Below are 56600 nucleotides of genomic sequence, written 5' to 3'. Positions count from 1 at the left end.
CGCCCTGACCGATGTCGAGGTGCTGATGGATCCGGGCGGGCGTGCCGGGCGGGTTGAGGATGTACCGCAGACCGCTGGAGCCCTTGTGGTTGAAGGAGTCCGCGACATGCACGTGCTGGAGCTTGTCACCGGCGTAGCGCATCATCGCCGCGATGTCCGCCGTCGGGTCGGAGCCCGAGAGATGGAAGGTGTGCGGGGCGCAGTACAGGTAGTTCACCCACGGCTTGTTGATCGCGCGGACGAGGTCGACGGCCGGGGTGTTCTCCTCGCAGAAGTCGTCCGGGTGGGCCTCCAGATTCAGGGCGATGCCCTCCCGTTCGAAGACCGGCAGCAACTCCTCCAGCGAACGCCAGAAGGCGGACTCGCTCTCGGCGGCGCGTTCGGGGCGGCCGTTGAACTCCGAGTTCATCAGGGGGCATTCGAGATCCACGGTGATCTCGATCATCCGCTTCCAGTAGCGGACGGCCGCCTGCCGCTCGGTCTCGTCCGGCGAGGACCATTTGTACAGCGGCAGCACCGAGGACAGCCGCACACCGTACCGGCGCAGCGACTCCTTCAGCTCCGCCACCCGCGCGTCGTCCGCCCGCGGGTGCAGGAAGAACGGCATGAAGTCCTCGCGAGGCGACAACTCTATGTATTCGTAGCCGAGTTCGGCGACCGTGCGCACCATCTCGTCGATCGGCAGGGCACGGAACATGTACGGGTCGAGGGCGATCTTCACGCGGTGCCTCCGTAGAACGCGGGGCGGGGCTTGATGTCGACGGTGACGATCTCTCCGCCGCCGGCCTCCTGGGAGCGGACGGCGGCGTCGGAGATGACGGTGGCGGCGTAACCGTCCCAGGCGGACGGCCCGGTGGGCTCGGTACCGGCCGCCACGGTGGCGACCCACTCGCGGAACTCGGTGTCGAAGGCCTCCGCGAACCGGTCCTTCCAGTCCTGCAGCACACCCGTGCCGTGCCGGGCGGCGGTGCGGATCCCGACGGCCGCCGGGTCGGGCAGCCGGACCAGGCCGTCCTCGCCCACGACCTCGCACTGGATGTCGTAGCCGTACTGGCAGTTGACGAAGACCTCCAGGTCGACACGGACACCCTCGCGGGTCTCGAAGACCATGATCTGCGGGTCCTTCAGGTGACCGAACCGCTTGCTCGTGGCGCGCGGGGTGACCACCTGGGCGGAGACGATCTCGTCGTCGAGCAGCCAGCGCAGCACGTCGATCTCGTGCACGGCCGTGTCCTGCGCGGCCATCGCGGAGTGGTACGACTCCGGGACGGTCGGGTTGCGGTGGGCGCAGTGCACCATCAGCGGGGCCCCGAGCGAACCGGTCGACAGGACCTCCTTCATCTGGCGGTACCCGGCGTCGAAGCGGCGCATGAACCCGACCTGCACCAGCCGGCGGCCGTGCGCCCGCTCGGCCTCGACGATCCGCAGACAGTCCTCCGCGGTCGTGGCCAGGGGCTTCTCGCAGAACACCGGCTTGCCGGCGGCGATCGCGTTCAGGACGTGCTCGGCGTGGGTCGGCCCCCACGAGGTGACGAGGACGGCGTCCACGTCGGGGGAGGCGACCAGATCAGCGCCGGTGGGCAGTGCGGTGGCACCGCACCGGGCCGCCACCTCGGCGGCGCGCTCGGTGTCGACATCGGCCACCGCCGCGACAGTGGCCCCGGTGACGACCTCGGTGAGCCGCCGGATGTGGTCCTGGCCGATCATTCCGGCGCCGATGACGCCTACACGTACGGTCATGGAGAACTCCTCGAAGGATGATCAGGAAAAGCGCGTCCGGAGCTCGGCCTCGAGGGATTCGAGGGTGCGGCCCTTGGTCTCGGGGACGTACAGCTTCACGAAGGTGAGGGACAGCAGGCCCGCCACCACGAACAGGAAGAAGGTGTTGGAGATCCCGATCCCGGACACCAGGGACGGGAAGACAAGACCGATCACGAAGTTGGTCAGCCACAGCACCACGGCCGCGACGCCCATACCGAAGCCGCGCATCCGCATCGGGAAGATCTCCGACAGCATCAGCCAGGTCACCGGCGAGATCGCGCCCTGCTGGAAGGCGAGGAACGTGACCGTCATCGCGAGCACCGCGAACGCCCGCGGATCACCCGACGGCAGCACAAGAGAGAACACGCCGATCAGCAACAGGGCCGCGGTCGTGCCGAGCTGGCCGGTCATCAGCATCGGCCGGCGGTTGACCCGCCCGAGCAGCCAGATGCCGACGAAGGTGGCCAGCACCGAGATCACACCGTTGGCGATGTTCGCCGTCAGCGCGCTGTCGGCGGCGAAACCGGCGTCGGTGAGGATCTGCGTGCCGTAATACATGATCGTGTTGACGCCGGTGATCTGCTGCACGATCGCGATGCCGAACCCGACGAACATCAGCTTCCGCACCCACGGCGTGCTCTTGATGTCCTGCCAGCCGCCGAGCTTCTCCCGCTCGTCCTTGACGGCCAGCGCGGAGACCTCCTTCAGCTCGGCCTCGGCCCGGGCCCGCGACCGCACCTGCTTGAGGACTTCGAGGGCCTCGCCGAAGCGGCTCTGGGAGGCCAGCCAGCGCGGGCTCTCCGGCATCACCAGCATGCCGAACCAGAGCACCACCGCCGGCAGTGTGGCGATGACCAGCATCCAGCGCCACACACCGCCGGACTCGCCGCCGACCTGCGCGATGATCGCGTTGGATGTGAACGCCAGCAGCTGACCGGAGACGATCATCAGCTCGTTCCGGGTGACGAGAGCACCGCGCCGCTCGGCGGGCGACACCTCCGCGAGATACACCGGCACGGTCACCGAGGCACCGCCGACCGCGAGACCGAGCACGAAGCGCGCCACGATCATCACCTCGGTCGTCGGGGCGAGCGTGCAGCCGAGCGCGCCGACGAAGAACAGCACGGCCAGCAGCAGGATGTTGCGGCGCCTGCCGCGGGCGTCCGACAACCGGCCGCCGGTCACCGCGCCCAGCGCCGCACCCAGCAGCAGCGAACTGGTGACCATGCCCTCGGTGACCGGGGTCAGGCCGAGGTCGTCGGTCATGTAGGGCAGGGCGCCGTTGATGACGCCCGTGTCGTAGCCGAAGAGCAGACCACCGAACGTGGCGATGATGGTGATCATCCGCAGCCGGCGGGAGACCGCCGGCGGGGTCTCGTCCGCGACGCCCGTGGCCGGGGCCGGGGCCGGGTCGGATGCTGGTGTCGTGCCGTCCTTGACGTCCATGGCCGCTCCTTACCTGTCGATGGCCGGGCGGCGGGTACCCGAAAGACCGCAGCCGGCCAGGTGCTCGCGGGTGCCGACCGCGATCGGCAGCGGCACCTCGGGAGCGCACGGGTACAGGTCCTGCTCGACGATCACGAACAACTCGGCGTCGAGCCCGGCCAGTTCACCCACCACATCGGCCGGATCGGGCACCCCGGCGGGCGGCGACACGCACACCCCGCGCCGTACGGCCTCACCGAAGGACAGGTCCTCGGCCGCGACCTGCGCCAGGATCTCCGGATCCATCTGCTTGATGTGCACATAGCCGACCCGCTCACCGAACCGGCGGATCAGATCGAGGTTGTCCCCACCGCCGTACGCCACATGGCCCGTGTCCAGGCACAGATTCGTGTAGCGGCTGTCGGACTCGTTCAGCAGCCGCTCGATCTCCGGCTGTGTCTGGAGGTGACTGTCGGCGTGCGGATGGACGACCAGCCGTACGTCGTACTCCTCCAGCAGCAGCCTACCCAGCCGGTCGGCGGCCCGGCCGAACCCGGCCCACTGCTCGGCGGTCAGCTCGGGCGACTCGGTGAACGTGCCCGTCTTCTCGTCCCGGTACATGGGCGGAATGAAGACCAGGTGATGCGCCCCCGCGGCCGCGGTCAGCGCGGCGACCTGCCGGACATGGGCGAGCATCTCGTCCCAGGCCTCGGGCCGGTGCAGCGCGCCGAACGCCGTACCGCCGGAGACCTTCAGCCCCCGGGCGTCCAGCTCGGCCTTCAGCCGCCGCGGGTCGGTGGGCAGATAGCCGTACGGGCCGAGCTCCAGCCACTCGTATCCGGCCTGGACCAGCTCGTCGAGGAAACGGGTGTACGGCACCTGGTGCTGGTCCTCGGGGAACCACACCCCCCAGGAGTCGGGGGCGGAGCCGAGGCACAGGTTGCCGACAGTGGTACGGAGTGGGACGGGCGCCGTTGCCATGGTCAGTGTCCTTGGAGGAGAGGGGGAGGGTGCCTGAGCGATGTGACGCGCGCTACTAGCGCGCTCTAGTCGAGTACGATGACCCCTGTCCAAATGTCATGTCAATAGGTTGTTGCTGGGAGATTGCGGGGCCCCATTGCCGGATCCCCGCGCGGGACACCCCGTAAGGTGGGCGCCGTCGGAGGGTGGGTTCACAGGTGGATGCATCGGGCAGGCAGCGGCCCACGATGGCGGACGTCGCCGAGAAGGCGGGCGTCTCGCGCGCCCTCGTCTCGATCATCTTCCGCAACCAGGCGGGAGCCGGCCGGGAGACCCGGGAGCGGGTCCTGCGCGTGGCCGACGAGATCGGCTACCGGCCCGACAGCGCGGCCCGGCTGCTGGCCCGTGGCCGCAGCCGCACGCTCGGCGTGATGTTCGCCGTGCACCAGACCTTCCACACGGATCTCATCACCGGCATCTATCCGGAGGCCGAGCGGCTCGGGTACGACGTCCTGCTCTCCGGCTCCACCCAGGGGCGCAGTGAGGCCAAGGCGGTCGAGGCGCTGCTCAGCCACCGCTGCGAGGCGGTGATCCTGCTCGGCCCGGACGCCCGGCCCGGCTACCTCGAAGAACTCGGGCAGCGCACGGTCACCGTCTCGGTCAGCCGCCGCGTGCCCCAGGCCCATGTCGACTTCGTGCACTCCGCCGAGGGCAAGGGCGTCCGGCAGGCCATGGACTACCTGGTGGAGCTGGGTCACCGCCGGATCGTGCACATCGACGGCGGACGCGGGCCAGGTTCGGCGGAGCGGCGGCGTGCCTACCGTGCCGCGATGCGCCGCCACGGGCTGGAGGACCAGGCCCGGGTGATTCCCGGCCGTCACACCGAGGACTCCGGTGTCGAGACCGGCCGTCTGCTCCTGGCCGAGCGCGACAGCGGGCGGCCGTTGCCGACGGCGGTCCTCGCCGGCAACGACCGCTGCGCCATGGGCCTGCTGATGTCCCTCACCCGGGCGGGCATCGAGGTCCCGCGCGATCTGTCCGTCGTCGGCTACGACGACAGCCACCTCTCCCACCTGATGCCGATCGGCCTGACCACGGTCCGTCAGGACGCGGCCCTGATGGCCGAGCACGCCGTCCGCTTCGCCGTCGAGCGGCTGGAGAACGGCGAACTGCCGCCGCGTGAGGCGGTGCTGGATCCGAAGCTGGTGGTACGGGGGACCAGCGGGCCGGCCCCGGCGTAGCAGGCACGCCGCCCCGCCCGCCCGGGGCCGCTCTAGCGCGTCCCCTTCTTCGAGAACTCCGCGACGGTGTCGGCGTTGTCCTTCGTGATGAACGCCGGACCGGTGAGTACGGGAGCCGTGCCGCCGCCGCTGAAGTTGCCATTCGTCCTGTACAGCCACAGTGCGTCGACGGCGAGGTAGCCCTGGAGGTAGGGCTGCTGGTCGACGGCGAACTCGATGTCGCCGCCCTGGACGGCGGCGACGAGGTCCTTGTTGAGGTCGAAGGTGGCTACCTCGGCCTCGCTGCCCGCGTCCCGTACCGACTGCACCGCGGTCAAGGCGATCGGGGCGCCGAGCGTGACCACCTGGTCGATGGTGGAGTCCTTCTGGAGCTTGGCGGTCAGCGTCGACTTCACGGAGGGCATGTCGGTGCCGTTGACGTACAGGTTCTCCGTGGTGCCCTTGAAACCCTTCTTCAGGCCGGCGCAGCGTGCCTCCAGCGCGACCTGGCCCTGCTCCTGGATCACGCAGACGGCGTGCTCGGCGCCCAGTTGGTTGAGGCGCTCCCCGAAGGCCTGGCCGGCGATGTTCTCGTCCTGGCCGAAGTACTCGAGCATGCCGAGTTCCTTCCAGTCGTCCAGGCCGGAGTTGAAGCCGACGACGGGGATGCCGGCGGCCTTGGCCTTGGCCACCGCTGCCTTCATGGCGTCGGGCTTGGCCGCGGTGAGCGCGATGCCGTCGACCTTCTGGTCGATGGCGTTCTGCACGAGGTTGGCCTGGTTTCCGGCGACGGGGTCGCTGGAGTAGACGAGCTTGATGTTGTCCTTCGCGGCAGCGGCCTGGGCCCCCTTGCGGATCAGGTCCCAGAAGGTGTCGCCGGGCGCCGCGTGGGTGATCATGGCGACGGTCATCCGCGGGGTGGTGGCCTTGCCCGCGGCGGCGTCTGTGCCCCCGGTCTCGGACTGCTTCCCGCCGGAGCCGCTGGAGCAGCCTGCGGCGAGCAGCGCGCCCACGAGGGCGGCGGCGGTCAGGGCGGCGGGTCTGTGGTGTCTGCGCATGTCGGGTGCACCTCGCTGTGCGGGGAGGGAGAGAGGGTGCCGCGCCCGGTCCGGGGAGGCGGGTGGCGCATGAGTGTCCTGGGCGGCGGTATCGGGGGCCGCGGTGGTCCTGGGTGAGGACTCCTGCGTACTCGGTGGCTGGAGCGCGTTACTAGCGCGCTCTAGTGGCAGGTACTATGCGGCCGCCCTTCCGGGGATGTCAACAGCTTTGTCAGGACGTACCAACAAAACGGAGGTGGCGGAACAGCAGAGCCGCCCGTGCGCGCCGGCCTGGGGGCGGCGTGAACGGGCGGCTCTGGGCGGACGGTCCTGGACCGTCCCGGTCGGTTCCGCTCAGCTCTCCGGTCTGCCGATGTTGACCATCCACGGGGTGCCGAAGCGGTCCGTGCACATGCCGAACTCGTCGCCCCACATCTGCTTCTCGAGCGGCACCGACACCGAGCCGCTGTCGGAGAGCTTCTCCCAGTAGCCGCGCAGCTCGGCGTCGTCGTCACCGCTCAGGCTCACGGAGAAGGGGGTGCCCGGCGCGGACTCCATGCCCGGCGGGTTGTCGGCGCCCATCAGGGTGAAGCCGCTGGTCGTCTCCAGCATGCCGTGCATGATCTTGTCGGCGTTCGGGGCGTCCGCCTGGCCGAAATCGCCGTAGCTGTTGAGGGTGAGGTTGCCGCCGAAGACCTCCTTGTAGAACTCCATCGCCTGCCGGGCTTCGCCGTTGAAGGTGAGGTACGGATTGAGGCGCGTGACCATGTGAACCTCCCGGAGGGGCAAAAGGGTCATTTGCGCGCAGCGTAGCGCCGGGCACTGACAATGGCTCGCCGAGCGCGCCGGGCAGGGGGCGGGGGAGCGGGGTGCCAGGCGGGCGCCGGACGGCCGGAGTGGACGCCAACTGACTTGTTAGCGTTGGCCCTTGAGCGCACGGGGATGGAGACAGCTCATGACATCGACCACCTTCCGCGTCGGCGGGGATCTGGACGTACGCCGGCTCGGTTTCGGAGCCATGCATCTGCCGGCCGAGCCCGGACCCGACCGGGAGAACGCCCTCGCGGTCGCCCGGCGGGCCGTGGAGCTGGGCGTCACCCTGATCGACACGGCCCACCTGTACGGCGAGGGAGCCAATGAGGAACTGCTCGCCGAGGCGTTGCACCCCTACCCGGAGGGGCTGCTGATCACCACCAAGGTCGGTGTCGCGCGCACCGGCCCGGGAGGCGAGTGGAAGTTCGACGGACGGCCCGAGATCCTGCGTGCCCAGGTCGAGCAGGCCCTGCGCCGGCTGCGGGTCGAGCGGATCGAACTGCTCCAGCTGCACCGCATCGATCCCGACACGCCGCTCGCCGACCAGCTCGGCACGCTGCGGGAGCTTCAGGCCGAGGGCCTGGTCGGGCGGATCGGGCTGTCGGAGGTCTCCGTCGACGAGCTGGCCGAGGCCCGGGAGATCGTCGACGTCGTGAGCGTGCAGAACCGCTACAACCTGCTCGACCGCGAGCACGAGCCCGTTCTCGCGGCGTGTGCGGCGGCCGGTATCGCCTTCCTGCCGTGGCGGCCCGTGGCGTGGGGGAAGGCGGGGGCCGAGGCCGAGATCGCCGCCGTGGCGGCCGACCTCGGGGCCACGCCCACGCAGGTCGCGCTCGCCTGGCTCCTCGACCGCGCACCGGTCGTCCTGCCGATCCCCGGCACGGCCCGGATCGAGCACCTGGAGGAGAACCTCGCCGCCGCGGACATCGGCCTGACGCCCACCCAGCGCGCCCGCCTCGACGGACTGGCCGAGGGGGCAGGGCCCGGGTCAGGGGCGGGCTAGGCAGAGACTTGTGTGTCGTGTGGGGGGCCTCGCAGGGAGGGGTACGCGCCTCGGTGGGGGTTTGAGGTGCGGGGGCCATATCCGGGGTGGGCCGGGGTGTGGCCAGGGGGTCTGGCGTGGAGGGGCGCGTGCCTCGTCGGAGGCTGGAGGGGCAAGGGCCGAATCGGGGGCGGGCGGGGCAGAGTCCGGGGGCCTCGCAGGGAGGGGTACGGACGCGCCTCGTCGGGTGGCTGAGAGGCAACGGCCGAATCCGAAGCGGACCAGGGCAGGGCCCCGGGCGTCGCGCGGAGGCTCATGCCTCGTCGGAGCCGGACTCCCCGTTGTTCCAGTCGTACGGGCCTCCGCCGCGCCACTCGATCAGCTCGGTGTCGTCGACGGCCGTGTCGTGGGTGGGCAGGCCCTCGCGGTGCAGGAGGTCCAGCACGTCGAACAGGCTGTAGGCGACGCCCATGCGCTCGCCGTGGATGGTCACCAGCCGTCCGCCGTCCGACGCGGGCGGCTGCACGACCACGGGGGGTTGACCGTCCATAGCCCCACCATGCCCCCGAAACGGGCGGTTCGCAGCTCGGCCTGGACCATACGCGGGACGAACCGGTACTGCGCGTCGGTCCCGAGCCCCGGCGCCGGGTGCTCTGTGCGCCGGTGACAAGGCGCGACCGGGAAACTGAATTCTCGTCAGCACCCCCTGAGTGCCCTCCCGCCACAGCCCTAGCGTCCGTGGCATGGACATGAACCGCAGGAGCAGAGGGAAGTGGCGCGGCGCCGCACTCGCGGTACTGCTGACCGCCGGGACACTCACGGCCGCCGCCCCGGGTGCCCGGGCCGACGGGGCGCGGACCGAGACGCCCGTCGCGTCGACGTCCCCCGTCACCGGGGTGACCGAGTCGGTCGTACGGGTGAAGGTACCGCTGCCGGCGTCGGCCGGGCCTCGTCCGGCCGCGTGCGACTGGCTGTCGTATCTGCGCTACCGCTCGGCCGACGGGCCCGCCGCGTCAGCCCGCGCGGACCGGATCCTCATCGCCCAGCCCGGCATCCTGGAAGGAGCCGGGGCGTTCGACAGCGTCGCCCGCAACACCGTCACCAGGGCCGCCGAGCAGGGCGCGCACATCGAGTTCTGGGCGCTGGACCGGCGCTCCAACTGCCTGGAGGACCGTACCGGCATCGCCTCCGGCGACCAGCACAGCGCCGTCGACTACTACTACCGCGGCAAGCAGGTCGACGGCCGGACCTTCGGCGGCTACGCCGGCAACGGACAGCTGGGCTGGATGGCGAAGCTCGGGATCGAGCAGACCGTACGGGACCAGCACGACCTGCTCACCGCCGAGTTGCCCGACCAGACCCAGCGCAAGCGGAAGGTGCTGTGCGGCGGGCACTCGCTGGGCGGGGTCATCACCGGGTACTTCGCCGCCGCCGACTTCGACGGAAACCGGGCCACCACGGCGGACGCCGGGTACAACCAGTGCGCCGGCTACTTCGCCCTCGACACGACCGTCTCCACCTCGCTGGCCGACCTCAGCGGCAACCTGCCCGACGACACCAACCTGCCCGACATCGGCCTCGGTCACGGCGTCGTCCAGGCCGGACTGGACAGCGGGCTGCTGTCGCGCACGCTGTCCGCGCCGGTGCTGCTCAACCCCGAGACCATGACCCTGCTCGGTATCGCGGGCCTCGGCGCCCTCAAGGACCTGGAGGGTGAGGCCGACCTGCCCCGCTATCTGCCCTCCGGTGTCAACATCGAGGCCACGAACCGTTTCCTGTTCTCCAAGGACACCGCCGCCTTCCTCAGCGGCTCGCCGTCGGTGAAGGACTTCCGGCTCACCAACGGGGCGGTGCTCGGGGCGCTGCTGGACGACAACTCCGTACCACTGGCGTTCCTGCAGACCAGCGTCGGCTTCTTCGACGGCGGGCCCATCGCCGACAAGAGTTTCCCGGTGCCCAACGGCGGTGCGCAGCAGCCCGGTCTGTACGGCACCGCGTACAAGGCCATCCCGGACCGGCCCCAGGGCCCGCTCTACACCTGGCGCAACTACGACCGCGTCGGCGACCCCGACGACCCCGGATACCGGTCGGCCGACGGCACCCCGTTCACCGGTGCGGGCGAGGAGGTCACCGACGTGCGGCAACTGGCCCGCAGCCTGGCCGAGCAGCCACTGGACTTCACCGAGCAGTACTTCCCGACCAAGCTGGTCACGGACATCCAGCTGTCCACCTCGCCGCAGGTGAAGAAGCTCGTCGTCCATCCGGGCGGGCTCACCGCCAACCCGGTGCTCACCGTCCTCGCCGGTGAGGGACTGCTGGCCGGCCGGGTACCGCCCGAGCTGCATCCCGTGGTCGCCGACGGCTACCAGCACCTCGACGTGCTGACCGCCGCGCCCACGCAGAACGACGGCGGGCCCGAGGTCGTCTCCACCAGCCTCGCCGGGTTCGCCCGGTCACCCCGCTAGACACCGGAACGGGGCCCGGGAGGGGATCCTCCCGGGCCCCTCGGTGTGCTGCCGGGACTAGAGCCTGCCCGCGGCGAACGTGGCGGCCGCGTCGGCGTTGTCGCGGTAGCTCAGATGCGCCCCGACATCACCCCCGCCGTTCTCGCAGACGGGGTCGCCCTTGGCGCAGAGGTCCAGGGTGCGGCTCTGGTAGGTGCCGGTGACGCTCTTGCCGAGGGCCCGGATCGGGTTGCCGAACAGCAGCACCGCGGAGACCCTCGGCTCGACCGCGGCGGGCAGCGTGGCCACGATGGGGCTGCCGACCACCGCGCCCGCGCTGCTGATGCCGATCGAGTTGTCCACGACGTTCGCGCCCTGCGAATAGCCGACGAGAACGAACTTCTGGTTCGGGCAGGCGGCGGCCTGGCTCTTCACATGGTTCACCAGGTCCAGATTGCCCTGCGCCGCCGACGTCGGAGAGAGGTCGGCGGGATAGTTCACCTTGTAGCTGGACAGGTTCTTGCCCGCTGCTTTCTTCTGCAGCGCGGAAAGCACCGGGTCGCCGACGATGAAGCCGAGCGTCCCGGGCTCGAAGGTGCCGCGTGCCGAGACGAGTTCCACGTCGGAGCAGGCCGCTGCCGAGGCCGGGGGAGCCGAGAGGGTGGCGAGCCCGGCCCCGCCGACCAGCGAGAGCGCGGCGAGACACAAACGGATACGCATGGGGGATCCTCCGCGTGTGAGGCGCGTGAAGCGCCTGCGAAAAAGGACGGCCCGAACGTATTCGCTTTCTCCCGCCGGGAGTTATGGACGGGATTATGGAATCCCCGCTGTTTTTTGTCGCCGATTGAGTACGCCGCTGAATGCGGGAGTCAGTTCTGCCGTGTGTGCAGGGATTCCGCGCGCAACGCGAGAATGAGATCGAGGCGGGTGCCCGGATCGTGCAGGGCGTCCCCGAAGAGCTTCTCCAGCTGGCGCAGGCGGTAGCGGACCGTCTGCGGGTGGATGTGCAGCCGCGCGGCCACGTCCGGCACGTTGCTGCCGCTGAGCAGCCAGGCCAGCAGCGTCTCGGCGAGCCGGTCGCGCTGCCCCGTCGAGACCGTGTCGAGCGGCGCCAGGACCCGTTCCTGGAGCCGCTCCAGCAGCGGCTCGTCGCCGTACAGCAGCAGGGTCGACAGATGGTCGGAGCAGCGCTCGACGCCCTGGCGGGGCAGGATGCCGCGCCCCATCAGCCCGAGCGCCCTGGTGGCCAGGCGCAGCGATCGCGCCGCCTCCGTGACCGCCACCGTCGGGCCGATCGCGGCGGGCCGGCCGCGCAGGGCGAGCGTGAACGCCCGGCCGAAGCGGCCGGAGCCGTCCGGGTCGGGCACCAGCATGCGCGGCGGCCGGGACTCCATGTCCACCAGAGCGCCCGCAGCCGCCAGCGGCCGGTCCTCCTCCCGCCGGTCCGGCGCCGCAGCGAGCGCCACCACGGCGACCGTCCGGGGCACCGGCCAGCGTGCGGCGTGCGCCAGGTCCTGCACGGCCTCCAGCGCCACCGGACCGTCCTCCAGCAGCAGGTCGAGCAGCCGCCTGCGGCGTCGCTCCAGTTCGTCGGTGCTGCGCAGCTGCGCCTCCGCGTAGCCGGCCGCGGCCGCCTGCGCGACCTCGTGCACCGTCCGGAACGCCAGCTCACCGAGCGCGGCGACGACGGTGGAGTCAAGTCCCAGTTCCTCCGCCGTGGAGCCCATCAGCCGCCAGGCGTGCAGCCCGCCCACCCGCAGCGCGGACTGCAACGCGTCCAGGCTGCGGCCCTCCAGGGCCTCGCCGCGCCCGAGTTCGTAGTACGTCGCCGCGATCGCGCCCCCGTCGTCGCGCGGGTCGGCGATGTGGTCGACGAACAGGGTCAGCGCCTGCACCACCCCGGACCGCAGGTTCTTGCGGTACGTCCCGTCGGCGGGACGCGCGTACTCGGGAACCTGACGGCAGACCTCTTCCTCCACCAGGTCGGCGACGGAAGCCAGTTGGGCGCGCAGCAGCTCCGCGAGCTCGGGCGGCACCGACGGCGTGCCGGGGCGGTCCGGCACGCTGTGCGGGGTGGGCACAGCCATCACGGACACTCCTTTCGACCGGAAGCGGCTCACCCGCGGGCTGATGCCTGTGGGACGAGTGGGAAGTCCAGTGTTGGACGGACGACCCCTCCGCTCCGTTCCGTGCCCCGACGGCACCCCCGTCACTCGGGCACGCCCAGTGCACGGGCGAGGATCGGCCACGAGGCTTTGAACTCCGGCTTCCAGTGGGCCCAGTCGTGTCCGCCTCCCCCGTAGAAGTGCGTGGTGGCCGGGACCCCCATGAGGGTCAGCGTGCGGGCGAATCCCTGGGCCGAGGGCCACAGGGCGCTCTCCAGCACGCCGGGCAGCGGATCCCCGCTGCCGCCGCCCACTCCGCTGCCCTGCGAGACGTACAGGGGAGTGCCGCGCAGCCCGGTGGCGCGGGCCCGCGGGTTGAAGTCCCGCCAGGTCAGGAGGTTGAGCACCGGATGACCCCACAGGGACGAAGCCGGCAGGTTCTCCCGGGCCACGATGGCGTCCATGATGGCGGGAACACCGGGGGCGGTGGTGTCGAGGATGCCGCTGTAGGAGGCCGCGGCCCTGAACGCGCCGGGGTGGCGGGCCGCGTGGGCCATCGCCCCGTAGCCGCCGGTGGAGACCCCGGCGACCGCCTGCACGCCGGAGGCCCGGTAGTCCCGGGCGAGCAGCGCCGGCACCTCCTTGACCTGGAAGGTCTCGTAGTCCGGGCCGCCCCGCCAGACGCTGGGTATGCCCGTGGGGCCCGCGTCCGGCATCGCCACGATCAGGTCGCGACCCGCGGTGAAGGCTTCGATGTCCGTCTCGCGGGTCCAGGACGTGTAGTCGTCGTGGGCGCCGTGCAGCAGGTACAGCACGGGATACTTCCGCTCCGGCCGCGTGCCGAAGTCCGACGGCAGGATCAGCCGGACGGGCGCGCTGCGGCCGAGCGCGGCGGAGGGCACGGACACGTCCAGCGTGCGCGGCCCGAGCCGGGTCGCCGCCCCGGCACGGGCCGTGCCGCTCGCGGCCCCGAACAGGACGGCGAGGCCGGCGGCGGCCGTCGCTCTGGCGACGGTGCGCCGGGACACTCCGGCGGCGGGCTTCGGCGACAGATCGGACATGGCGGCTCCTCGGGTTCAGGTATCAGGGGGCCCGCTCGGCGAGCACCCGGCTCAGGTGGGCGGCGATCTCGTCGACGTGCGGCGCGTCGAGCAACGACAGATGGTGACCGGGCACCGGCACGACCTCCAGGCGCGGGCACACCTCGTCCCAGCCCAGCGCCTCGTCGTCCCGCTCGTACGCCGGGTCGCGCACGGTGTGCGGCGCGGGCTCGGTGGCCCGGTAGAGAACCACCGGCCCGTCGTGGTCCCCCGGCCGGTGCGACTCCCCGATGCCCAGGTCCAGGTAGGAGGCCCGCTGGTGCTCCAGCGCGGCGGGCGGCACGTCGGCGGCCTCGCGCAGCGCCCGCAGCACGGTGTCGATACGGGCCTCGTCGTCGTCCAGGGCCACCAGGTCGTCGTACGGCAACTCCAGCCGCACGCCGTAGCTGCCGGCGACGTGGCGGGCGAAGCCCTCGAAATGCGCCCGGATCCGATCAGCCCGCGTCAGTCCCGGCCGGGGGAGCGGGCGTACGGAGTCGATGAGCACGACCAGCCGCACCTCCCGCCCCGCGGAGGTCAGCTGCCGCGCGGTCTCCTGGGCGACGAAGCCACCGAAGGACCAGCCGCCCAGCACGCAGGGCCCGTCGGGGTGAGCGGCGTTGATCGCCTCGGCGTAGCGCCGCGCCTTCTCCGGCACGGTCCGGGCCTCCTCGATCCGCTCCAGCCCGTACACCGGCCGGTCGTCCCCGAGCCGTTCGGCGAGCGTGCGGTAGACGGTGACCGGGCCGCCCGCGGCATGGACGAGGAACAGCGGGGGCCGGGAACCGGTGGCACGCAGCGGGCGCAGCGGGGTGTCCTCGCGGGGCAGGGCCTGCCGGATCCGGGCGGCGGCGTCCTCGACGGTGACGGCGGAGAACAGGTCGCGCAGGGGCAGCGCGATGCCGAACTCGCGCTCCACCGCGGTACGGACCCGTACGGCCATCAGCGAGTCCAGGCCCAGGTCGGCCAGGGCGGTGCCCGGGGTGACCCGGGCGGGCGGGTGGCCGGTGACGGCGGCGATGTGCTGGGTCAGCCGCGCCAGGACCGAAGTGGGCTCCGCGACTTCGGCCTGCGGCTCCTCCGTGACCGGCTCGGTGTGGGCCCTGCCGTCCGTCCACCAGTGCCGTACGTGCCGCCACCGGGGCAGGGGCAGGTCGACGACCCGGCCGGGCGGCATGGGAAGCCGTTGGCCCGCGACGTACAGGGCGCCGAGCTGCCCCGCGAACGCCTCCGAACCGTCGGCGTCCCGGCGCAGGGTGGCCAGGGCGAGGGCGCCGGGAACGGTGTCGGCGACGGCCCCCGTCAGGACCGGGTGGGGCGAGATCTCGAGGAACGCCGTGTGGCCGTCGGCCGCTGCCGAGGCGAGCGCCCGGTCCAGACGCACGGGCCGACGCAGGTTGGCCGCCCAGTGGTCCGCGCCGAACCCGCAGTCGCCGCGCGGATCGTCGAGGACGGTGGAGTAGACGGGGACACGCGGCTGCCGCCCCCGGATACCGGCCAGTGCGTCGACGAGCTCCCGCAGCAGCGGGTCCACCTGGGGCGAGTGCCCGGCACCGACGACCCGCATGGTCCGCGCCGCCCGGCCCTGCCCCTCCAGCCGGCGTACGAGCCCGGCCACCGCCGCTTCCTCTCCCGTGACGACCTTCTGCCGAGGGGAGGAGTGCACCGCGACGTGCACACCCGGGAAGTCCCGCTCCAGGGACTCCAGTTCGGCGTCGTCCAGGTCCACCACGGCCATCGCGCCACCGCTCAGCCCGCTCAGCAGCCGGGCCCGCACGGCGATGACCCGCGCCCCGTCCGCCACGTCCAGCGCGCCCGCGCACACGGCCGCCGCCACCTCGCCCATGGAGTGGCCGATCACCGCGGCGGGCTCCACCCCGTACGAACGCCACAGCTCGGCGAGCGCCAACTGCAGCCCGAACAGGACGGGTTGGGCGACCTCCAGCCGGTCGAGACCGGCACCGGACGACAGGTGGTCGTACAGGGACAGGCCGCACTCCGGGGCGAGGTGCGGGTCGAGTTTCTCGACGGCGGCGGCGAACGCGGGTTCCTCGGCCAGCAGCCGGCGCCCCATGCCGGGCCACTGGCTGCCGTAGCCGGAGAAGACCCACACCGTGCCGTGCCCGACGCGGTCGCCATCACCGGTCACCACCCGGGCGTCCGGGTGCCCTGCCGCCAACGCCCCCAGCACATCGGCCAGTTCGGCACGGTCCCGGGCGGCCACGGCGGCCCGTACGGGACCCCGGCCGGTGCGCCCCGCCAGGGTCCGGGCCACGTCGGCGGGGTGCGCGGCGCTTTGGCGCAGCCAGTCGGCCAGTCTGCCCGCCGTGTCGCCGAGGCGCTCGGCGTCGAGGTCGGAGAGGAGGTGCAGGCGGGCCGTGGGTTCCTCGGCCGGCCGGGCGGGGACCAGGCCGGGCGGCCCCTCCTCCAGCACCACATGCGCGTTGGTGCCGCCGAAGCCGAACCCGGAGACCCCCGCGACAGCGGTGCCGCCGTAGCGCGGCCAGGGCTCCGGCTCGGTCACCACCCGCAGCCGGTCGTCGGTGAGGGAGCTGCCCTCCGCGCAGTGCAGGGACGGCGGGATGCTGTCGTGGTGCAGGGCCAGCACGGTCTTCACCAGGCCCGCGATGCCCGCGGCCGACTCCAGATGACCGAGGTTGCCCTTGACGGAACCCAGCAGCAGCGGCTGGTCCGGGTCACGGCCGGCGCCGAGCACCGCGCCGAGCGAGCCCGCCTCGATCGGGTCGCCCAACGGGGTGCCGGTGCCGTGTGCCTCGACGTAGTCGACGTGCGCCGTGGCGAGCCCCGCCCGTGTGTACGCGCTCCGCAGCAACGCCTGCTGAGCGGCCGGGTTGGGTGCCATGAGTCCGTTGGAGCGGCCGTCGGAGTTGACGGCGGTGGCGCGGACGACGGCCAGGACGCGGTCGCCGTCCCGCTCGGCGTCGGACAGCCGCTTGAGGATCACGGCCGCGCAGCCCTCGCCGCGCCCGATGCCGTCCGCCGACGCCGAGAACGGCTTGCACCGCCCGTCCGGCGCGAGGGCCCCCGCTCGCCGGAAGGCGACCGAGACGGCCGGAGACAGCAGCAGGTTGACCCCGGCGGCGATCGCCGTGTCGCTCTCGCCCGTGCGCAGGCTGACACACGCGTGGTGCACGGCGACCAGCGAGGACGAACAGGCCGTGTCGACGGCCATGCTCGGCCCCCGGGTGTCCAGGACGTAGGAGAGCCGCCCGGCGGCGACGCTCAGGGCGCCCCCGGCCGGCGCCCAGGGATCGACGGCGGCCGGGTCGGCGCCCGTGAGCTGCCCGTACTCAGGGGCGGAGACCCCGACGAACACGCCCGTGGCGGTACCCGCCAGGGACCCGGCCGGTACGGCGGCGTGGTCGAGCGCCTCCTGCACGACCTCCAGCAGGATCCGCTGCTGCGGGTCCATCACCGCGGCCTCGCGCGGGGTGATCCGGAAGAAGTCCGCGTCGAACCCGGCGATGTCGTCGAGATACCCGCCGTACGGATGCGCGTCCGCGGGCGGGAAGGCGGTGAAGTCGCGCCAGCGGTCCTCCGGGACGCGCCGGATCGCGTCGACGCCCTCGCTGAGCAGCCGCCAGTAGCCGTCCGGGCCGTGCACCCCGCCGGGCAGCCGGCAGCCGATCCCGACGACCGCGACCGGCTCGGCCGTACCACTCGGCGCTCCGGCTCGCGCGCCCGTCGCCGCGCCGGATTCCGGGGCTTGCGAGGATCCCGGGGCTTGTGGGGATCCCGCGCCGCACAGCCGCGCCACCAGCGCCTCTCCGGTCGGCGTCTCCCACAGCAGGGTCGTCGGCAGTTCCTGACCCGTGGCCCGGGACAGCTCACCGGCCAGGGCGACCGCGTCCCGTGACGACATGCCGAGGTCGGCCAGAGGCCGGTCCATCGGGACGGCGTCGGGGGACGTGCCGCACCAGGCGGCCACCCGCTCGGCGATGAGCCGGCGCAGCGCGCCCTCGTCGACGGGCCTCATTGCGCGGCACCCGCCGTCGCCGCCCGGGCCCGGCCGCCGTACGCGCCCTCCAGATACCGGGTCCGGGTCAGCGCCCGCGACACCTTCCCGCTGGAGGTACGCGGCACCGTGCCCGGCGGCACCAGGAGCACGTCGGCGAGCCGCAGCCCGTGCCGGGCGGAGACGGCACCGCGCACGGCACGCACCACGGCCGGCACGTCCAGCTCGGTGAGGCGCGCGGTCCGCGCGTGCTCCGCCACGACCACCACCCCCTCACCGGCGCCGCCCGGCACGGCGAACGCCGCCAGCCGGTCCCGGCGCACGGCCGGGTCCGCGTCCTGGGCCGTCGCCTCGACGTCCTGCGGATAGTGGTTGCGGCCGTCCACGATGATCAGGTCCTTCAGCCGCCCCGTGACGACCAGCTGGCCCTCCAGCACCGTCCCCAGATCGCCGGTCCGCAGCCAGCGTCCCGGACCGGCCGCGGCGTCCGCGAACGCGGCGCCGAACACCTCCCGCGACTCCCGGTTCCAGTAGCCGCGTCCCACGTTCGGCCCCTGCACCCAGATCTCGCCGACCTCACCCTCCGACAACAGGGCCCGCGTCACCGGGTCGGCGACCCGGACCCGCTGGCCCGCCGGGGTGCCACAGCCCGCCAGCAGCACGGCCCGGGGGTCGTCCGGCCGCGCGGGCAGGGCCTTCCCGGCCGCCAGGGCGTCACGGTCGAGCGCGAACCGGGTGAGCGGCTCACCGGGCCGGGCCGCGCAGACGAACACGGTGGCCTCGGCCAGGCCGTACGACGGGCAGTGCGTCTCCGGCGCCAGGCCCTGGCCGGCGAACGCCGCGTGGAAGCGGTCGGCCGTGCCCGGGCGGACCGGCTCGCTGCCGTTGATCAGTGCGGTGACCCTGTCGAGCCGCAGCCCCTCCTTCTGCTCGGCGGTCACGGTCGCGACGCAGTAGTCGTAGGCGAAGTTGGGCGCGGCGCTCACCACGTTCGGATGCGCGGCGAGCAGCCGCAGCCAGCGCACCGGCTCGTGCAGGAACGCCGCCGGGGCCATGAGGACCGACAGGAGCCCGCGCGTCACCGGGGCCGCGATGCTCAGCACCAGTCCCATGTCGTGGTAGAGCGGCAGCCAGCCCACGCAGGTCAGCGGGCCGGCCTCGGCACCGTAGGCGGTCAGCGCCTGGCGGGCGTTGGCGACGACGTTGCCGTGGCTGATCTCCACGCCCGCCGGGGCGCGGGTCGAACCGGAGGTGTACTGGAGGTAGGCGGTCGCCTCGGCGTCCGGCGGGACGGGCCGCCAGTCGCGGGCGGCGTCGTCGGGCACCTGGTCCGCCAGGACGATCCGCGGCCCGTCGGAACCGAGGAAGTCCCGCACCTCGTCCTGGACCCGGCTCGTGGTCACGACCACCGTGGGACGGGCATCCGCCAGGACGCCCGCCAGCCGGTCCGCGTGCCCGGGCAGGTCCGGAGGATACAGCGGCACGGCGACCAGCCCCGCGGCCAGCGCCGCGAGGAAGGCGGTCACGTACTCCGTGCCCTGCGGACACAGCAGGGCGACCCGGTCCCCCGGCCCGGCCCGCTCGGCGAGGCGCGCGGCCAGCGCCCGCACCCGCACGTCCAGGCGACGCCAGGTCAGGGTGCGGTGGACGCCGCGCGAGTGTTGTGCAGGATGCTCGACGAAGGTGAACGCCCGGCGGTCCGGGGTGGTCTCGGCCCAGTGCCACAGGTACTCCGGCAGCGTCGGGCACGCGGGCGCGAGCGGGGGGCGGCGGCTGTCCATCAGGCGGGGCTCCTCACGGCGTGCATCGGCCTACGAGTCGAAAAGGGCGAGGTCAGAGCGGGATGTTGCCGTGCCGGCGTTCCGGCATCGGCGCGCGTTTGCCGCGCAGGGCGCGCAGCGCGCGGCAGACCTGCTCCCGGGTCTCGCGCGGCGCGATGACGGCGTCGACATAGCCGCGCTCGGCGGCGAGATACGGAGTGCCGTGGGTGCGCTCGTACGCCGCGAGAAGCCGGGCGCGCAGCGCCTCCGGGTCGTCGGACGCGGCGAGTTCGCGCCGGTGCAGCACGCCCACGGCCCCCTCGGCTCCCATGACGGCGATACGGGCGGTGGGCCAGGCGAGGTTGACGTCGGCGCCCAGATGCTTGGAGCCCATCACCGCGTATCCGCCGCCGTACGCCTTGCGCACCACCACCGTGACCTTGGGCACCGTCGCCTCGGCGTAGGCGTACAGCAGCTTCGCGCCGCGCCGGATGATCCCGGCCTGCTCCTGCCGTACCCCGGACAGGTATCCGGGCACATCGGCGAAGGTCAGCAGCGGGATGCCGAACGCGTCGCAGAACCGTACGAACCGCGCCGCCTTCTCCGACGCGTCGATGTCGAGGACGCCGGCGGCACACAGCGGCTGGTTGGCGACGACGCCCACCGAGCGGCCCTCGACCCGGGCCAGGGCACAGATGATGTTCGGCGCGAACAGCTCCTGCACCTGGAGCAGTTCGCCGTCGTCGACGACCGCGTGCAGGATGTCCCGCATGTCGTAGGCCTCACCGAGCCGGTCCGGGACGACCTCGTCGAGCCCGGCCCCGGGTGGAGCGTGCCCGGGTGCGTACTCCGGGGGCCGTTCCAGGTTGTTGGCCGGGAGGTACGACAGCAGGTCGCGCACCGTGTCGAGGGCGTCCTCCTCGTCGGCGGCGAGGAAGTGGGCGTTGCCGTTGACGGTGTTGCTGGTGCGGGCGCCGCCCAGCTCCTCGGCGGTGGTGCGCTCACCGGTGACCGTCTCGATGACGTCGGGGCCGGTGACGAACATGTGCGAGGCGCCGTCCACCATCACCGTGAAGTCGGTGATCGCCGGGGAGTAGGCGGCGCCGCCCGCGCACGGCCCCAGGACGACCGAGAGCTGCGGGATCACCCCGGACGCCTTGACGTTGCGGCGCACCAGCTCGGCGTAGAGGGCGAGGGCGGCGACACCCTCCTGGATGCGGGCGCCGCCGGAGTCGTTCAGGCCGATCACCGGGCAGCCGGTCTTCAGGGCGAGGTCCATCAGGGCGACGGTCTTCTCCCCGAAGGCCTCGCCCATGCTGCCGCCGAACACCGTCGAGTCCTGGGCGAACACGCACACCGGGCGGCCGTCGACCGTGCCGTACCCGGTGACCACCCCGTCGCCGTAGGGGCGGCGGGCGTCCTGCCCGGCGGGCCGGGCCCGCACGAACAGACCCGTCTCCGTGAAGGAGTCCTTGTCCACGAGCCGTTCGATCCGCTCCCGGGCCGAGAACTCCCCGCGCCTGCGCGGCCCGCCCGGGGCCACCGCCCGGTCCCGGCGTGATGCCAGGCCGGCGACGCGTTCCGCGGTGCTCCCGGGCACGTGCGTCGCCGTCTCCCCCGGACCGGATGCTGTCACCTCTGTGCTCACAACCACCTCCGAAGTGGTTCTCGAATATGGCAGTGAGGCGAGGGGGTGCCCGGCGGATCGCCGTTCTGTGTGGGGGAGTTGAGTCCTCCGGCGCGGAGATTCATCCCCGGGTGACAAGGGACCGCCGACTCGTCTGACAAGCGGTCAACAGGGCGATCAATTCTCGTCATTTCCACCCTGGGTGCGTAAAACATGTGAATGTTTCCGCGTGGTTCGGGCATACGCAGCGAAAACAGAGAGAGGGGCGCTACGTGCTCGTACCGGACCGGAAGGTCGTCAGGGAGTTGCTGACGCGGTACGCGTCGCTGAGGATCGCTCAGGCGGAGAGGCACGTGCCGACGGCGGCACGCGAGCTTGAGGACGTCAGCTACACGCTGTGCGTGATGATGGGGACGTCCGTCATTCACGACGCCATCGCCAAGGCGGACACCCTGCTGCTCACCAAGGGGCGGTCCGAGGCCGCGGAGGCGGACGGGGAGAACGGCTTGACGCTGGTCGGCTGACAACGTGTGAGACCCGGCGCACGGCCGGGTACCGCCCCGGTGGCCTATGGACGGGCCGCCGGGGCGTTCGTCTTCCCGTGGAACGCCGAGCGGTACGCGTACGGCGTGGTGCCCACCACCTTGCGGAACCGCTCCCGGAACGCCGTCGGCGAGCCGAACCCCGCCTGGCGCGCGATCCGTTCGACCGAGTGGTCCGTGTTCTCCAGCAGGTACTGGGCGCGCCGCACCCGCGCCCGCAGCAGCCACTGCAACGGCGTGGTGCCGGTCTGCTCGCGGAAGCGGCGGCTGAAGGTCCGCTCGCTCATCCCCGCGCGCGCCGCCAGGGTGCCCAGCGTCACCTCGTGCGCGAGATGGTCCTCGATCCACTCCAGCAGCGGCTCGAACGCCGACCCCCGGGGCACGGGCGGGTGCTCGTGCACGATGAACTGGGCCTGCCCGCCCTCCCGTTCCAGCGGCATCACCGACATCCGGGCGATGTTCGCCGCGACGGCCGACCCCAGATCCCGCCGGATCATGTGGAGGCACAGATCCAGCGCCGCCGCCGCGCCGGCCGAGGTGAGGATCTGACCGTTGTCGACGTACAGCACGTCCGGCTCCACCTCGACGTGCGGGAACCGCCGGGCCAGTTCGCCGGCGGCTACCCAGTGCGTGGTGGCACGCAGCCCGTCCAGCAGCCCGGCCTCCGCCAGCACGAAGGCGCCCACGCACACGGACGCGATCCGGGTACCGGACCCGGCCGCCCGCCGCAGCGCCGCCAGCACCCGGGCGGAGGGCGGCGCGGCGTCGGGGGAGCAGCCCGGCACGATGATGGTGTCGGCCTCCGCCAGCGCCTCGAGCCCCTGGTCGATGCGCAGGGTGAAACCGCCGTCCGCGCGCACCTCCGGCGTCTCGGCGCACAACCGGACCCGGTAGGCGGGCCGCCCGTCCGGCATATGGGTCCAGGCGAACGTCTGCTGGGGCGCCGCCATGTCGAACGGCACCACTCGGTCGAGAACCAGGATCGCCACGGAGTGCATGACCGTCACCCTAGGTGTGTTCCCGCCAGCGGTGTGACCCGGGGACGGAGCGGCCCGTGAGGCGAGGGCGCAGGTCGGACGAGTTGGCGAGAACCCGTGGGAAGCTGTCGTTCCAGCCCATGGGCGATCACGTCCCGGCTCCCTAACGTGAGCCCGGCATCGTTGATCGCGTCATGGAAAGAGTCCCGGTGACCAAGTTCCTGCTGTCCCTCCATGTGCTGGCCGCCATCGTCGCCATCGGTCCCGTGACCGTCGCGGCCAGCATGTTCCCGCCGGCGGCGCGCCGCGCGGCCGCCGCGCTCGGTGAGGCCCCCGACCCCTCGGCGGTCGGCACGGTCGCGCTGCTGCACCGCATCTGCCGCGTCTACTCCGGTGTCGGACTGACCGTCCCGGTCCTCGGGTTCGCCACCGGTGCCGCGATGGGCGTCCTGGGCAGCGGATGGCTCGTCACCTCCATCGCGCTGACCGCGGCCGCCGCCGGGGTCCTGGCCGCCTTCGTCCTGCCCCGCCAGGAGGAACTCCTCGACCGGCTGAAGGGCGAACAGGCCGTCGAACACCAGAACACCGTTCAGCTCGCCATGTTCACCGGCATCTTCAACCTCCTGTGGGCGACGGTCACCGTCCTCATGATCGTCCGGCCGGGCTCCACCACGGGAGCCTGAGAGCCCCGCCACTCCGCCTGGCACAGATGTCCGTTCTGCGTCAAGTCATCCCAGGGAATTCACACTCCGGGATGCCGGGCCGCCTAGACTCGTCAGTCTTGCCCCCGCACGGGGACGACGAGCAGAGAGGCACGTTGCCGGGTGTTCCAGGATTCCCCCATCTACGACCGACTCATCGCGGAGTGCGGCGATGTGCCCGCACAGGTTCGCCGCGAGGCCGAACGCGTGAGCAGGGAACTGGAGCTGGCCATGCGGCCCTACCAGTCCCCCGGCTACGACCGCCCGCAGGCCCCGGGCACGGGCTGGCAGCGCACGGCCATGCTCCCCGCCCCGCGGCAGCCGTGAGCCGGGAGGCCGTGGTCATGAGACGGCCCGGGGCCGGCGGGTGGCCGGGCCCCGGTGCTCAACGGACCGTCGTGCTCGAGCCGTTGACACGCGGCGACTCCTCGGGGATCGGGCGGGCCAGCCACTCGGCGATGGTGCGCGCGATCGGCTGACCCGTCTCCACCTCGACGAACCCGAACTGCCCCGACTGGTTGCACTCCAGGAACCACCAGGTCCCGTCCGCGTCCTCGACGAAGTCGAACGCGCCGTAGGCCAGTTCGGCCCCACGCATGTAGGCCTGGACGCCCGCCGCGACGCACGACGGCACATCGGTGGGGCGCCACGGCGAGCCGGGCGCGGCGAAGCGCACGTCGACGTCGTCCGGGTCCGCGTCCGCGGCGGTCGCCTTGCGGGCGGCCGTCATCTGCTCGCCCACGACGGTGAGACGGATGTCGGCCCGCTTGGCGACCCGCCGCTGCAGCAGCGTCGGCCCGAACGCGACGGCGGAGAAGTCCGTGTCCGGCGCGACCCGGCTGGTCGGCACCGCCCGGGGCGGGTCCTGCGGATGCGCGCCCGACACCGGCTTGACCACCAGGTCCGGGTAGCGCTCGGCGAACTCGCGGGCGGCGCGCGGGAAGGTCGTGATCAGCGTCGCCGGCACGGGCAGGCCGCACCGCTGGGCGAGACGCAGCTGCCACGGCTTGTGCCGGGCCCGGCGGGCCGCGTCGGGGTGGTTCATCCAGCGCGCGTCCGAGCCCCGCAGCATGCCGTAGAGCGCCTGAGCGGCCTCCTCGGTCAGCCACGCGGACGGCTGGGCCGCCCGCCCGGCCGGAGTGCCGGGCCGGCGCACCCAGACCGAGCGCAGTCCCCCGATGCTCACCAGCCGCCCCCCGGCGGACAGATGGCCACGGAAACGGCCGTGCACGAACTCGCCGGACAGCGCGACACCGCCGGTCAGGTCGGCGGGGTCGACGCGGACCACCGGAACCCCCGTCGCGTTCAGGTGCACGACCACCATGTCCGCGGTCACGTCCTCCTCACAGGTGAGGATCAGTACGGTCATCTTCGGCGGCCCGTGGTCAGTCGTCGAAGTGGGTCTTGGAGCCTGCGGTGGACGTCGTGGTGCCCACCTCTCTCAACAGGCCGAAGTCGCTGGCCGCGATTCGGCCGTCGAGGAGCACGTTCAACTGCAGTCCGGTGTCGTACACATACGGAATAGCAGCTTCCAACTCCACTGCCGGGCGCGCGTAGTTGAGCGCGAACGGTTGCATCGTCTCTCCCTCGTCGGTACTGCGCCGACCAAGCGTTGGTCATTGGGCGCGGCCCCCCGGCCGCTCGCTTGTTTCGGCTTCCAGAGACTTATACGAATCGAACGGGTGGTTGGTTTCCTTACTCTCCGTAGTTATTGGGCCGGTTCGTGGTCAGCCCGGCGTGTCGTCCTGCGATCCCGCTCGCCGAGGGAGCCACGGACGGTGCGCAGAGCGAGCAGCAGGACGCCGATGTCGTCCAGGTACACCGGGTCGGGCAGCAGGTCGGCAGGCAGGACGAAATAGAGAACCGCGCCCCAGAAGACCCAGCGCGGCCCCGTGGGCAGGCCCGCGCTCCGTAGATCGCGCCGGGTCCGGACCAGTCTCACGAAGACGCGGACGGCGAGGACGAGGACGAGGGCCGCGAGAATCGCGGCCAGGGTGATCACCGTTGCGGTCGTATCCACGGGTTGCCCTCCTCCTGGCGTGCCGCGACACGGGGTGTCCCTACCTGGATTCCCGTTTCCGGCGGCTGTATTGCGGCCGGGGCCCGACATGTCGGCGAGTCGGAGGATTTTCCCGTGCGGGTGGTCATCCCGGTGGCTCACACGAGTGGCACGGGGTGAAGGGGGCGCCTAGTAATGGTCAGCGTAACGTCGCTCGTCACACGACGGGGGGCGCAGGAGCGGCCGCACTCTTCCCACGGAGGCGAGTATGACCACCTGCTCTTCATCACCCCGCTCGAACGAATCCGCCATAACCGGCGAGTCGAACGGGTCCGCCCAGCCGTCCGCCGACACCACCGTTGCCACCGGCACGTACCAGGTGGAGCAGACGAGCACACAGCCCGCCGCCCCTTCGCACGAGACGTACCGTGCGGGCACGGAGCCTCCCGCCGCCTCTCACCAGGCGGGCCCGCCGGGCACGGAACCGGCCGCCACTGGTGGAGACGGGGCGGACCAGGTGTCGGCGCCGCCGCCTGCGTCTGGCGTGGACGAGGTGGCCCCGTCGTCTGCCGGGCCTGCGGCCCCTGTCGTAAACGGGACGCATCCGGCGCGACCGGCTGTCTCCGGTGCGGACGAGGCCGCCCGCGTTCTGGACCCGGCGCACCAGGAGTCCGTGCGGTCCGCCGCCCCTGACTCGGCCGAGGCGGCTGTGGTCTTCGACCGGTCGGCCGCCCCCGGTTCGGGCAGGGCGCCCGAGCGGTCTGCCACCCACGGCCCCGACCGGGCGGACCCGGAGTCCGTGCGGTCCGGCGACCCTGTCTTTGCCTCGGACGACGCGGCTGTGGCCTTCACTGGGTCCGCTGTCCCTGGTTCGGGCACGGTGACCAACGGGTCTGCCGCGCGCGGCCCTGATCGGGCGGGCCCGGAGCCCGCGCGGTCGGCCGCGCCCGGCACGGACGTCGCGGACCGGCCGTCGGCTGCGCCCGCGGCCTCCGGCGCGAACCAGGTGAGCCCGCCGCCCGCCGAGCCTGCCGCCTCAGGGCCGGACCAGGCGGATCGGCCGTTCGCCCCGCCTGCGAGCCCTCGCTCGAACCAGGTGAGCCCGCCGTCCGCCCAGCCCGCTGTCTCACGTCCCCACCAGGCGGACCGGCCCTCCGACGCGCCCGCGGGTCTCCGTAAGGACCACGTGGATGCGCCGCCCGCCCAACTCGCCGGCCCTGGCGCGGATCGGGCCGACGTGGTGGGCGAGGCGGAGCAGTCGGGTGTGCGGCCGTTCGTGATCCGATCGCTGGACGACAATCCGGTGGAACTGCGGCCCGGCACGGGCCCGGCTCCCGCGCCGTACGGTGACGCCGTCAGCGACCTGGTGCACGCCGCCGTGGCCGACCGGCCCCTGGAGGAGGTCGTCGCCCTCATCACCTCGCTGGAGAAGTCGCCCGACCATGCCGAGGCGATGGTCGACGCGCTCCGCACGGCCGGCGTGGAGCGGCGTGTGGAGGACGTGAGCAGGATGATCGCCCTGCTGACGAAGCCCCCGCGTGACGCCGACAGCGCGGACGAGGCGATCCGGGCCGCGGCCGCCCACCGGCCGGTGGAGGAAGTGACCCGGCTGGTCGTCCTGTTGCACAAAGAGCCGCAGATGCCCCACGTCCGCGAGGAGGCACTCCGCGCGGCCGCCACCGGCCGGTCCGTCGGGGAACTGGTCGAGCTGATCGACCGCCTCGGCCTGGAGCGGCTGGACCGCAACGGCCGTGTGCCGACCGGCCCCACGCGTCCCGAGGCCGAGACCACGCAGCCCCTGACGCCCGTCCGGCCGGCCAGGCGCCGCGAGATCCGCCGGACCCTCGACTCCTCACCGTCGGACCGCGACCGCGCGACGGAGCGGCTCACCAGGTCCATGGCGTGGTCGAGTTGGCTCACGGCTCTGGCCCTGGCCGTGTGCGCGGTGGCCCACTTCCCGTTGCAGCGCGGCGGAGCGTCCCTGGACCTGCACGCCATAGCCCTCGGCCTGTCCGTGCTGTGCACGGTGCTGGCGCTGCTGCTGGCCCTGCGGCCCGTCGTGCCGGTACTGGTCGGGGCGGTGGTGGTACCCACGGTGCTGGCCGGGGCCCAGGCGTACGGGAGTTCCTTCCCGTCGGCGTCCCTGACCCGGGCCGTGGACCTCGCGGTCGCCCCGCCTTGGTTCGCCGCCGGTGCCGCCGTGTGCACGGCGCTGCTGGCCCTGGTCGCGCTGGTCTTCCGCGCGGTGGCGCCCTTCGCGGGCGGACAGTGGTCGCCCCTGCCGGCGACCGAGGCACGCAGTATGGCGGAGTGACGCCTACGACTGCCGCACCGGACCGGATCCGCTCGCGGCGGGTCCGGTCCGGACGTCGTTCGTCGCCCGGCGATCGAGCAGCCCGGCCAGCACCCGGTCCGGCGTCAGCGGGAGTTCCCGGAAGCGGACGCCGGTGGCGTGGTGCACGGCGTTGCCGATCGCCGCGGCCGTCCCGACGATGCCGATCTCCCCGATGCCCTTGCTGCCCATCGGGTTGAGACGGGGATCGTCCTCGTCCAGCCAGTGCGCCTCGATCTCGCCGACGTCGGCGTGCACGGGCACGTGGTACGACGCCAGGTCCGACTCGGTGAAGTCCCCGAACGCGGCGTCCACCGTGCTGCCCTCGGTCAGCGCCATGCCCAGCCCCATCGTCATGCCGCCGACGAACTGGGAGCGTGCCGTGCGGGCGTTGAGGATGTGCCCGGCGGCGTACACCCCGAGCAGCCGGCCGACCCGGACCTCGCCGGTGACCGTGTCCACCGCGACCTCGGCGAAGTGCGCCCCGAAGGCGTGCCGGGCCCAGGCGCTCTCGGCATCCGCCGCGCCCCTGGTGTCCGCGCGGACGTCGAGGCCCTGCTCCGGCAGCGGCCCCGCGTGCTCGGCCAGCCGCCGCGTCAGCAGGGCACAGGCCTCGTGGACCGCCCAGCCCCAGGAAGCGGTGCCGGACGAGCCGCCGGCCAGCGGCGCCGACGGAAGCTCACTGCTGCCGACCTCCGTCCGCACACGCTCCAGCGGCACCCCGAGGGCGTCGGCGCCGACCTGTGCGAGCACGGTCCTGGCCCCCGTACCGATGTCGGTGGCGTTGATCCGCACCAGGAATGTCCCGTCGGGCAGTGCGCGGGCCGTCGCAGCGGCGGGCCACACCATGACGGGATACGTCGCCGCCGCCACGCCCGTCCCCAGCAGCAGGGGTCCTTCCCGGCGGGAGCCCGGGCGGGGATCGCGCCCGGCCCACCCGAAGCGCCGGGCACCCTCGCGCAGACACTCGACCAGGTGCCTGCTGCTGAACGGCTTGCCGCTGTCGGGTTCGACGTCCGGCTCGTTGCGGACCCGCAGCTCGACCGGGTCCATGCCCAGTTCGCCGGCGAGTTCGTCCATGGCGGACTCCAGCGCGTACATGCCCGGAGCCTCGCCCGGCGCCCGCATCCACGACGGCGAGGGCACGTCCAGTGCCGCGACCCGGTGCACCGTACGGCTGTGGGGCGTCGCGTACATCACGCGCGCGGGCACCGCCGCCTGCTCCACGAACTCCTTGACGCGGGAGGTGTGGGTGGTGACCTCGTGCACGAGGGAGGCGAGGCGGCCGTCCGCGTCGGCACCGAGCCGCAGCCGGTGCAGGGTGGGAGCACGGTGCCCGACGACGGCGGGCAGATACCGGCGGGGGAGGGCCACGGTGACCGCCCGCCCGGTCTGCCGTGCCGCCATCGCGGCGAGCACCACGTCGGGCCGTGGCGTGCCCTTGGACCCGAAGCCGCCGCCGACGTGCTCGGCGGTGACGACGATCCGCCCCTTCGGCAGGGCGAACAGCCCGGCGAGCACGGCCCGTACGGCACCCGCGCCCTGACTGGAGGTGTGCACGGTCAGCCGGCCGTCGTCCCAGCGGGCGGTGCTGGCGTGCGGCTCCATGGGGTGGTTGTGCAGCGGCGGCACCCGGTACGCGACGTCCACCCGGACGGCGGAGGACCCGAAGGCCCCGTCGGGGTCGCCCTGTTCACGGACGGCCGGATGACCGCCGTTGGCCTCCTCGGGCACGTACACGCCCGGGTGCGAGGCGGTGAGCTCCACGTCGTGCTCTTCCGCGTCGTAGGCGACGCGCACCGCGGCCGCACCGGCCCGGGCCGCCTCCAGGGTCTCGGCCACCACCAGGGCCACGAACCAGCCCCGGTGCGGAACCCGGGGGTCCTGCAGCACGGCGAGCGTCGGATCGTCCGGCTCGGCGAGCCGCGGCGCGTTCTCGTGGGTGAGGACGGCGAGGACACCGGGCACGGCCAGGGCCGCCGCCGTGTCGACGCCCGTCACCCGGCCCCGGGCGACAGCCGCCGGCACGGGCCAGGCCTGGGCCCGGCCGGGAGAGTGGTACTCGGCGGCGTAGCGGGCGGTTCCGCTGACCTTCTCCCGTCCCTCCCGGCGCTCGGCGGGAGCGCCCACGCTGCCGGTCATGGTGTCCTCCTCGTGAGGGCCGGGTCCGCGAGCCGGGACAGCACGTCCACGGCGAGATTGCGGGCCAGCGGCACCTTGTACGCGTTGTCCCGCAACGGCTGCGCGGCGGACAGTTCGAGGTCGACGGCGTGTTCGAAGGCGGCGGCGGTCGGAGCCGCGCCCAGCAGCGCCTCCTCCGCCCGGCGGGCCCGCCAGGGCCGGTGCGCCAGCGCCCCGAAGGCGAGCCCGGCATGACCGACCACACCGTCCGACACCCGCAGCACCACCGCGACGGACGCGAGCGCGAAGGCGTACGAGGCCCGGTCTCGGGCCTTGCGGTACGCCGACGGCAGCCCGGCCGTGGCGGCCGGCAGCACCACACCGGTGACCAGTTCGCCGGGGCGGATCTCGGTGTCCTGCTCGGGCCGGTCCCCGGGCAGCCGGTGGAAGTCCGCCGCCGCGACACTCCGGGCGCCCTCCGGCCCGTACAGCTCGACACGCCCGTCCAGAGCAGCCAGCGCCACCGCCATGTCCGACGGATGGGTGGCGATGCAATGCGCGGAGTGGCCGAGCACCGCGTGATCGCGGTGGACACCGTCCCGCGCGCCGCAGCCGCTGCCCGGCTCGCGCTTGTTGCACGGCTTCGACAGGTCCTGGAAGTACGGGCACCGGGTGCGCTGGAGCAGATTTCCGCCGGTCGTCGCCGCGTTGCGCAACTGCCCCGAGGCACCCGCGAGCACCGCCTGCGACAGCGCCGGGTACCGGTCACGTACGAGGGGATGGGCCGCGAGGTCGCTGTTGCGGACCATCGCCCCGATCCGCAGCGCACCGTCCGGCAGCTCCTCCACCGCGTCCAGCGGCAGGCGGGTGACGTCGATGAGGGCCGCGGGCCGCTCGACGCCGAGCTTCATCAGATCGACGAGGTTGGTGCCGCCGCCGAGATAGCGGGCGCCGGCGTGGGAGGCGTACGCGGAGGTCGCCTCCTCGACGCTCCCGGCACGGACGTAGGCGAACTCCTTCATCGGATCACGTCCTCCACCGCCTCGGCGATCCGTGGATACGCGCCGCACCGGCACAGATTGCCGCTCAGCCGCTCCCGGATCTCCTCCCGGCCCAGCGGCACCGGCTCACCGGAGGGCGTCGCCGGGTCGGTGACGTGCGAGGGATGACCGGCCGCCGCCTCGGCGAGCACACCGGCCGCGGAGCAGATCTGGCCCGGGGTGCAGTAGCCGCACTGGAAGGCGTCGCGCTCCAGGAAGGCCTGTTGCAGCGGGTGCGGCTGCTCACCGTCGCCGGACAGGCCCTCGATCGTGGTGACCTCGCTGCCGTCCAGGGCGACCGCGAACAGCAGACAGCTGTTGACGCGCCGCCCGTCCACCAGGACCGTACAGGCGCCGCACTGACCGTGGTCGCAGCCCTTCTTGGCGCCCATGAGGTCGAGATCCTCCCGCAGGAGGTCCAGCAGGACCCGCCGGTGGTCGACGGTGAGCGTGTGGGGCTTGCCGTTGACGCGGAGAGTCGTCTCCGAGTGGTACTGGTCGTTGCCCATGTCGTGGAAGACCTTCCCGGGCGGTCCGTACTGCCGTACGGACCGCGTATCCACGGTGCCACGGCTGACACGTGCGCCCCGGGAGGAAGGCTTCCTAGTGCTCGTCCCGGGACGGGGCCACGGGGCGCTGGGATTTGCCCTTGAAGCGTTCGAACGTCCGTGTGAGCTGCTGCAGCGGAGACCCGACGGGAGCACCGGAGGGCTGATGCCGCGCGGGAGCGGTCCCGTCGGACTCCTGGTAGGCGGTCAGGGCCTCGTGGGCGCGCTCGGCCGCCTCCCGGTACAGGTCACGGGACTTCGTCATGGCCTCCAGCGCGTCGGCGTACATGGCCACCAGACCGCGCTGGCGGTCCAGCTCCTCCTGGAGATTCAGCAGGTGCCAGTCCTCCCGCAGCGCGGTGAGGGCGTCCTCGGCGCCGTCGGGCAGGGGCCTGGGCAGCGCGGCGAACCGCTTCACCGCGTCGACGAGGTCGGCCGGCTCCGAGCCGTCGAGGAAGACCGCCCGGACGGAGAAGTCCTCGGCGTCGTAACCCTCCGGTGCCGGGGAGCCGGGCAGCACCACGGCACCGCCCCGCGGCACCTGCACGCCGGAGTCCCGCAGGGCCCAGTTGAGCCCCCGCGACTGCTGCGGGACGGCGCGGTGCTCCACCACCCGCTGCCGCAGGCCCGGGGGAAGCCACCGCGCCACCGGCCTGCGGCCCTGCTCGTCCGTGGTCATCGCCTCATGGACGACGACGTGAATGTGCCATCCGCCGCGCACCGCGTTCCGGAGCAGGCGCTTCGTCTCCTTGTCGTCCTGGGGGAGCGGATTGATCTCCCGCAGGGACAGCTTCGTGGCGGCGTCCTGGTCCCAGGCGGCGTCCGGCTCCTGCGGCCAGAACAGACCGGTCGGCGACGGCCAGTCGTCGCTCCACGGCTCCTCGGCCTCGGCGACCAGGATCCAGTCCTGCCCCTCGCCGTCCGGACCGGGCCTCACACTCAGCCGGGCCCGCACGGTCACCCCGTCGCCGACCTGCCAGCGGGCCTCGAAGACCCGCTCCGACGGGCCGGCCTCGGCCTCGGGCAATTCCAGAAAGTCGTCGATGTCCTGACTGTCCTTGCGCTGCTGGAGCGAGCGCCGGAGAACGTCTTCCGCGGCGCCGGAGGCATGGCGGCCGCGCGCCAGCCACACCGTGGCGGGCGTCTGGGGGCGGACGGTGGAGGAGATCGGCATGGGTCCATCTGTGAGCTGGGAGCAGGTGTGCCTGCCAGTATCGTCACCGCAGGCCGACCGGGATAACCCGGGGTCACACCTATGGGCGTACCCCTGAAGAGAGCTGCCATGTGAGGTGGGCCCTGCGCACGGGGTGTGCGCGCCACGCGTACACCGACGGTTCACACTCATGGCCCAGCCGACCCACGCTCCCGACAATGGACCGCACGGGCAGGGCCCGCCCACCATCCGCATCGGGGCGGGTCCTGTTCGCTTCACCAGCGCTGCCGTGTCGGCGGGGTGAGGGGGGTGGGGGTCTCGGTATGGTGCGAGACGTGATGGCTGACCGCCGGCGGTTCCTGGCCCTGACGATGCCGACACTGGTGAGTGCGGCGGGCCTCCTGGCGCCCGCGGCGCCGCGCGCCCAAGCCCAAGCCCAAGCTCACGCCCACGAGGGCGTCCGGGTCGTGGAAGAGCGGCGGACGGAGAGCCGGATCGTCGAGCTCACCGTGCGCTCGGCCGCCCTCGGCCGCGACGCCCGCGTCCGGCTCCTGACCCCGGACGGCTGGGAGCGGCGCGGCCGGCACGACCAGTGGCCGGTGCTGTACCTGTTCATCGGAGGCGACGGCGACCACGAGGCCTGGACCCGGGAGTACGAGGTCCAGAAGAAGCCGGAGTTGCGCGGCACCCTCGTCGTCATGCCCGAGATGCCGCTGTACGGCTTCTACAGCGACTGGTGGAACCACGGCCGCGGCGGACCGCCCGCCGTCGAGAGCTTCCATCTGCGCGAGGTGCTGCCCCTGCTCGAACGCGACTACGGCGCGGGCACCCGGCGGGTGGCGGCAGGGGAGTCCCAGGGCGGTTTCGGCGCACTCTCCTACGCGGCCCGGCACCCGGGTCTCTTCCGTGCCGTGACCAGCTACAGCGGATTCGTGCACCCGCTGCGACACCCGCACGCCGTACGGGCGGGCATGACCTATCTGGGCCTCGACTGGCTGGCGTTGTGGGGCGATCCCGTGGCCCAGCGCGCCATCTGGCAGGAGCGCGACCCCTACTATCTGGCCGAACGCCTGCGGGGTACCCGCGTCCACCTGTCCAGCGGCGACGGCAGGGCGGGAGCGCTCGATCCGCCGGGCACCGAACCCGATCCGCACATCCCCGGTCTGGAGGATCCGGACCATCCGTTCCCAGAAGACGTGATCTCGCCGACGGAGACCCTGATGGGGGAGGAGTCGCGTGCCGTCGCCGCCCGTCTCAGGAGGGCCGGTGTCCAGGTGAGCACGCACTTCTACGCCGGTACCCATTCTCCGCCGTACTGGTGGCGGGAGCTGGACCGGACGCTGCCGATGCTGCTGATCCACAGCCATGGTGTGGCTCAGTAGAACTCGACGGTGTTCACGCGGTTGACCAGCTCCTGTCCGTCGAGGAGCCGGGTGGCGTTGGCGGCGAAGAGTTCGGCGATGAGGCGGTCCTCCGACGCGTCCAGCGCGGCGGTGTGCGGGCTCACCAGCACCTGGTCGTGGTGCCAGAGCGGACTGCCGGCCGGCAGCGGCTCCGTCTCGAAGACGTCCAGCGCGGCGAAGCCGACCCGGCCCGAGTCGAGCGCGTCGGCGAGGGCCGCCTCGTCCACGACGGTGCCGCGCCCCACGTTGACCAGCGAGGCCCCGGGCCGCAGGGCGTCGAAGAACCGCTTGCCGAGGAGGTGTTCGGTCGCCTCGGTTCCGGGGAGCGTGTTGACGACGGCGTCCACGGTGGGAGCCACCTCGGTGATGCTGTCGGGACGCACCACGGTGGAGACACCCGGGACGGTGACGTCCCTTCTGCTCGTACCGATGACCGTCGCGCCCAGCGCGTGCAGTGCCGTGGCCACGGCACTGCCGATCCCGCCCAGTCCGAGGACGAGAACGGTCTGCCGGCTCACCTGCCCCATCGTCCAGCGGCCGCTCCATGCGCGGTCGCGCTGCTGGCGGTTGAGGCGGGGCAGATCCTTGGCTCCCGCGAGCACACCGAAGACGGCGAACTCGGCGAGCGGACGTCCGTGCACCCCGGCCGAGGTGGTGAAGAGGACCCGGCCGAGCTCTTCGGCGTTGAGCCCGGCGGCCTTGACCTGGCCGCCTCCGCCCGCGGCCATGGTGTGCACCCAGCGCAGGCGCGGGTTGGCCCGGACGGCGCGGGCCAGGGCGGCCGGGTCCACATCGGGGATCCCGTACAGGGCGTCGGCCGAGTCGATCGCGTCCTCGTAGGCACGCTGCTGCTCCGGGGTGCGCTGCCAGCCCGGCTCGCCCGAGAAGTCCGCGGGCCAGCGCATCGGGGGCAGCAGGGAGTGGTCGACGACGAGGTCGGTCCGCGGCTCGAGTCGCCGGATGAGCGCGGCGTTCTCCTCGGACAGCGGGGCGGCGACGGCGACGCGCAGGCGGCCCGGCACCCGGCCGGTCACCGGACGGCCTGGGCGCGCAGCGCCTCGACCTCGGCGTCGAGCGCGGCCTCGCGGGCGACGATCTCCTCCACGGCCCTGAGCGCCTCCTCGGCGCGGTGCGGCGGGATGACGATGACACCGTCCCTGTCGGCGGCGACGATGTCGCCCGGGTTCACCACGACACCGCCGATGGCGACGGCTTCGCCGATGGTGCCCGGGCCGTTCTTGAAGGGCCCGGCGGGAGTCAGCCCCCGCGCGAAGACCGGGACGCCCAGCCGTTCGATGATCGCGGCGTCGCGTACATATCCGTCGACGACCGCGCCGGCGGCACCGTGCACGGCGAACCGCTGGGCGAGGTTGTCGCCGATGATCGCGCGGCCGTCGTAGCCGAAGGCGTTGATGACGAGGACGTCGCCGGGGCGGATGTGCTCCAGCGCCTCGATCACGGCTTTGTTGTCGCCCGCGACGGTGAGGACCGGGAGCGCCGTGCCGACCGCTGTGGCGCCGTTCCAGACGGGGGCGATGCCTCCGTCGACGATGTTCAGCCGGTCGAGGGCGTCGCCGAGGTTGGCCACGGAATGGGCGCGGAACCGCTTGAGCACCTGCTCGTCGACGCGTTTCCACGCCGTGTTGACGCGCACGTTGTCCTGGGGCATCGCAGAGTCCTTCCAGAAAATGCGAAACCTTTCGCGTTTCGCGTCAGTCAGTGTGCATCCATCGAGGGTGCGGCACAAGGGGTGGCTGAAACGGGTCGCAGCGGAAGCGGGCGGGCCATGGAATCCGGTGCGGTTTCGTCGCAAGGGCCGCAGAATCCAAGGCGCGGGCGGGGTGGGGGCGGGAGTTTGACGAGAAGGTGAACACATCCTTGACCACCCGAGAATGCGAACCTATTCTCATTCGCGATTCCAGTCGCAACTCGGCTCCGGCGCTGTTCCGCGGTCTTCCACCGTGACACTTCCGCCCGCCCCGTCAGGCGCGGGCCGCATGGGAACAGCGCCGTGGTCAACCGCCCCTGAGGCACTGTCACCGCTTTCCCCTCCTGGCCCCACCTTCGTGGGCGCATCTCGGCGCGTGAGCGATCACCGGCAACCACTCCGCTCGGCGCACGATCCTCAGGACACCGTCCCCGGAGTCCGCGACACCGAAAGTGAACGCGTATGACAACGTCAGATCGGCTCGACATCCCCTCAGACCGTGACGAGGCATCGTCACAGACGCCCGGCGCGGCAGCGGTCGACGTCGTCTCCGCCAACCGCAAGGTCGTCCGCAAGGCCACCGTCGCGGGCTCGGTGGGCTCCTTCGTCGAGTGGTACGACTACGGCATCTACGGCCTGCTCGTCACCTATCTAGCGATCAACATCATGGGAGAGGCCGAGGCCGGAGGCCTCTTCCTCACCAACGTCGGCTTCCTGGTCAGCTTTGTCGCCCGCCCCTTCGGCAGCGTGATCTGCGGCTACCTCGGCGACAGGCTCGGACGCAAGAGCCTTCTCGCGGCCCTCCTGGTACTGATCTCCGCGGCCACCGCGGCCATTGGCCTCATCCCCTCCCACGCCGCCATAGGCGTGGCCGCGCCCGTCCTTCTGGTGCTGCTCCGGGTGCTGCAGGGCTTCTCCGCCGGCGGCGAGGTGGCCGGCGCCATGTCCTTCGTCGGCGAGTACGCGCCGGACGCCCGCCGCAACTACATGATGAGCTTCATCGCCGTCGGCTCGTTCGTCGCCCTGATGTTCGGCAGCGCCTTCTCCGCCGTCCTCATCACGACCCTCGGCGACGACTCCATGACCTCCTGGGCCTGGCGGGTGCCGTTCCTGCTCGCCGTCCCGCTCGGCTACGTCGGCTTCTACATCCGCCGCCGGCTGGAGGAGACCCCGCACTTCAAGGCGCTGCGCGAGCAGAACACCGTCGTGCGCAACCCGCTCAGGGAGGCCTTCACCAACCGGCGCCACCTGAAGGCGATCGTCCTCACGATCTTCCTCCCCGCCCTCAACGGCCCCGGCTACTACCTGCTCTTCGTCTACATGCCGACCTACTTGAAGACCTCGCTCGGCGAGCACAACTTCTCGATGCTGCGGGCGCTCACGGTCACCGCGGTCAGCCTGGTCGCCATCGTCATCTGTATCCCGCTCATGGCCCGTCTGTCGGACCGGATCGGCCGCAAGCCCGTACTCGCCGGCTCGGCCGTCGCCATGGCCGCCGTCTCGTACCCGATGTTCCGGCTCATCACCACCGGTGAGTTCGGACTCGCCTGCGTCGGCACCGTCGTCCTCGCGATCGCCTTCTCCGGGCACGCCGCCGTCGTGCACACCATGCTCGCCGAGATGTTCCCGACCACCGTGCGCTACTCCGCCTACAGCATCGGGTTCAGCCTCTCGACGATCATCTTCGGCGGCAGCGCCCCGCTGGTGATGACCGAGCTGATCGAGTCGACCGGCTCCAACCTCGTCCCGGCGTTCGCCTCCATCATCACCGCCCTGATCACCCTGGTCACGGTCGCCTTCCTGCGCGAGACCAAGGGCCAGCCCCTCGCGGCCCGCTGAATCATCCCCCCACGAGGAGAGACACCATGGGAATCAACTCCGTAGCCGTCGTCGCCGACCTCGGCGAGAGCTTCGGCAACTACACGATCGGCGACGACGGCGCCCTGCTCGGCCTGGTCACCTCGTCGAACATCGCCTGCGGCTTCCACGCCGGTGACCCGCGCATCATGGACCGGACCGTCGCCGACTGCGTCGAGCGCGGCATCGAACTGGGGGCCCACCCCGGCTACCCCGACCTGGTCGGCTTCGGCCGCCGGCTCATCGAGGCGTCCGAGGAGGAGATCCGCACCGACGTCCTCTACCAGCTCGGCGCCCTGGACGCCTTCGCGCGGGTGCACGGCGGCACCATCAGCCATGTCGCCCCGCACGGCCGGATGGGCTCGATCGCGCAGACCGACGCCAAGCACGCCCGCGCCATCACCGACGCGATCGCCGCGTACAGCACCGACTACATCGTCATCTGCCAGCGCGGCCTGCTCGCGGAGGAGTCACGCAAGCGCGGCCTGGAGGTCGGCTACGTCTTCCTGGCCGACCGCGGCTACGGCGACGACGGCATGCCCGTGCCGCGCTCCCACGAGGGCGGACTCATCCACGACCCGGAGCTGATCGGCGAGCGCTCGGCCCAGGTCGTGCGGGAGGGGACGGTCCGCTCGGTCGACGGCAACGTGGTCCCGCTCGGCCACGACGCCGACGTCCTGCTGCTGCACGGCGACCACCCGACCGTCCTCGCGAACGGCACCGCGCTGCGTGCCGCGCTCGACAAGGCGGGCATCCAGGTCGGCGGCCTGCGCGAGGTCCTGGCGCAGAAGGCGGAGGTCGCGCTCGCCGGCTGAGGGCGGGGCGCACCAGGTGATGACCACAGCACAGTACGGTGACCTCACCGTCGAGCCCTACGGCGACTCGGCGGTGATGGTGACCATCCCGCATGCCGACCAGGCCATCCGCAGGGCCGGGATCGTGGCGTTCCGCGACCGCTTCCTGGCGCACCGCCCGCACGGTGTGCTCGACGTCGTCTCCGGGCTCGAATCCCTGCTCATCGAGTTCGACCCGCTGCGGACCGCGTTCGAGCACGTGGAGTACGCGGCGCGGCTGGTGGCGCGGTGGGCGCCGTCGCCCGCGGACGGACCGGCCCGCGCACGGCAGGTGCGGACGTTCGCCATCCCCGTGGTCTTCGACGACGACGCCGGCCCCGACCTGGTGTCCGTCGCCGAGGAACTCGGCCTGGCCACCACCGATGTCGTCGAGGCGATCGCCCGGTCCACCTTCACCATCTGCCTCCTCGGGGCGGCGATGGCCCCGATGATGGACGGCCTCAAGGTGCCCCGGCCGGTGCGCCGTCGGGCCGAGCCACGCACGGACGTCGCCCCCGGCGCCGTCATGATCGCCGGGACCAACGCGATCATCCAGCCGTTCCCCGGCCCGACCGGCTGGCGGGTGGTCGGACGTACACCGCACACCATCGTCGACATCTCCCGCCCGGACCCCGTGTCGTTCGGCACCGGCGACGTCGTGCGTTTCGTCCCGGTCACGCGGGACGAGGCCGAGGCGCTCGGCGAGGGCTTCCTGCTGCCGACGGAGGTGGCCGTATGACGACCGTGACGCTCGACTTCACCAGCACCGGATGGGTCACCACGTTCCAGGACCTCGGCCGGAGCGGCACGGAACAGCGCGGCGTTCCCACCGGGGGAGCGGCCGACCAGCATTCGGCGGCCGTGGCCAATCTCCTCGTGGGCAACCCCCGTGGGGCGACCCTGCTGGAGAACCTCGGCGGGGAGCTGGCCCTCGTGCCCGACGCCGACGTGCTGCTCGCGGTGACCGGCACACCCGCCGAGGTCACCGTCGCGGGCGCGCCCGCCGACAGCTGGTCGCCGCTGGTGGTCCCCGCGGGCCACGAGGTGCGGATCCGCGGGGACATGAGCCGGGGGACCCGCACCTATCTGGCGGTGAACGGAACGCTGCACACCGAAACGCTGCTGGGCAGCGCCGCCCCGGACGCCCGGATGGGCTTCGGGCAGGCCGTCGCCCCCGGCTCGCGCGTCCTGCTGGATACCGAGTTCCGGGGATTCAGGCACCGGCCGTTCGAGGCGCAGCTGTTCCGGCTCCCCGTGCCCGTCCCGCGCTTCGACGGCGGACCGTGGGTCGTCGACGTCGTCCCCACCCCCGGCATGCGGACGATCGCGGGGATCCGCGAGGTGATCGAGGAGGCGACCTACGTCGTCACCCCGCGCTCCAACCACGTCGGGCTCAGGCTCGACGGACCGGTGCTCCACCCGGACACCGACACCGAGATCGTGTCGCACGGCGTGCCCATCGGGGCGCTGCAGATCCCGCACGCGGACGAGCTGATCGTCCTCGGCCGCTACCGGAGCCTGACCGCCGGCTACCCCATCGTCGGGGTCGCCGCGCGGGCGTCCCTGCCCTTGCTCGGGCAGGCCGGGCCGGGGCGGGAACTCAGGTTCCGCTGGATCGACCGTGAGACCTCGCTGCGCCGGTTCGCCCGCAGCGAGTCCGAGGTCCGCGCGCTCGCGGGGGCGGCGGCCGAGGCATTCGGCGCCCTCGGATTCCACCCGCCCCTGGCCACGCCCTTGCCCGAACCCTTGCCCCAGACAATTTGAGAATCTATTCTCATATGCAAGATAAATCTCATATCGTCCATGGAGGAGGAACGGTGACGACATCGTCCGGCGCGATCGCGCTCATCACAGGAGCCGGCAGCGGAATGGGGCTGGAAACCGCCCGGCTGCTCGCCCGGGACGGTGCCGCCGTCGTCCTCGTCGGCCGCAGACAGGAAGCTCTCGACTCGGTCGCCGACACGATCCGCGCCGAAGGCGGGACCGCTCTCGCCCTCGCCGCGGACATCACCCGCGCGGACGACGTGACACGCGTCCTCGACCGGGTGCGGAGCGAACTCGGCCCGGTCGACGTCCTCGTCAACAACGCGGGCAGCGCCTCCTCGGTGCTCAACCCGCAGTGGCTCCCCCACGACGAGTGGCGCCAGGTCCTCGACGTGAACCTCACCGCCGTCTTCCAGCTCACCCAGGCCGTCCTGCCCGACATGCTCGACCGCGGCGCCGGGACCATCGTCACCGTCTCCTCGCTCGCCGCCGTCAACCCCAACCTGCTCGGCGGCGCCGCCTACGGCGCGGCCAAGGCGGGCGTCCGCAACTTCATGACCTTCCTGCACAACACGTTCCGCAACCAGGGCCTGCGCGCGATCACCGTGCTGCCGGGCGAAGCGGACACCCCCATCCTCGACAACCGCGCCCGGCCCCCGGCGCCGGAGGAGCGCGCCGGCATGGTGCGGCCCGAGGATGTCGCCGAGGCCATCCGCCTGGCCGTCGCGCTGCCCCAGCGCGTCGTCCTCCAGGAGATCGTCGTCGCCCCCACCCGCCAGCGCGACGTCTCCGCCGACCTCGAGATCAGCCGCCGGGCGGGCGCACCCGCCGACACCGCACCGCACGCCTGACACCCCGTCACCAGGAGGAGCGCATGCCGCCCACCGTCACCACACAGCCGCCCCTGTACGACACCGCCGCCGCCGTCGCCCGGATCGCCGCCGCCTCCCGCCGGACGCAGCAGCCGCAGTCCCGGTCCGACCTCGTCTCCCTCGCGATGGGCGAACCCGACTTCGACACCCCCGAGCGGGTGACCGAGGCGGCCCACGCCGCGCTGCGCGCCGGCCGCACCCACTACTCGCCGCTCCTCGGCGAACCGGCCCTGCGCGAGGCCCTCGCCGCGAAGCTGACCGCCACCGCCGGGACCCCGGCCTCCGCCGGCGACGTCCTGATCACCCAGGGCGGCACCGCCGGGCTGGCCGCGTCGATCCTGTCCCTCGTCGACCCCGGGGACAAGGTGGTCATCCCCGACCCCACCTACTCCCTCTACGGCGACCTGGTCGCGATGGCCGGCGGCACCGTCGTCCCCGTCCCGCTCGCGCCGGACCTGCACTGGGACCTCGACCGGCTCGCCGACGCCCTCACCGACGCCAAGCTCTTCGTCTTCTGCAACCCCGTCAACCCGACCGGCATCGTGCACAGCCGGGAGGAACTCGAAGCGCTCGCCGGCCTGCTCGACGGCACCCCCACCATCGTCGTCTCCGACGAGGCGTACTCCGACCTCGACTACACCGGCCGTCCCTTCACCTCGGCCCTCTCCGTCGACGGCCTGCGCGAGCGGACCGTCTACTGCCAGACCTTCTCCAAGAGCTACGCGATGACCGGCTGGCGCGTCGGCTACCTCTGGGGCCCCTCTCCGCTCATCCAGGCGGCCGCGCGCGTCCACAACACCTTCAACGGCTCCGTCAACACCGTCATCCAGGACGCCGCGCTGGTCGCGGTGGAGAGCTGTGACGACGACGTCGCCCGGATGCGCGCCGCCTACGAGGAGCGCGGCGAGATCATGCGCAAGGAACTGGCCGCGATCCCCGGCCTCACCCTCAGCGCACCCGAAGGCGCCTTCTACCAGTTCCCGCGCTACGACATCGATCTGCCGTCCGTGGAGGTCGTGGCGGCGCTGCGCACGCGGCACGGCGTCGCCGTCCGGCCCGGCAGCGAGTTCGGAGCGCGGGGTGAGGGGCACCTGAGGCTGTCGTACGCTGCCAGCCCGCAGTCCATCACCGAGGGTGTCCGCCGCCTGGCCGCCGGTCTTTCGGCCCTGCGATGAGCACCGTCCCGTACACGACGAGGAATCGACCCATGCGCAGTGACACCGAGCGCAACCGCAGGCACCTCATCAAGGCAGCCGCGCGCCTGTTCGAGAACTCGCCCACGCCCGTCAGCCTCGCCGAGATCGCCAAGCACGCCGAGGTGTCCACCGCGACGGCCTACCGCCACTTCTCCTCCGTCGAGGAGGTGCTGCACGCCTTCCGCGCCCAAGTGGGCTCCGAACTGAAGGACTTCAGCGCCCGGCAGACCACCCGCGGCATGGCGAAACTCGAAGCGGTGTCGAGGCACTGGGTCTCCCTGGTCCTCGAACACGGCGGCGCGATGGCCCAGATGCGCTCGCACCGCGGCTATCTCGAGCGCCTGCGCGAAGGAACCGGCTACCTCGCGCCGCAGGCCGAGGCACTGGCCGAACCGCTGCGGCAGACCACCGAGGAACTCGGCCTCGACGACCTCGGCGACGAAGCCCTCTATCTGTGGAACGCGCTGTTCGACCCGCGCGACATCCTCGACCTCATCAAGAGCGGACGCACCGAGGACGAGGCCGCCGGCCGCCTGGTGGCCGCACTGCGCGGCGCCCTGATCGGCTGGGCGGCGGCGGAACAGCCACAGGCCGACTGACCGGCCGCACCGGAACGGAGAGAACAGCACGCATGGACGTCAGCGCCCACATCGAGGCCGTCTACGACACCCTCCGCCGACGGGACCCCGGGGAAACGGAGTTCCACCAGGCGGCACACGAAGTCCTGCACGCCATAGGCCCCGTGCTCCGGGCCCACCCGGAGTACGCCGAGGCCCGGATCGTGGAGCGGCTCTGCGAGCCCGAGCGGCAGCTGATGTTCCGGGTCCCGTGGGTGGACGACCAGGGCACCGTACGGGTCAACCGCGGCTTCCGGGTGGAGTTCAACAGCGCTCTCGGGCCGTACAAGGGCGGCCTTCGCTTCCATCCCAGCGTGAACCTCGGCATCGTCAAGTTCCTCGGCTTCGAGCAGATCTTCAAGAACGCGCTGACCGGCATGGCGATCGGCGGCGGCAAGGGCGGGTCGGACTTCGACCCCAAGGGCCGCTCGGACGGCGAGGTCATGCGCTTCTGCCAGGCGTTCATGACGGAGCTGTACCGCCACCTGGGCGAGCACACGGACGTGCCCGCCGGGGACATCGGGGTGGGCGGCCGCGAGATCGGCTACCTCTTCGGCCAGTACAAGCGGATCACCAACCGCTACGAGGCCGGCGTCCTGACCGGCAAGCCGGTCGGCTGGGGCGGTTCGCACGCCCGCACCGAGGCCACCGGCTACGGCGCGGTGTACTTCGCCCAGGCGATGCTCGCCACCCGCGGCCATGACTTCGACGGACGCCGGGTCGTGGTCTCCGGGTCGGGGAACGTCGCCGTCTACGCCGCCGAGAAGGTGCACGCCCTGGGCGGGCGCGTGGTGGCCTGTTCCGACTCCTCCGGGTACCTGGTCGACGAGGACGGCCTCGACCTGGACCTGCTCAAGGAGGTCAAGGAGGTGCGCCGGGCCCGGGTCTCCGCCTACGCCGAGGCGAAGCCGGCCGCGCGGTTCTCCGCCCGGGGATCCGTCTACGACGTGCCGTGCGACATCGCCCTGCCGTGCGCGACCCAGAACGAGCTGGGCCGCCAGGACGCCGTCGCGCTGGTGAAGAACGGCGTGCTCGCGGTGGCCGAGGGTGCGAACATGCCCTGCACGCCCGAGGCGATCGGGGTGTTCCGCGAGACGCAGGTCCTCTTCGCCCCCGGCAAGGCGGCCAACGCGGGCGGGGTCGCGACCTCCGCGCTGGAGATGCAGCAGAACGCCTCACGCGACAGCTGGACCTTCGAGCGGACGGAGGACCGGCTCGCCACCATCATGGGACAGGTACATGCCCAGTGCCGTGTCACCGCCGAGACCTACGGCGGCGACGCCGACGACTACGTCCTCGGAGCCAACACCGCGGGCTTCCTCCGCGTCGCCGAGGCGATGACGGCCCAGGGCGTCGTATAGGCGGACGGCCGGTGTCACCGGCCGGCGGCGGAACCCACGGCGAGTACACGATCACGCAGGACGGGGAGTTCGGAGCGGATCCGGGCGACCTCGCCCATGTCGACCTCCACTGTCACCGTCTCCGCCGCGGTGCCGGCCTCGCCCAGGACGGTCCCCCAGGGGTCGACGGCCACGCTGTGCCCGCCCTGCCGCATACCGCCATGGGTACCCGTGGCGCAGCAGGCCAGGAGGAACACCTGCTCCTCCAGGGCCCTCGTGCGGGTCAGGAGCTGCCAGTGGGCGAGCCGGGCCGCCGGCCATGCGGCGGGCACCACGATCAGCTCCGCCCCTTCGTCGATCAGGCCCCGGAAGAGCTCGGGGAAGCGCAGGTCGTAGCAGATGGCGAGACCGATCACACCGAATTCGGTGGGCACGGTGACGATGTCGCGGCCCCCGCCCATCATGGTCGCCTCACCCGTGTCGAAGCCGTACCGGTGGATCTTGCGGTAGTTGCCGCGAAGGTCACCGGCCCGGTCGAAGAGGAGCGCGGTGTTGTAGAGGGTCCCGTCCGCGTCCCGCTCGACGATCGATCCGGCGTGCAGCCAGACCCCGGCCGCACGCGCCGCCGCGGACATGGCCTCGGCGGTGGGACCGTCGACCCCTTCGGCGTCGCGCCCCCAGCCGTCGTACGACCAGGCGCCGGCCGTCCACAGTTCCGGCAGGACCACCAGATCGTCGCCGGTCCGGCCGCGGACCAGCGAGGACGCCCGGCGGCGGCGCTCCTCGGCGGAGTCCGTCGCGTCCACGGACAGCTGTATCAGCGAGGCTCGCATGACGGTCACCTCCGGGAAACCCGCTCCCTACGAGCGTAAGGAGCCGGAGGCGCATCCCGCCTGTTCTCAGGGCTCGCGCACCAGGCCGGCGATGTGCGCGATGACCGTGTCGAGGATGCCCGTCCAGGCGTCGTCGTCGCCGAGCACGAGGTAGTTGAGGGTCAGGCCGTCGGTCATGGCGGCCAGGTAGCGCGCCAGGACCGGGGCGGGGACGCGCAGGCGCAGTCCCATGGTCTGCCGCAGCTGGTCGATGAGCTCGATGTACGTCTCGGCGTACAGCTCGTACTGGCGCCGCGCCAGATGCTCGAAGCCGGGCTGGCGCAGCGCGTACTGCGTGAGCTCATAGGTGAGCATGTGCTCGTCGGGATGGGCCCGGACGTGCTCCCAGTACGCCTGGAAGCCCGCCCGGACGGTCTCCTCCAAGGTGGCCCTGGGCCGCAGGGCCTCCTTCACCACCGTCACGTAGTGCCCGGTGATCGTGGTGATGACGGACTCGATCAGCTCCTGCTTGGAATCGAAGCAGTAGTGGAAGACGCTCAGCGAGACGCCCGCTTCGGCGGCGATGGACCGGGTCGTCGTCCTGGGGACGCCGTCCCGGGCCATCGCCCTGATCGCCGCTTCGGTGAGCTGTCGCCGCCGCTCGGCGGACGGCAACCGTGCCATGGAGCCCCTCTCGTGGGTGTCAGCTGCCGTGGACCCCGACCTCGTAGAGGGAGTAGCCCCGGTCGGTGCCGCGTTCCAGACCCTGGACGCGTACGTACCTGGCCGGTGTACCGGTGAATCTCGCGGTGTCCAGGCCGCCGTCGCCCGCTGTCGTGGACCAGGCGGTCCGCCAGTTCTCACCGTCGGTGGAGAGCTCGACGCGGTACGACTTCGCGTACGCGTCCTCCCAGTCCAGGGTGACCCGCTCGACGCGCTTCGTGGACCCGAGGTCGAGCCGGTACCACTGGTCGTCGCTCCAGTCGCTCGCCCTGCGGGTGCCGCGGTCGCCGTCGACGGCCCGGTGCGGCTTGTAGCTCGTGAACAGGCTCCACTCCGAGGAACTGGCCGACGCGGCCGCGCCGCGCGCGAGATCGGGCCCGGCCTCGTGGCTCTCGGAGGCCTTCCAGGTGTCGAGGTAGGACTCGGCGCCGCGGAAGAGGTCGTCCACCACGTCCTGGCCGCCGACCCGGCGGATGTCCTCGATCCAGTCCGGGACGAGACCGTAGTGGGCGGCTCCGTCGGTGTTCAGGTCCCAGGTGCGCTGACCGGTCGTCTGCCGGTCGATGACGGAGCCGCCGTCGACGCTCTTGAAGGGATAGGTGACCTTGTTCGGGGCGTCCGCGCCGCGCGGTCCCGGCCAGCCGCCGACGCCGTTCATGTCGGTGCCGTAGCCGTAGCCCACCCCGTACTTGTCGCGCAGGGCCTCCGTGCGCTTGGCCTCCGAGATGAAGCCCTCGGAACCGTGCATGTACTGGGCGATGAAGCCGCCCAGGCCGTAGACCCGCTCGGTCCAGTCCAGGTCCATCCAGCTGTGCGAGGAGAGCACGCCGGGGTAGGACGCGGCTTCGAAGATGTCGAGCACCCGGCCGGTGGCCTTGACGCTCATGTGGTCGATCTCCAGCATCATCCCGCGTTGCATCATGCCGCGGACGGCGTACTCGCCGAGTCCGGTGAGTCCTCTGACGTTGCACTGGGCGTCAGCACTGTACGAGGGGACCTCCTCGCCCGCCGGGAGCTTCTTCTCGGCCTCCGCCGCCGAGGCGTTGCCGATGGGGTTGTCGTGCTGGGGCCCCTTGCACTGCTCCGTCTTCCAGTAGGTGCCCGTCGACAGGAACTGCCCGACGTTGATGGCCGTTCCGAGCGAGCCCGAGTCGAAGCGGACACCGCACAGCGCGTTGTCGAACTTGTGGCACAGGAACATGCTGCGCACGCCCAGCGAGTGCAGCTCGTCCAGGCCCTTGTCGATGTCGGCCTTGCTGCACTGCGCGATGTCGAGGATCTGCTTGCAGCCGAAAGGCTCGGACGTCTCCACGCCGAGGACGACCGCCAGCTTGCCCTGCTCGGCGACCTCACGGGCCTGCGCGCTGTCGGTGACGATCCGGAAGAAGCCCTTGCCCGGCCCGCCGTAGATCTTGTCGATGTAGGCCTGCATGTCGTACGTCAGCTTGGCCTGCAGCCGGATGGACGTCATCTCGTCGCAGCCGCGGTCCTTGAAGAAGTACACGGAGCAGATGACGCCGTTGGTGACGAGGTCGTTGACCAGCACCCGCTGGCCGCCGCGCCAGGCCCGCTCCACCCAGGCGTAGTAGTTCTGCTGGTGCGTCAGCGAGTCATGGGCCGGCCAGTCCTTGAAGGTCGGCCAGCCGTTCGGGTCGTGCTTGCCGTCACCGCCGTTGGTGATGAAGTCGAAGATCGCGAGCGAGCCGTCCGGGTAGTGCTCGGGGCAGTCCTTGAGCGCGTCCGCGACGCCCTGCTCGGAGAACGGCTTTCCGCAGATCAGACGGCCGCCGAAGGCCTCGTTGGAGAAGATGTGGTCGTGCGCGTCGACGAAGCCGCGCACCTCGCCCCGGGCGTTGGTGCCGCTGAAGGGCTCCCCCGTGACATTGACCCCGGAGTCCGGCGCGGGCCGCGCGGTCGGGTTCCACCAGTCGGTTCCGGCCGCCGAACTCGGTGTGGGACCGAGCGCGATCGACAGCACGAGCAGGAGGAGCGACACAACGGTGATGTTCTTGCGTCTGCGGTACGGGCGTCCGGAACTGGTCACAGCCCACGTCCCTTGGTCGGCGGGATGGCGGGGTCGACGTATCGGGCTGTCCTGAGCCTTGTGGGCCGGGGAGCGACAGCCCGATTGTCATGACCTCGCCCATGGTGCGACGAGGATGACCACTACCGCCTTACGAGTCAAGAGTCCGGGACAGATGACCTACTGACGGGTCATCAGAACGGAATCACGGGCGAGAGCCGGATCCGTGTCGGCCGAGCCGTCGGCGCAGGGCCGCCGCCAGTCCGACCGGCGCCACGCGCAGCACCACGGCCCCCTTCGAGCCCCGGGGGAGTGGCTTCGCGTAATAGGGGCGGCCGAGCCGGGCGGCGCGGAACCAGCGGGTGCCGGTCAGCCCCTTCGGAGGCGGCACGGGAATCCGGCTGTCCGGCTCGTCCGTACGGAGGGTCAGCGTCCACCGTCCTGGAGACAGTCTCCTGACCGGCAGGCGTGCGGCGAAGCCGGTGCCGCCGCCGTCCGGCGCGTACCGCAGGGGTACCTCTCGCACCGAGCCCGAGTCGCCTTCGGCGCGTAGGGCCGTGGGCCGGGGGCGGCTCGCGGCGTCATCGGTCAGGCGTCCGCTGACGACGAGCGTGCCGGGTGCGGACGTGTCCCAGGCGATCCCGGTCACATGGCAGACCGGCTCGTCCTCGGTCCGCCGGATGTCCAGGGAGAAGTTCCCGTACGGAGTGAAGAACGCACGCGCGGTGGTGGCCCCGACCTCGCGCCTCGGCGGGGCGGTCCTCCGGCCGTTCGCGTCGGTCCCGGCCTGGCGGAGCCTGACGGTCCGGCTGACTCCCTGGGCCCGTACGTCCAGGTGAAGGTCCCACACCCCGGCGCCGAGCGGTGCGCCCGAGTCGACGGTGCTCAGGTCCACCTCGACGAGGAAGCCGGTGGCCTGGTCGTCGGGCTGGTGGGAGGAGGTACGGATCGTCACGGGCACGCGGATGTCCGGGTGCGGGAAGCCGCGCGGGCGCAGGATCAGCCGGGTGGTGGGCTCCAGGGCGCCGAGGGACTCGATACGGGCGTGGCCGGCGAGCCGGAGCACACCGCCGTCGCCCGTCCATGCCGCTTCGGCCAGTTCATGGCGGACCGGGAGCCGGTCCGTGGCGTCGAAGCAGGCGTCCGGGATCGCCTTCGCCGGGTCCCGGAAGAAGGGGTGGCACCAGTAGACGCGGCCCTTGTCGACGACGTTGCCGCGCGCCGCGTCCTCCTTGGCGTGCCGGGCCACGGTGAGGAGGTCCTCGTACCGGTCCGCGCGCAGAAGGTGGATGATGAGCCGGTCCGGCGGGGCGAGCTGCTGGAAGACGCCTTCGGTCACATAGCTCAGTGCCCAGTCCCGGAACTGCGGATAGAAGCGCTCCCGTGCCTGCTCTTCGCTCTCCTTGGGCAGGAGGCCGCGCAAGGGCCCGCACAGCTCCCACTCCACGTGGCGGCGCATGATCTGGTCCCGGCGCGGGCCGGGTTCCAGATAGCGGGCGACCGTCTCGAAGCACAGCCGGGTGCCGTCCATACGGTGGACGAGATCGGCGGCGGTGAGGGTGAGGTTGTTGCCGTTCTGGCGGTTGCGCGAGTAGTAGCAGTCGTAGTCGGCGACCACGGAGATGCCGTCGGCGTTGAGGAAGGCCGCCGCGGTGAACGGCTTGTCCTCGCAGTTGCGGAACGGCGGGAACCGCAGGTCCAGCCGCTCGATCAGCGAGCGCCGGAACAGCTTCCAGCAGCCCAGGGTGCGATAGGCGGCCGAGGAGAAAACATCGGTCCGCGGCTGGTTGTGCGAGAAGACGGCCGTCGGTACGGCACGTCCGCCCACGGACACCATCTTGCCGAGGACCACGTCGGTGCGGTTCTCGTCCGCCATCGCGACCATGCGGCGCAGGGCGTCGGGGCCCAGGTAGTCGTCGGAGTCGAGGAAGAAGACGTAGTCACCGCGGGCCCTGTCCAGACCGGTGTTGCGTGGGCCGCCGGCTCCTCCGCTGTTGGGCTGGTGGACGACGCGCAGGCTGGGGCAGGTGTGCGCGAGCCGGTCCAGCTCGTCCGCGGTGCCGTCGGTCGAGCCGTCGTCGACCGCGATGATCTCGATCCTGTCCAGGCCCAGCGTCTGCTCCATGACGGAGGTGACGCACTTCGTCAGTTCCGGCATGGAGTTGTACGCGGGGATGATCACGCTGACGCGGGGCGGATTCGTACGGAGCATGACGACTCCAATCTCCTTGGAGCTTCCGGCGCGCCCCGGCCCGGCCGCCCCGCGAGAGGCGTCCTCCTACGCCGACGGAGTGGGTGAACCACCCGTTCGGGCCCGGGAGGGCCCCGCGTCACGACGCGCGGTGCGCATCCGCGTTGCGTACGAACAGCGTGTGCAGATCACGTACCGCTCGGGGGACCGAGACGGCATGGCGGCGCTGCAGCACCAGCAGCACATCGGTCTCGTCCCCGGCCAGTGGCCGTACGGTGAGGGTGCCCCGCCGCTCCAGGGGATCGCCGAGGACGCTGAAGTCGGGCAGCACCGTCGCCCCCAGCCCCTCGGCGACCATCAGCTTGCCCATCTCGGCTCCGTCGGTGGAGTACGAGAAGGACGGTGTCCGGCCGCGCAGCAGCCGGTGGACGTAGCGGTGCATGACATAGCCCGACCGCATCACGATGAGCGGCTCGCCGAGGAGACTGTCCACGTCCACCGCGTCCAGGGCGGCCAGCGGACTGTCCGGGCGTACGCAGACCACCGGCCGCCCGCGCAGCAGCTCGGTCGTCTCGAAGCCGGGCGGCATGTCGTCGCCGTGGAGGTAGTTCACCAGCCCCAGGTCGAAGGCGCCCTCCAGCAGCCCGCGGTGGATGTCGGCCTGCTGCGCGCCGACCACCTCGACCTGGGTGGCCGGATGCGTGGAGCGGAACTCGCGCACGGTCGGGATGAGCAGCGGAACGGTGGCCGTGTTGACTGTGCCGAGCCGCACCATGCGGCTGACGCGGTGCTGGTCGCCGGCCGCGCCGCGCAGCCGGTCCACCGCGTCCAGCACCGTCATGATGTGCGGCAGCAGTTCCCGGCCCTCGTCGCTGACCTTCGCCCCCGACCGCTTGCGCTCCAGCAGGTCCACACCGAGTTCCCGCTCCAGATTGCGCACGGTCTCGCTCAACGCGGGCTGGGACAGGTGCAGTTCCTCGGCGGCACGCCGCAGCGAACCGAACCGGGTGACGGCGGCGATGTATTCCAGCTGTTCTATACGCACGACAGGAGACTGCGTCCCCCGCGAGCCCGGTTCAAGGGAATCCCTGTCACAACCTCGTGAATACCGACTCTCACCATGTGGAATCACCACCCGGTCTGCTTGACCGGCCGGACTCACGCTTGGTTGGATCGTCGACATGAAGCGACAGGACCTCACGCAGCGACGCCACGTCGATCTCGCGCGTGTCTCCAGCTCCTGCTGTCGCAGCCGCGTCTGAGCGCAGCGCACCGAGGGAAACCCTCCCACTCGCTTTCTGCGCCCTCTCCGTTCATGAATTCCGGTCCCGGACGTTCTCCGTCGTGCTGACGGCTTTCCCGGGACCGCTGTTCCAGCGCGCCTGAATTCCCCTCGCGAGCACGTTTTCGTGCCGACGCCTGTGTGTTTCGCGTGCCTTTCCGCTCTCCCAGGAGTCCCCATGCCCGTACCGCCCGCATCCGACCCCGTCCGCTTCGCCTACTGGGTGCCGAACGTCAGCGGCGGCCTGGTCACCAGCACCGTCGAGCAGCGCACCGACTGGGGCTACGACTACAACCGTGAACTGGCCGTCCTCGCCGAGAACAACGGCTTCGACTACGCGCTCAGCCAGGTCCGCTACATGGCCAGCTACGGTGCCGAGAACCAGCACGAGTCGACCAGCTTCAGCCTCGCCCTGCTGCTCGCCACCGAGCGGCTGAAGGTCATCGCCGCCGTCCACCCCGGCCTGTGGCACCCGGGCGTCCTCGCCAAACTCGGCGCCACCGCCGACCACCTGTCGGGCGGCCGCTTCGCCGTCAACGTCGTCAGCGGCTGGTTCAAGGGCGAGTTCACCGCCCTCGGCGAGCCGTGGCTGGAGCACGACGAGCGCTACCGGCGCGCGGAGGAGTTCATCACCGCCCTGCGCACCATCTGGACCGAGGACCACGCCGAACTCGCCGGCGACTTCTACCGGGTGCGCGACTTCTCCCTCAAGCCCAAGCCGCTGAACACCCCCGAGCGCCCGCACCCCGAGATCTTCCAGGGCGGCAACTCCAGCGCCGCCCGCGCCATGGCCGGCCGGGTCTCCGACTGGTACTTCAGCAACGGCAAGGACTTCGACGGCGTCACCGAGCAGATCAACGACGTACGCGCCTCCGCCGCCGAGGCGGGCCGCACGCCCCCGAAGTTCGGTCTCAACGGCTTCCTCATCGCCCGCGACACCGAGGCCGAGGCCCGCGAGCAGCTCCGCGAGATCGTCGCCCACGCCGACACCGAGGCCGTGCACGGCTTCCGCGACGCCGTCCAGCAGGCCGGACAGTCCACCGCCGACGGCAAGGGCATGTGGCAGGACTCCAGCTTCGAGGACCTCGTCCAGTACAACGACGGCTTCCGCACGGGCCTCATCGGCACGCCCGAGCAGATCGCCGAACGGATCGTCGCCTACAAGCGGCTCGGCGTCGACCTCTTCCTCCTCGGCTTCCTGCATTACCACGAGGAGGTCGAGTACTTCGGCAAGCGGGTGCTGCCCCTCGTGCGCGAACTGGAGGCCCGGCAAGCCGAGTCGGAGCCCTTCGCCGCCGCCCGCGCCTGAACCGCCCGACCCGCACCTGACCCGCATCCGAAAGTGAAGGGGTTCCCCACCATGAGCACCGCCGCACCGGCCGACTGGAAGACCGCCACCGCCCCGAAGGACGCAGAGGGCTGGCTCGCCCGCGCCGCCGAGGTCGCCGCCGTCCTTGCCGCCGACGCCGCCGCCCGCGACAAGGCAGCCGCCACCCCCTACGCCGAGGTCCAGTTGCTGAAGGACTCCGGCCTGGTCACCCTCCTCGGCCCCGTCGAGCACGGCGGCGCGGGCCAGGACTGGCCCACCGCCTACCGCGTCGTCCGCGAGGTCGCCAAGGCGGACGGCTCCATCGGCCAGCTGCTCGGCTATCACTACCTGTGGAACTGGGCCGCCCGTCTGGTCGCCACCCGCGAGCAGTGGGAGCACGTGGAGGCCGAGGCCGCGCGCAACCAGTGGTTCTTCGGCGGCGCGGTCAACCCACGCGACGAGGACGTGGTGGTGCGGGACGAGGGCGACACCCTCACCTTCACCGGCAGCAAGTCCTTCTCCACCGGCAGCAAGGTCTCCGACGTCACCGTGCTCGAAGGCGTCCTGGAAGGCACCGACGACCACGTCTTCGCCATCGTCCCGTCCGACAGCGAGGGCCTGACCTTCCACGACGACTGGGACAACATCGGCCAGCGCCTCACCGAGAGCGGCGGCGTCACCATCGACACCGTACGCGTCCCCTGGTCAGCCGCGGCGGGCTACGTGGACAAGCAGTTCCGGCCGCGTGTCTACAACACCCTCAATGTGCCGACCATCCAGCTCGTCTTCGTCAACTTCTACCTCGGCATCGCCACAGGCGCCCTGGAGACCGCCGCCACCTACACCCGCACGAAGGCCCGCGCCTGGCTGCACGGCGGCCACGAGCACGCCGTTGACGAGCCCTACGTCATCGACACCTACGGCGACCTCACCGCCAAGCTGTGGGCCGCCGAAGCACTGGCCGACGCCGTGGCCGCCGAGGGCCAGAAGCTGCACGACGACCCCGACGCGGTCACCGAACAGGCCCGCGGTGAGTTCGAGGTGCGGGTGGCGGCCGTGAAGGCCCGCGCGACCGACGTGGCTCTGGAGGTCACCAACCGCATCTTCGAGGTGACCGGCGCCCGCGCCACCGCCTCCGCCGAGGGCCTCGACCGCTTCTGGCGCAACGTCCGCACCCACACCCTCCACGACCCGGTGGCCTACAAGCGCCGTGAGATCGGCCGCCACGTCCTCACCGGCGAACTGCCGCAGCCCACCTGGTACTCCTGAAAGGCTTTCCCATGGCCACCATCCTCTCCGTCTCCGGCAGCCCCTCCGCCACCTCCCGCACCGCCCGGCTGCTGCGCCACCTGGACGACCGGCTCGCCGCCCAGGGCCACGAGGTGATCCCGTTCGACGTCCGCACCCTCCCGCCCGAGGCCCTGCTGTACGCCGACTTCCGGCACCCGGCGATCGTCGACGCCACCGCCCTGGTCGAGCGCGCGGACGGCATCGTGATCGGCACCCCCGTCTACAAGGCCGCCTACTCCGGGCTGCTGAAGTCCTTGCTGGACCTGCTCCCGCAGTACGCACTGGCCGGCAAGACGGTCCTGCCGCTCGCCACCGGCGGGTCCGTCGCCCACGTCCTGGCCATCGACTACGCCCTGCGTCCCGTGCTGAGCTCCATGGGCGCCGCGCACATCGTCCCGGGCTGGTTCACCCTCGACAAGGACATCACCGTGGGCGATGACGGCTCCCTGACCGTCGCGCCCGGCACCGCCGAGGCCCTGGCTCAGGTCACCGACCAGTTCTCGCTCGCCCTCGGCGGCCGCCCGACCCTGCTGGCGGCCACCGGATGACCGCCGTGACCGTGCTCGCCGGCGACGCCGAGGCCCTCGGCGTCGCCGCCGAACTGGCCGCGGACTTCCGCAAGGACGCCGCCGAGCGGGACGCGGGGCGCCGGCTTCCGCACGCGGAACTGGAGCGGCTGTCCGCCTCCGGGCTGCTCGGGGTGACGGTTCCCGCGGAGTTCGGCGGCGCGGACGTCCGTACCGAGACGCTCGCGGAGATCTTCCGGCTGCTGGCCTCCGCCGACGCCAGCCTCGCCCAGATCCCGCAGAGCCACTTCGTCTACGTCAACGTGCTGCGCCGCCAGGGCACGCACGCCCAGCAGGAGTTCTTCCTCGGCGAGGTACTGCGGGGCAGGAGGTTCGGCAACGCCCAGTCCGAGGCGGGCACCAAGCACGTCCAGGACATCCGCACCAGGCTCGCGCGACGCCCGGACGGCTCGTACGTCCTCGACGGCGTCAAGCACTACTCCACGGGCGCCCTGTTCGCCCACTGGATCCCCGTACTGGCCCGCGCCGACGACGACACGCTGCACGTGGCGTATGTGCCGCGCGACGCCCCCGGCCTGACGGTCGTCGACGACTGGGACGGCATGGGGCAGCGCACCACCGCCAGCGGAACCGTCCGCCTGGAGCGGGTCCCCGTCCCCGCCGACCGGGTCCTGCCCCACCACCTCACCTTCCAGGGACCCCAACTCCACGGTGCCGTGGCCCAGTTGCTGCACGCCGCCATCGACGCGGGGATCGCCTCGGGGGCGCTGGCGGAGGCCGTGGAGTTCGTCCGTACGAAGAGCCGGCCCTGGTTCGAGAGCGGCTTCGAGACCGCCGTGGAGGATCCGCTGCTGATCCAGCGGTTCGGCGAACTCGCGATCCGCCTCCGGGCGGCGGAGGCCCTGCTGCGGGAGGCCGCCCGTGCGGTCGACGCCGCCCGGGACGACCTGAGCGACGACTCGGCCGCCGAGGCGTCGATCGCGGTGGCCACCGCCAAGGTGACCGCCGCGGAGGCCGCCGTCGAGATCGGCAGCGCCCTCTTCGAGGTCGCCGGCACCCGCGCGGCCCTCGACTCCCTGGGCCTGCACCGCCACTGGCGCGACGCCCGCACCCACACCCTGCACGACCCGGCCCGCTGGAAGGTCCAGCACATCGGCCGCTACGTGCTGAGCGGTACCCGGCCGCCCCGGCACGGCCTGCTCTGACCACCCCCTCTTCTGAACGCCTTCCTCCTGATCGGAGATCTCTCGTGTCCCTCACCTTCCACTGGTTCCTGCCCACCAACGGCGACAGCCGCCATGTCGTCGGCGGCGGCCACGGCACCCCGGCCACCGCCTCCGGCCGGGACCGGCCGCCGACGGTCGCCTACCTGAGCCAGATCGCCCGCGCCGCCGAGGACCTCGGCTTCGTCGGCGCCCTCACCCCCACCGGCGCGTGGTGCGAGGACGCGTGGCTGACGACGGCGATGGTCAGTCAGAACACCGAGCGGCTGAAGTTCCTGGTGGCCTTCCGGCCCGGCTTCGTCTCGCCCACGCTCGCCGCGCAGATGGCCTCCACCTTCCAGCGGCAGAGCGGCGGACGGTTGCTGCTCAACGTCGTCACCGGCGGCGAGAGCCACGAGCAGCGCGCCTACGGCGACTTCCTCGACAAGGACGCGCGCTACCGCCGGACCGGCGAGTTCCTGCAGATCGTGCGGGAGCTGTGGGAGGGCAAGACCGTCGATCTGCACGGCGAGCACCTCCAGGTGGCGGACGCGACGCTGGCCCGGGTGCCCGACCCGGTCCCCGAGGTCTACTTCGGCGGCTCCTCGCCGATCGCCGGAGAGATCGCCGCGCGGCATGTGGATGTGTACCTCACCTGGGGCGAACCGCCCGCGCAGGTCGCCGAGAAGATCGCCTGGATCAGGAAGCTGGCGGCCGAGCAGGGCCGCACCGTCCGCTTCGGCATCCGGCTGCACGTCATCACCCGCGACACCTCCGAGCAGGCGTGGGCGGAGGCCAACCGGCTGCTCGACGGCTTCGACCCGGAGACCGTGGCGTCCGTGCAGGCCGGACTGGCCCGCAGCGAGTCCGCCGGGCAGCAGCGCATGCTCGCCCTGCACGGCGGCGGCCGGGACGGCCTGGAGATCCACCCCAACCTGTGGGCCGGCATCGGCCTGGTGCGCGGCGGGGCGGGCACGGCCCTGGTCGGCAGCCACGACGAGGTCGCCGAGCGCATCAAGGAGTACGCGGCCCTCGGCATCGAGGAGTTC

The 56600-nt window shown here is 72.0% G+C and carries 50 protein-coding genes (2 of these 50 running past the window's edge); 22 read left to right on the top strand and 28 right to left on the bottom strand.

All coding sequences use genetic code 11. The features are described from left to right. The 4 genes in view from ACZ58V_RS33320 to ACZ58V_RS33305 are tightly spaced (at most 21 nt apart) and all read right to left on the bottom strand, a layout consistent with a single transcriptional unit that may run on beyond the window. Positions 1–721, bottom strand: the 5' portion of a protein-coding gene (locus ACZ58V_RS33320; RefSeq protein WP_468195967.1) for a sugar phosphate isomerase/epimerase family protein. The gene continues 146 nt to the left of window position 1, outside the view; 721 of the gene's 867 nt are visible here — the first part of the coding sequence; it begins with the start codon at positions 719–721; its stop codon lies beyond the left edge, outside the window. Then, positions 718–1740, bottom strand: coding sequence for a Gfo/Idh/MocA family protein (locus ACZ58V_RS33315; RefSeq protein WP_471294761.1), 1023 nt, complete (start codon positions 1738–1740; stop codon positions 718–720). Before ACZ58V_RS33315 ends, ACZ58V_RS33320 begins: the two co-directional genes overlap by 4 nt. Before the next feature lie 21 nt (positions 1741–1761). Continuing rightward, the gene (locus tag ACZ58V_RS33310; RefSeq protein ID WP_471294759.1) at positions 1762–3207 is read right to left on the bottom strand and encodes a sugar porter family MFS transporter; all 1446 of its coding nucleotides are present in this window, start codon (positions 3205–3207) and stop codon (positions 1762–1764) included. Between the two features lie 9 nt (positions 3208–3216). Next, positions 3217–4167 (bottom strand): TIM barrel protein, encoded by a 951-nt coding sequence (locus ACZ58V_RS33305; RefSeq protein ID WP_468195960.1) that lies wholly within the window; start codon positions 4165–4167, stop codon positions 3217–3219. A 227-nt stretch (positions 4168–4394) separates the two neighbouring features. On the opposite strand from ACZ58V_RS33305, the gene ACZ58V_RS33300 reads away from it, so the two are divergent. Further along, positions 4395–5387, top strand: coding sequence for a LacI family DNA-binding transcriptional regulator (locus ACZ58V_RS33300; RefSeq protein ID WP_468195957.1), 993 nt, complete (start codon positions 4395–4397; stop codon positions 5385–5387). 32 nt (positions 5388–5419) lie between these two features. On the opposite strand, the gene ACZ58V_RS33295 is transcribed toward ACZ58V_RS33300, so the two are convergent. Together ACZ58V_RS33295 and ACZ58V_RS33290 are read right to left on the bottom strand one after the other, a co-directional pair. Continuing rightward, complete coding sequence (locus ACZ58V_RS33295) at positions 5420–6424, bottom strand: substrate-binding domain-containing protein (RefSeq protein ID WP_471294757.1); 1005 nt, start codon at positions 6422–6424, stop codon at positions 5420–5422. A gap of 333 nt (positions 6425–6757) precedes the next feature. Beyond that, on the bottom strand, positions 6758–7171 hold the full coding sequence (locus ACZ58V_RS33290) for a VOC family protein (protein WP_189727585.1): 414 nt from the start codon (positions 7169–7171) through the stop codon (positions 6758–6760). 187 nt (positions 7172–7358) lie between these two features. On the opposite strand from ACZ58V_RS33290, the gene ACZ58V_RS33285 reads away from it, so the two are divergent. Beyond that, entirely contained in the window at positions 7359–8219 is an 861-nt protein-coding gene (locus ACZ58V_RS33285) for an aldo/keto reductase (RefSeq protein WP_471294756.1), read from the top strand. A gap of 292 nt (positions 8220–8511) precedes the next feature. Here the strand turns inward: ACZ58V_RS33285 and ACZ58V_RS33280 are convergent, their stop codons facing one another. Then, the gene (locus ACZ58V_RS33280) at positions 8512–8748 is read right to left on the bottom strand and encodes a hypothetical protein (RefSeq protein WP_432971678.1); all 237 of its coding nucleotides are present in this window, start codon (positions 8746–8748) and stop codon (positions 8512–8514) included. A 193-nt stretch (positions 8749–8941) separates the two neighbouring features. On the opposite strand from ACZ58V_RS33280, the gene ACZ58V_RS33275 reads away from it, so the two are divergent. Next, positions 8942–10663, top strand: a complete 1722-nt coding sequence (locus tag ACZ58V_RS33275) for a hypothetical protein (protein ID WP_471294753.1) — start codon at positions 8942–8944, stop codon at positions 10661–10663. A gap of 57 nt (positions 10664–10720) precedes the next feature. Here the strand turns inward: ACZ58V_RS33275 and ACZ58V_RS33270 are convergent, their stop codons facing one another. The 6 genes from ACZ58V_RS33270 to ACZ58V_RS33245 form a co-directional block, all read right to left on the bottom strand. Beyond that, the gene (locus ACZ58V_RS33270; RefSeq protein ID WP_471294751.1) at positions 10721–11362 is read right to left on the bottom strand and encodes a cutinase family protein; all 642 of its coding nucleotides are present in this window, start codon (positions 11360–11362) and stop codon (positions 10721–10723) included. 149 nt (positions 11363–11511) lie between these two features. Continuing rightward, entirely contained in the window at positions 11512–12729 is a 1218-nt protein-coding gene (locus ACZ58V_RS33265) for a PucR family transcriptional regulator (protein WP_471294749.1), read from the bottom strand. Between the two features lie 122 nt (positions 12730–12851). Continuing rightward, positions 12852–13808: an alpha/beta hydrolase gene (locus ACZ58V_RS33260; RefSeq protein ID WP_468195943.1), complete on the bottom strand. Its 957-nt coding sequence runs from the start codon at positions 13806–13808 to the stop codon at positions 12852–12854. A 22-nt stretch (positions 13809–13830) separates the two neighbouring features. Then, positions 13831–17823, bottom strand: a complete 3993-nt coding sequence (locus ACZ58V_RS33255; RefSeq protein ID WP_471294746.1) for a beta-ketoacyl synthase N-terminal-like domain-containing protein — start codon at positions 17821–17823, stop codon at positions 13831–13833. Further along, entirely contained in the window at positions 17820–19583 is a 1764-nt protein-coding gene (locus ACZ58V_RS33250) for a fatty acyl-AMP ligase (protein WP_471294744.1), read from the bottom strand. Before ACZ58V_RS33250 ends, ACZ58V_RS33255 begins: the two co-directional genes overlap by 4 nt. A 52-nt stretch (positions 19584–19635) precedes the next feature. Next, positions 19636–21162, bottom strand: coding sequence for an acyl-CoA carboxylase subunit beta (locus ACZ58V_RS33245; protein ID WP_471294743.1), 1527 nt, complete (start codon positions 21160–21162; stop codon positions 19636–19638). 299 nt (positions 21163–21461) lie between these two features. Here ACZ58V_RS33245 and ACZ58V_RS33240 point away from each other — a divergent pair, with 299 nt between their 5' ends. Further along, positions 21462–21713: a DUF5133 domain-containing protein gene (locus ACZ58V_RS33240; protein WP_184586843.1), complete on the top strand. Its 252-nt coding sequence runs from the start codon at positions 21462–21464 to the stop codon at positions 21711–21713. Positions 21714–21757: 44 nt separating this feature from the next. Here ACZ58V_RS33240 and ACZ58V_RS33235 read toward each other — a convergent pair whose 3' ends face one another. Further along, the gene (locus ACZ58V_RS33235) at positions 21758–22729 is read right to left on the bottom strand and encodes a GlxA family transcriptional regulator (protein WP_468195933.1); all 972 of its coding nucleotides are present in this window, start codon (positions 22727–22729) and stop codon (positions 21758–21760) included. 188 nt (positions 22730–22917) lie between these two features. Between ACZ58V_RS33235 and ACZ58V_RS33230 the strand changes: the two genes are divergently transcribed. Next, positions 22918–23391: a hypothetical protein gene (locus ACZ58V_RS33230; protein WP_468195931.1), complete on the top strand. Its 474-nt coding sequence runs from the start codon at positions 22918–22920 to the stop codon at positions 23389–23391. Between the two features lie 141 nt (positions 23392–23532). Continuing rightward, a complete protein-coding gene (locus tag ACZ58V_RS33225; protein ID WP_468195929.1) occupies positions 23533–23736 on the top strand; it encodes a hypothetical protein in 204 nt (67 codons plus the stop codon). Between the two features lie 58 nt (positions 23737–23794). Here ACZ58V_RS33225 and tgmB read toward each other — a convergent pair whose 3' ends face one another. The 3 genes from tgmB to ACZ58V_RS33210 all read right to left on the bottom strand — a co-directional run bounded on the left by tgmB (position 23795) and on the right by ACZ58V_RS33210 (position 25429). After that, positions 23795–24778, bottom strand: coding sequence for an ATP-grasp ribosomal peptide maturase (gene tgmB, locus ACZ58V_RS33220; protein WP_468195926.1), 984 nt, complete (start codon positions 24776–24778; stop codon positions 23795–23797). A 16-nt stretch (positions 24779–24794) separates the two neighbouring features. After that, a complete protein-coding gene (gene tgmA, locus ACZ58V_RS33215) occupies positions 24795–24986 on the bottom strand; it encodes a putative ATP-grasp-modified RiPP (protein WP_184586832.1) in 192 nt (63 codons plus the stop codon). 131 nt (positions 24987–25117) lie between these two features. After that, positions 25118–25429, bottom strand: coding sequence for a YkvA family protein (locus tag ACZ58V_RS33210; protein ID WP_468195924.1), 312 nt, complete (start codon positions 25427–25429; stop codon positions 25118–25120). Between the two features lie 1165 nt (positions 25430–26594). Between ACZ58V_RS33210 and ACZ58V_RS33205 the strand changes: the two genes are divergently transcribed. Beyond that, positions 26595–27722 (top strand): hypothetical protein, encoded by a 1128-nt coding sequence (locus tag ACZ58V_RS33205; protein WP_471294740.1) that lies wholly within the window; start codon positions 26595–26597, stop codon positions 27720–27722. A 3-nt stretch (positions 27723–27725) separates the two neighbouring features. Here ACZ58V_RS33205 and ACZ58V_RS33200 read toward each other — a convergent pair whose 3' ends face one another. The 4 genes from ACZ58V_RS33200 to ACZ58V_RS33185 form a co-directional block, all read right to left on the bottom strand. Beyond that, positions 27726–29882 carry a xanthine dehydrogenase family protein molybdopterin-binding subunit gene (locus ACZ58V_RS33200; RefSeq protein WP_471294738.1) on the bottom strand — a complete coding sequence of 719 codons (2157 nt, stop codon included), beginning with the start codon at positions 29880–29882 and terminating at the stop codon, positions 27726–27728. Then, positions 29879–30883 (bottom strand): FAD binding domain-containing protein, encoded by a 1005-nt coding sequence (locus tag ACZ58V_RS33195; protein WP_471294735.1) that lies wholly within the window; start codon positions 30881–30883, stop codon positions 29879–29881. Before ACZ58V_RS33195 ends, ACZ58V_RS33200 begins: the two co-directional genes overlap by 4 nt. After that, entirely contained in the window at positions 30880–31410 is a 531-nt protein-coding gene (locus ACZ58V_RS33190; RefSeq protein ID WP_471294791.1) for a (2Fe-2S)-binding protein, read from the bottom strand. The genes ACZ58V_RS33195 and ACZ58V_RS33190 overlap by 4 nt, the downstream gene beginning before the upstream one ends. 94 nt (positions 31411–31504) lie before the next feature. Then, positions 31505–32623: a hypothetical protein gene (locus ACZ58V_RS33185; protein ID WP_468195915.1), complete on the bottom strand. Its 1119-nt coding sequence runs from the start codon at positions 32621–32623 to the stop codon at positions 31505–31507. Between the two features lie 317 nt (positions 32624–32940). On the opposite strand from ACZ58V_RS33185, the gene ACZ58V_RS33180 reads away from it, so the two are divergent. Next, positions 32941–33984, top strand: coding sequence for an alpha/beta hydrolase (locus ACZ58V_RS33180; RefSeq protein WP_471294733.1), 1044 nt, complete (start codon positions 32941–32943; stop codon positions 33982–33984). On the opposite strand, the gene ACZ58V_RS33175 is transcribed toward ACZ58V_RS33180, so the two are convergent. Together ACZ58V_RS33175 and ACZ58V_RS33170 are read right to left on the bottom strand one after the other, a co-directional pair. Beyond that, positions 33978–35039 carry a D-2-hydroxyacid dehydrogenase gene (locus ACZ58V_RS33175; protein WP_471294731.1) on the bottom strand — a complete coding sequence of 354 codons (1062 nt, stop codon included), beginning with the start codon at positions 35037–35039 and terminating at the stop codon, positions 33978–33980. The genes ACZ58V_RS33180 and ACZ58V_RS33175 overlap by 7 nt on opposite strands. After that, positions 35036–35674: an RraA family protein gene (locus ACZ58V_RS33170; RefSeq protein ID WP_471294729.1), complete on the bottom strand. Its 639-nt coding sequence runs from the start codon at positions 35672–35674 to the stop codon at positions 35036–35038. The genes ACZ58V_RS33175 and ACZ58V_RS33170 overlap by 4 nt, the downstream gene beginning before the upstream one ends. A gap of 501 nt (positions 35675–36175) precedes the next feature. Here ACZ58V_RS33170 and ACZ58V_RS33165 point away from each other — a divergent pair. Genes ACZ58V_RS33165 through gdhA form a run of 8 tightly spaced genes read left to right on the top strand, consistent with a single transcriptional unit; the run spans position 36176 to position 44213 of the window. Next, entirely contained in the window at positions 36176–37552 is a 1377-nt protein-coding gene (locus ACZ58V_RS33165) for an MFS transporter (RefSeq protein WP_471294727.1), read from the top strand. Positions 37553–37578: 26 nt separating this feature from the next. Continuing rightward, positions 37579–38385: a LamB/YcsF family protein gene (locus ACZ58V_RS33160; protein ID WP_471294725.1), complete on the top strand. Its 807-nt coding sequence runs from the start codon at positions 37579–37581 to the stop codon at positions 38383–38385. A 19-nt stretch (positions 38386–38404) separates the two neighbouring features. Further along, positions 38405–39142: a 5-oxoprolinase subunit B family protein gene (locus ACZ58V_RS33155; protein ID WP_471294722.1), complete on the top strand. Its 738-nt coding sequence runs from the start codon at positions 38405–38407 to the stop codon at positions 39140–39142. Further along, the gene (locus ACZ58V_RS33150) at positions 39139–40167 is read left to right on the top strand and encodes a 5-oxoprolinase subunit C family protein (RefSeq protein WP_471294720.1); all 1029 of its coding nucleotides are present in this window, start codon (positions 39139–39141) and stop codon (positions 40165–40167) included. The genes ACZ58V_RS33155 and ACZ58V_RS33150 overlap by 4 nt, the downstream gene beginning before the upstream one ends. 53 nt (positions 40168–40220) lie before the next feature. Then, a complete protein-coding gene (locus tag ACZ58V_RS33145) occupies positions 40221–41018 on the top strand; it encodes an SDR family oxidoreductase (protein ID WP_471294718.1) in 798 nt (265 codons plus the stop codon). Positions 41019–41041: 23 nt separating this feature from the next. Beyond that, positions 41042–42214, top strand: a complete 1173-nt coding sequence (locus tag ACZ58V_RS33140) for a pyridoxal phosphate-dependent aminotransferase (protein WP_471294715.1) — start codon at positions 41042–41044, stop codon at positions 42212–42214. Between the two features lie 32 nt (positions 42215–42246). Next, entirely contained in the window at positions 42247–42834 is a 588-nt protein-coding gene (locus ACZ58V_RS33135) for a TetR/AcrR family transcriptional regulator (RefSeq protein ID WP_468195894.1), read from the top strand. Between the two features lie 32 nt (positions 42835–42866). Next, positions 42867–44213 carry an NADP-specific glutamate dehydrogenase gene (gene gdhA / locus ACZ58V_RS33130; protein WP_471294713.1) on the top strand — a complete coding sequence of 449 codons (1347 nt, stop codon included), beginning with the start codon at positions 42867–42869 and terminating at the stop codon, positions 44211–44213. Positions 44214–44227: 14 nt separating this feature from the next. Here gdhA and ACZ58V_RS33125 read toward each other — a convergent pair whose 3' ends face one another. The 5 genes from ACZ58V_RS33125 to ACZ58V_RS33105 all read right to left on the bottom strand — a co-directional run bounded on the left by ACZ58V_RS33125 (position 44228) and on the right by ACZ58V_RS33105 (position 50986). Then, positions 44228–45025: a nitrilase-related carbon-nitrogen hydrolase gene (locus ACZ58V_RS33125; protein ID WP_471294710.1), complete on the bottom strand. Its 798-nt coding sequence runs from the start codon at positions 45023–45025 to the stop codon at positions 44228–44230. Between the two features lie 66 nt (positions 45026–45091). Continuing rightward, on the bottom strand, positions 45092–45688 hold the full coding sequence (locus ACZ58V_RS33120; protein ID WP_471294707.1) for a TetR/AcrR family transcriptional regulator: 597 nt from the start codon (positions 45686–45688) through the stop codon (positions 45092–45094). A 19-nt stretch (positions 45689–45707) separates the two neighbouring features. Then, a complete protein-coding gene (locus ACZ58V_RS33115; protein ID WP_471294704.1) occupies positions 45708–47771 on the bottom strand; it encodes a galactose-binding domain-containing protein in 2064 nt (687 codons plus the stop codon). 184 nt (positions 47772–47955) lie between these two features. Next, positions 47956–49962, bottom strand: a complete 2007-nt coding sequence (locus ACZ58V_RS33110; RefSeq protein ID WP_468195883.1) for a glycosyltransferase family 2 protein — start codon at positions 49960–49962, stop codon at positions 47956–47958. Positions 49963–50080: 118 nt separating this feature from the next. Continuing rightward, a complete protein-coding gene (locus ACZ58V_RS33105) occupies positions 50081–50986 on the bottom strand; it encodes a LysR family transcriptional regulator (RefSeq protein ID WP_468195881.1) in 906 nt (301 codons plus the stop codon). A gap of 136 nt (positions 50987–51122) precedes the next feature. Here ACZ58V_RS33105 and ACZ58V_RS33100 point away from each other — a divergent pair, with 136 nt between their 5' ends. The 6 genes from ACZ58V_RS33100 to ACZ58V_RS33075 form a co-directional block, all read left to right on the top strand. Next, on the top strand, positions 51123–51203 hold the full coding sequence (locus ACZ58V_RS33100) for a putative leader peptide (RefSeq protein ID WP_359892990.1): 81 nt from the start codon (positions 51123–51125) through the stop codon (positions 51201–51203). Positions 51204–51401: 198 nt separating this feature from the next. Then, positions 51402–52532: a dimethylsulfone monooxygenase SfnG gene (sfnG, locus tag ACZ58V_RS33095; RefSeq protein ID WP_468195879.1), complete on the top strand. Its 1131-nt coding sequence runs from the start codon at positions 51402–51404 to the stop codon at positions 52530–52532. 51 nt (positions 52533–52583) lie between these two features. Then, complete coding sequence (locus ACZ58V_RS33090) at positions 52584–53801, top strand: acyl-CoA dehydrogenase family protein (RefSeq protein WP_471294702.1); 1218 nt, start codon at positions 52584–52586, stop codon at positions 53799–53801. 11 nt (positions 53802–53812) lie between these two features. Beyond that, positions 53813–54370, top strand: coding sequence for an NADPH-dependent FMN reductase (ssuE, locus tag ACZ58V_RS33085; protein ID WP_189727559.1), 558 nt, complete (start codon positions 53813–53815; stop codon positions 54368–54370). After that, positions 54367–55554, top strand: a complete 1188-nt coding sequence (locus ACZ58V_RS33080; RefSeq protein ID WP_468195873.1) for an SfnB family sulfur acquisition oxidoreductase — start codon at positions 54367–54369, stop codon at positions 55552–55554. Before ssuE ends, ACZ58V_RS33080 begins: the two co-directional genes overlap by 4 nt. Before the next feature lie 44 nt (positions 55555–55598). Then, on the top strand, positions 55599–56600 hold the 5' portion of the coding sequence (locus tag ACZ58V_RS33075) for an LLM class flavin-dependent oxidoreductase (protein WP_405508843.1). It continues 153 nt past the right edge of the window; 1002 of the gene's 1155 nt are visible here — the first part of the coding sequence; the start codon lies at positions 55599–55601; the stop codon falls past the right edge of the window.

This window comes from Streptomyces sp. NPDC040589 (assembly GCF_055594445.1).
The sequence above is the reverse complement of the archived record's forward strand: the minus strand, read 5'-3'. Positions and strand labels throughout refer to the sequence as shown.

Excerpts from the sequence above, each read along its gene's own strand:
- ACZ58V_RS33315 (WP_471294761.1), bottom strand. The coding sequence starts at position 1,740 with ATGACCGTACGTGTAGGCGTCATCGGCGCCGGAATGATCGGCCAGGAC.
- ACZ58V_RS33310 (WP_471294759.1), bottom strand. The coding sequence starts at position 3,207 with ATGGACGTCAAGGACGGCACGACACCAGCATCCGACCCGGCCCCGGCC.
- ACZ58V_RS33305 (WP_468195960.1), bottom strand. The coding sequence starts at position 4,167 with ATGGCAACGGCGCCCGTCCCACTCCGTACCACTGTCGGCAACCTGTGC.
- ACZ58V_RS33300 (WP_468195957.1), top strand. The coding sequence starts at position 4,395 with ATGGCGGACGTCGCCGAGAAGGCGGGCGTCTCGCGCGCCCTCGTCTCG.
- ACZ58V_RS33295 (WP_471294757.1), bottom strand. The coding sequence starts at position 6,424 with ATGCGCAGACACCACAGACCCGCCGCCCTGACCGCCGCCGCCCTCGTG.
- ACZ58V_RS33290 (WP_189727585.1), bottom strand. The coding sequence starts at position 7,171 with ATGGTCACGCGCCTCAATCCGTACCTCACCTTCAACGGCGAAGCCCGG.
- ACZ58V_RS33285 (WP_471294756.1), top strand. The coding sequence starts at position 7,359 with ATGACATCGACCACCTTCCGCGTCGGCGGGGATCTGGACGTACGCCGG.
- ACZ58V_RS33280 (WP_432971678.1), bottom strand. The coding sequence starts at position 8,748 with ATGGACGGTCAACCCCCCGTGGTCGTGCAGCCGCCCGCGTCGGACGGC.
- ACZ58V_RS33275 (WP_471294753.1), top strand. The coding sequence starts at position 8,942 with ATGGACATGAACCGCAGGAGCAGAGGGAAGTGGCGCGGCGCCGCACTC.
- ACZ58V_RS33270 (WP_471294751.1), bottom strand. The coding sequence starts at position 11,362 with ATGCGTATCCGTTTGTGTCTCGCCGCGCTCTCGCTGGTCGGCGGGGCC.
- ACZ58V_RS33265 (WP_471294749.1), bottom strand. The coding sequence starts at position 12,729 with ATGGCTGTGCCCACCCCGCACAGCGTGCCGGACCGCCCCGGCACGCCG.
- ACZ58V_RS33260 (WP_468195943.1), bottom strand. The coding sequence starts at position 13,808 with ATGTCCGATCTGTCGCCGAAGCCCGCCGCCGGAGTGTCCCGGCGCACC.
- ACZ58V_RS33255 (WP_471294746.1), bottom strand. The coding sequence starts at position 17,823 with ATGAGGCCCGTCGACGAGGGCGCGCTGCGCCGGCTCATCGCCGAGCGG.
- ACZ58V_RS33250 (WP_471294744.1), bottom strand. The coding sequence starts at position 19,583 with ATGGACAGCCGCCGCCCCCCGCTCGCGCCCGCGTGCCCGACGCTGCCG.
- ACZ58V_RS33235 (WP_468195933.1), bottom strand. The coding sequence starts at position 22,729 with ATGCACTCCGTGGCGATCCTGGTTCTCGACCGAGTGGTGCCGTTCGAC.
- tgmB (WP_468195926.1), bottom strand. The coding sequence starts at position 24,778 with ATGACCGTACTGATCCTCACCTGTGAGGAGGACGTGACCGCGGACATG.
- tgmA (WP_184586832.1), bottom strand. The coding sequence starts at position 24,986 with ATGCAACCGTTCGCGCTCAACTACGCGCGCCCGGCAGTGGAGTTGGAA.
- ACZ58V_RS33200 (WP_471294738.1), bottom strand. The coding sequence starts at position 29,882 with ATGACCGGCAGCGTGGGCGCTCCCGCCGAGCGCCGGGAGGGACGGGAG.
- ACZ58V_RS33195 (WP_471294735.1), bottom strand. The coding sequence starts at position 30,883 with ATGAAGGAGTTCGCCTACGTCCGTGCCGGGAGCGTCGAGGAGGCGACC.
- ACZ58V_RS33190 (WP_471294791.1), bottom strand. The coding sequence starts at position 31,410 with ATGGGCAACGACCAGTACCACTCGGAGACGACTCTCCGCGTCAACGGC.
- ACZ58V_RS33185 (WP_468195915.1), bottom strand. The coding sequence starts at position 32,623 with ATGCCGATCTCCTCCACCGTCCGCCCCCAGACGCCCGCCACGGTGTGG.
- ACZ58V_RS33180 (WP_471294733.1), top strand. The coding sequence starts at position 32,941 with ATGGCTGACCGCCGGCGGTTCCTGGCCCTGACGATGCCGACACTGGTG.
- ACZ58V_RS33170 (WP_471294729.1), bottom strand. The coding sequence starts at position 35,674 with ATGCCCCAGGACAACGTGCGCGTCAACACGGCGTGGAAACGCGTCGAC.
- ACZ58V_RS33165 (WP_471294727.1), top strand. The coding sequence starts at position 36,176 with ATGACAACGTCAGATCGGCTCGACATCCCCTCAGACCGTGACGAGGCA.
- ACZ58V_RS33160 (WP_471294725.1), top strand. The coding sequence starts at position 37,579 with ATGGGAATCAACTCCGTAGCCGTCGTCGCCGACCTCGGCGAGAGCTTC.
- ACZ58V_RS33155 (WP_471294722.1), top strand. The coding sequence starts at position 38,405 with ATGACCACAGCACAGTACGGTGACCTCACCGTCGAGCCCTACGGCGAC.
- ACZ58V_RS33150 (WP_471294720.1), top strand. The coding sequence starts at position 39,139 with ATGACGACCGTGACGCTCGACTTCACCAGCACCGGATGGGTCACCACG.
- ACZ58V_RS33140 (WP_471294715.1), top strand. The coding sequence starts at position 41,042 with ATGCCGCCCACCGTCACCACACAGCCGCCCCTGTACGACACCGCCGCC.
- ACZ58V_RS33135 (WP_468195894.1), top strand. The coding sequence starts at position 42,247 with ATGCGCAGTGACACCGAGCGCAACCGCAGGCACCTCATCAAGGCAGCC.
- gdhA (WP_471294713.1), top strand. The coding sequence starts at position 42,867 with ATGGACGTCAGCGCCCACATCGAGGCCGTCTACGACACCCTCCGCCGA.
- ACZ58V_RS33125 (WP_471294710.1), bottom strand. The coding sequence starts at position 45,025 with ATGCGAGCCTCGCTGATACAGCTGTCCGTGGACGCGACGGACTCCGCC.
- ACZ58V_RS33120 (WP_471294707.1), bottom strand. The coding sequence starts at position 45,688 with ATGGCACGGTTGCCGTCCGCCGAGCGGCGGCGACAGCTCACCGAAGCG.
- ACZ58V_RS33110 (WP_468195883.1), bottom strand. The coding sequence starts at position 49,962 with ATGCTCCGTACGAATCCGCCCCGCGTCAGCGTGATCATCCCCGCGTAC.
- ACZ58V_RS33100 (WP_359892990.1), top strand. The coding sequence starts at position 51,123 with ATGAAGCGACAGGACCTCACGCAGCGACGCCACGTCGATCTCGCGCGT.
- sfnG (WP_468195879.1), top strand. The coding sequence starts at position 51,402 with ATGCCCGTACCGCCCGCATCCGACCCCGTCCGCTTCGCCTACTGGGTG.
- ACZ58V_RS33090 (WP_471294702.1), top strand. The coding sequence starts at position 52,584 with ATGAGCACCGCCGCACCGGCCGACTGGAAGACCGCCACCGCCCCGAAG.
- ssuE (WP_189727559.1), top strand. The coding sequence starts at position 53,813 with ATGGCCACCATCCTCTCCGTCTCCGGCAGCCCCTCCGCCACCTCCCGC.
- ACZ58V_RS33080 (WP_468195873.1), top strand. The coding sequence starts at position 54,367 with ATGACCGCCGTGACCGTGCTCGCCGGCGACGCCGAGGCCCTCGGCGTC.